Origin of the sequence: Micromonospora sp. II (assembly GCF_001709195.1) — a bacterium.
GTDB lineage: Bacteria > Actinomycetota > Actinomycetes > Mycobacteriales > Micromonosporaceae > Micromonospora > Micromonospora chalcea.
Genome location: NZ_LYXF01000035.1, coordinates 223977 through 281647, shown reverse-complemented (window position 1 = coordinate 281647; position 57671 = coordinate 223977). Strand labels below are relative to the sequence as shown.

Genomic DNA, 57671 nt, shown 5'->3' with positions numbered 1-57671 from the left:
CTGTCATGGAGACCGTTTCCTTCCAAGATCTCTCGTGGCCCTGCCAACCGGAACGGCTCTCTCGGCTGATGGAACAGTCCGGCGTGAGCCGGTGGTGCGCACCGGAGGCGGAACGGGAGAGCGCCAGAGCGCCGGGCCGGCCGCACGGGCGGTGATCATGAGGTTGGCGGGGACAAAAAGGACCGCCGGTGCCGTCAACTTCATGATCAACGGGGACGGCGGAGGGGGAACGCGGAACGCGGCAGGCCCGCTCCCCCGGAGGGGGTGCGGGCCTGCCGTGGCGCTTTGGGTCAGTGCTCGGCGGTGCGGCGGGTGCCGGAGTAGTACTCGAAGAGCAGCCCGCAGGTGGCGAAGACGACCGTCACCAGGCCCAGTCCCAGCAGCCAGAACTGCCAGAACACCAGGCCCAGGCCGGCGATCGCGGCGGCCAGCGCCAACGCGAACGGCCAGTAGCTGCCCGGGCTGAAGAAGCCGACCTCACCGGCGCCGTCGGCGATCTCGCCGTCCGGCCGATCCTCGGGGCGCAGGTCGATCCGGCGGGAGACGAACCAGAAGAAGCCGCCGCACATGGCGCAGAGCAGGAAGGAGAGCAGCAGCGCCACGGTGCCGATCCACTCGATGCGGCCGTCGCTGTCCGCGTACGTCCAGGCGCCGTAGAGGATGGTCGCGCCGAGGAGGAACGTGGCGATGGTGAGGAAGATCTTCCACTCGGTCTTCATGCCGGACCTCTCAGCTTCCCGCGCCGGCCTGGGCGTCGGACGGGTTGAAGTTGTTCACGTCGCGCCGGGTGTCGAACGGCTTCGTCTCGGTGGCGTACTCGGGCTCACCGATCGCGCCGAGCGCCTCCTGGGTCGACTTGCCGGCCTTCTTGGCCGCGAGGAACTGGTCGTACTTCTCCGGCGAGACGACCCGCAGTTCGAAGTTCATGAAGGCGTGGTAGCTGCCGCACAGCTCGGCGCAGCGGCCGACGAACGCGCCCTCCTGGTCGATGCGGGAGACCTCGAACGTGTTGCGCACGTTGCCCGGCATGACGTCGCGCTTGAACAGCAGCTCCGGCACCCAGAACGAGTGGATGACGTCGCGGCTGGTCTCCTCGAACCGGATCGAGCGGCCGCTGGGCAGCACCAGCACCGGGATGACCTCGCTGGTGCCCAGCACCGAGGCGACGGTGTTGGCGTCGCGGCCCTGGCCGTCGCGGTAGTTGAACTGCCAGTTCCACTTGAACGCCACGACCTCGACGGTGACGTCCGGGTTCTTCGACTCCTTGATCACGTCGGTCTGCACGACCGCGGTGTAGTAGAAGAGCACGGAGACCACGAGGATCGGCGCGATGGTGTAGAGGAACTCCATCGGCAGGTTGTAGCGGGTCTGCACCGGCAGCTCGTTGCCGCGCTTGCGGTAGCGGACCACGCACCAGAAGATCAGGCCCCAGACGAACACACCGACGGCCAGCGCCGCGATGCAGGACGCGATCCACAGGTCGTACATGCGCTGCGACTCGGGCGTGATGCCGCCCTGCGGCCAGCCGAACCCGCCGAACGCCTTGCCGACGTCACAGCCGGTGAGCGAGACCAGCAGCGCCGCCGCGCCGAGACCGAGCCCGGCGATTCGACCAGCACCACGCCGCCGGCGTCCACCGGCCCCCGGGGAAGCGCTGCGTACGGCCGAGCGCCGTACCTCCGAACTCCTTGCGACCACCTGGTCCTGCCTCCCTAGCGCGCCGCGGCGGTTGTTCTCCTTGACACCGACGGCAAAGGCGTCACCGACGGTCGCAGATTACTCGACCATGACCGGCCAGGCCGTCTTGGGGTCGCTGTCCACCCCCATCGGGGGGATCTTGGGCGTAACCGGGCGATAGCGTGGAACGTCATGAGCGCCTCCCCGGTCTACCTGGACGCCGCCACCGCGGCGCCGCTGCATCCGGTCGCGCGGCAGGCGATGCTGGCCGCCCTGGACGACGGCTGGGCCGACCCGGCCCGGCTCTACTCGGCGGCCCGCCGGGCCCGCCAGCTCCTCGACGCCGCGCGCGAGGCCGCCGCGCAGACGCTCGGCGTCCGCGCCGACGAGCTGTCCTTCACCCCCAGCGGTACGGCGGCAGCGCACGCCGCCGTACTCGGTGGCCTGGCCGGGCGGCGGCGGGCCGGGGCGACGCTTGTGCACTCGGCGGTCGAGCACTCGGCGGTGCTGCACGCCGCGCAGCGGCACACGGCCGCCGGCGGCGCGGCGGTGTCCGTACCGGTGAACCGGCTGGGCCGGGTGGACCTGGACGCCTGGGCGTCGGCGGTGGCCGCGCCCGGCGTGGCCCTCGCGGCGCTGATCGCTGCCAGTCACGAGGTGGGCACGGTGCAGCCGGTGCCCGCCGCGGCGGAGCTGTGCGCCGAGGCGGGCGTGCCGCTGTACGTGGACGCGGCGCAGCTCGCCGGCCGGGCGCCACTGCCGGCGGGCTGGTCGGTGCTGAGCGCCAGCGCGCACAAATGGGGCGGGCCGCCCGGCGTCGGGCTGCTCGTGGTGCGCAAGGGCGCCCGGTGGGAGTCGCCGTACCCGGCCGACGAGCGGGAGTCGGGGCGTACCCCGGGGGTGGTGAACCTGCCGGCGGTGGTCGCGGCGGCGGCGAGCCTGCGCGCGGCGGCGGCCGACGCGGCGGCCGAGGCGGCGCGGCTGGGCCCGCTGGTGGACCGGATCCGGGCGCGGGTGGCGGCCGAGGTGCCGGACGTGGAGGTGGTCGGCGACCCGGTCGACCGGCTGCCGCACCTGGTGACGTTCTCCTGCCTGTACGTGGACGGCGAGGCGCTGCTGCACGCGCTGGACCGGCGCGGGTTCGCGGTGTCCTCCGGCTCGTCCTGCACGTCGTCGACGGTGCGCCCGTCGCACGTGCTGGAGGCGATGGGGGTGCTGTCGCACGGCAACGTGCGGGTGTCGCTGCACCGGGAGACCACCGAGGCGGACGTGGAGCGGTTCCTGGCCGAGCTGCCCGGAATCGTGGCGGACCTGCGGGCACAGGCGGGGGTGACCGACCTGTGAGCGAGCCGGATCAGGTGCTGGACTGCCGGGGGCAGCGCTGCCCCCTGCCGGTGATCAATCTCGCCCGGCTGGTGCCCGGGCTGCCGGCCGGCGCGGTGGTGCGGGTGCTGGCCGACGACCCGGCGGCGGCGGTGGACATCCCGGCGTGGTGCCGGATGCGCGGCCACGAGTTCCTCGCCGCGCACGACGGGCCCGCCTACGACGTCCGGGTGTAAGGAAGGGCCCCTTGTTAACGCCTCGGGTAGAGGAAGGGACCCTTCTTAACGCCCGACGCTCAGCTCAGGTACGCGAGGATGCCGGGCAGCGGGTCGGCCGCCACGGCAGTGTCGACCACCAGGCGGGGGCCGATCAGCGGCTCGTACTCGGCGCGGCGGCGCAGCGTCAGCTCCCAGGTGCCGTCCTCGGGCGGGCGGGCCTCGACCCGGCGCCGGTGCTCCTCCTCGTCGCCGCAGTGCACCTCGATCACCCGAAGCGGCACGCCGGCCCGTTCGGCCACGTCGTGCCAGAGCCCCCGGGCGCTGGCGACCGGGTTCACCGCGTCGACCACCACGCTGAGCCCCAGACCGAGCTGCACCTCGGCCAGCCCGGCGACCGCGCCGTACGCGGCCATGCCCGGCACGTCGCCGGTGAGGCCGTAGCGGTGCAGGGCCCGCTCGACCGGGTCGACCGGCAGGACCGGGGCGCGCAGCGCGACGCCGACCCGGGCGGCGAGGGTGGTCTTGCCCACGCCGGGCAGCCCGGCGAAGGCGACCAGAACCGGGCCGCCGGAGCCGGGGCGGACCGCCTCCGGGTCCACCCCGCCCGACGGGACGGCCGCGCCGGTCACAGCAGGTGCGGCCGGACGTCCTCGGCGGCCGCGTCACCGTACGACTCGGCGAGTCGCTTCACGAACAGGTCGCGGCGGACCTCGTACTCCTGGCCGCCGAAGTTCTCCAGCACCAGCGTGGCCAGCAGGCAGCCGACCTGGGCCGCCCGCTCCAGGCCGACGCCCCAGTCGAGCGCGGCGAAGAAACCGGCCCGGAAGCCGTCGCCGACGCCGGTCGGGTCGACCGCCTGGATCTCCCGCGCGATCGGCACCCGGATCGTGCCGACGTCCCGGCCGGCGATCTCCACGCCCTGCTTGCCCAGCGTGGTGACCCGCACCTTGACCCGGTCGAGCAGCTGCTCGTCGGTCAGCCCGGCCTTGCTCTGCAGCAGCGACTTCTCGTACTCGTTGGTCATCAGGTAGTCGGCGCCCTCGACCAGGCCGAGCACGTCCGCGCCGTCCATCCGGGCGAGCTGCTGGGACGGGTCGGCGACGAAGGCGTAGCCCCGGTCCCGGCACTCGCCGGAGTGGCGGATCATCGCGGCCGGGTCGTTGGCGCTGACCAGCACCAGGTCGAGGCCGCCGAGGCGCTGCGCGACCGGGTGCAGCTCGATGTTGCGGGCCTCGCTCATCGCCCCGGCGTAGAAGGAGGCGATCTGGCACATGTCGGTGTCGGTGGTGCAGACGAAGCGGGCGGTGTGCGCCACCTCGCTGACGTGCACCGAGTCGCAGTCGACGCCGTGGCGCTCCAGCCAGGAGCGGTAGTCGGCGAAGTCGGCGCCGACCGCGCCGAGCAGCACCGGGCGCAGCCCGAGCTGGGCCATGCCGAACGCGATGTTGGCGGCGGTGCCGCCGCGCCGCAGGACCAGCTCGTCGACGAGGAAGGAGAGCGAGACCTTGTCGAGCTGGTCGGCGATGAGCTGGTCGGCGAAGCGGCCGGGGAAGCTCATCAGGTGGTCGGTCGCGATCGAGCCGGTCACGGCGATCTTCATGTCAACCCTCGGGGTCGGGAGCACGGCGCGGTCAGCCTACCGGCCCCCGGACCGGACGGACGGCGGTCGGTCACCAACCGGTCGATCAGCGCACATCCGGACGTCACCCCCAGGGGGTACGACGAAGCGGCGGGCCGCCCCACCGGGACGGCCCGCCGCTTGCGGTCGGTGCGTCGACTCAGCTGAAGGAGTCGCCGCAGGCGCAGGAGTTGCCCGCGTTGGGGTTGTCGATGGTGAAGCCCTGGGCGTCGATCCGGTCGGCGAAGTCGATGGTGGCGCCGGTCAGGTAGGGGGCGCTCATCCGGTCGACGACGACCTCGACACCGTCGAAGTCGGTGACGATGTCACCGTCGAGCGAGCGCTCGTCGAAGAACAGCTGGTACCGCAGGCCGGAGCAGCCACCCGGCTGCACGGCGACCCGGAGCCGCAGGTCGTCGCGGCCCTCCTGCTCGATCAGGGCCTTGACCTTCTGCGCCGCGACGTCGGTGAGGACGACGGTGCTGGGGGCCTTGGCCTCGGTCGACTCGGTCTGCGCTGGCGTGGTCACGTGGAAGTCTCCCTGCGCGGTATAGGTCCGGACGTCCTGGCCAACGCCGCACGTCCGCCAGTGATTCCCGGTGTGGTCCGTTTCGATCGTACGCCGCCGTCGGCGTCACCACCCGGCGGCGTGACCAGCGGAACCGGTCAGCGGCTCCACTGCCCGGCCAGCCGCGCGCCGAGCGCGCGCAGCCCCTCGGCCGGGCGGGTCATCGCCGCGTCCACTCCCCCGCGCTCCTCGCCGCCGAAGTGCTCGACCAGGCTGTACGCGTCGGTCACGCCGGCCGCCGCGGCCTCCCGCCGCCCGGTGCTCACCCGTCCCGCCAGCACCACGCAGGGCACGCCCCGGTCCCGGGCGGCGCTGGCCACGCCGGCGACCACCTTGCCGCGCAGCGACTGGTGGTCGAACGAGCCCTCGCCGGTGATCACCAGGTCGGCGGCGTCGAGCGCGGCGTCCAGCTTCACCGCGCGGGTGACCAGCCCGATGCCCGATTCGCACCGGCCGCCCAGCGCCAGCACGGCCGCGCCGAGGCCGCCCGCGGCGCCGCCGCCGGGCAGCGCGCCCAGCCCGGGCGGGCAGCCCGGCAGCCGCTCGGTAAGCACGTCCGCCCAGCGGGTCAGCGCGGCGTCGAGCAGCAGCACGTCGGCCCGGTCGGCGCCCTTCTGCGGGCCGAAGACGCTGCTCGCGCCGTGCAGCCCGAGCAGCGGGTTGTCCACGTCGGTGGCGGCGACGAGCGTCGCGCCGCGCAGCCGCGGCTCGCCGTCGAGCGCGGCCACCGCGGTGAGCGCCGCGCCGCCGTACGGCAGCGCCCGGCCGGCGTCGTCGAGCGGCGTGACACCCAGCGGTACGAGCATCCCGGCGCCGCCGTCGTTGGTGGCCGAGCCGCCCAGCCCCACCACCACGGTGCGCGCGCCCGCCTCGACCGCGGCGGTGACCAGCAGCCCCAGCCCGTACGAGGTGGTGGCCTTCGGGTCCCGTTCGGCGTCGGAGAGCAGGTGCAGGCCGCACGCCTGGGCGCTCTCCAGGTACGCCGTGCCGTCGTCGGTGAGCAGGATCTCACCGGTGGCCGGGCGGCCCAGCGGGTCGACCGTGGGCACCGGCAGCCGACGCCCGCCGAGCGCGTCGGCGAGCACCTCGACGAACCCCGGTCCGCCGTCGGCCAGCGGCCGGAGCAGCAGTTCGTCGCCGGGGGCGACGTCCCGCCAGCCCTCGGCCACCGCGGCGGCCACCTCGGGGGCGGACAACGTGCCGGCGAACTTGTCCGGGCAGAGCAGCAGGCGCATGCGCAGCAGTGTGGCAGGCCACATCGGGGACGGCTGCGCGGTGGTCGCGCTGTGGGACCATGGGGGCGTGACTTCGACCTGGGTTGAGCCGTCCAACACCGCCACGGCGCTGCTGCTCCTCGGCCGCGGCAGCGACCCCGCCACCGAACGTGGCGTGGAGTGTCCGGGTGATCTTCCCGCGCCGAGCGACCCCGACCTGGTGGCCCGCGCCGCCGCCGCGAAGGCCGCGCTCGGCACGAAGGTGTTCGTGCTGGGGCACCACTACCAGCGCGACGAGGTGATCCAGTTCGCCGACGTGACGGGCGACTCGTTCAAGCTGGCCCGGGAGGCGGCGGCGCGCCCTGATGCGGAGTACATCGTCTTCTGCGGCGTGCACTTCATGGCCGAGAGCGCGGACATCCTCACCTCGGACGCGCAGAAGGTGATCCTGCCCGACCTCGCGGCCGGCTGCTCGATGGCCGACATGGCGGTGCTGTCGCAGGTCGAGGCCGCCTGGGACACGCTCACCGACCTGGGCATCGCGGCGGAGACCGTCCCGGTGACGTACATGAACTCCTCGGCCGACATCAAGGGCTTCGTCGGCCGCAACGGCGGCGTGGTCTGCACCTCGTCGAACGCCAAGCGCGCGCTGGACTGGGCGTTCGAGCAGGGCCGCAAGGTGCTGTTCCTGCCCGACCAGCACCTGGGCCGCAACACCGCGGTGCTGGAGATGGGCTTCTCGCTCGACGACTGCGTGCTCTACGACCCGCACAAGCCGGGCTGCGGGCTGACCGCCGAGCAGCTGCGGGACGCGAAGATGATCCTGTGGCGCGGCCACTGCTCGGTGCACGGCCGGTTCACGCTCGACAGCGTCAACGACGTACGCGAGCGGGTGCCGGGCGTGAACGTGCTGGTGCACCCGGAGTGCCGGCACGAGGTGGTGAACGCCGCCGACCTGGTCGGCTCGACCGAGTTCATCATCAGGACGATCGAGGCGGCCCCGGCCGGCTCGGCGTGGGCGGTGGGCACCGAGCTGAACCTGGTACGCCGGCTCGCGCTGGCCCACCCGGACAAGCAGATCATGTTCCTCGACCGGGCGGTCTGCTACTGCTCGACGATGAACCGGATCGACCTGCCGCACCTGGTGTGGGCGCTGGAGGAGCTGGTCGCCGGCCGCGTGGTGAACCAGATCACCGTCGATCCGGAGACCGCCCGACACGCCCGGTCGGCGCTGGACCAGATGCTCGCGCTTCCGGGAGCGTGATCACCCTCGGTCACCCCACTGGCACGTAAACGCACCGGACACCCCGGTTCGTGCCCTCGCTGGTGATGTGACCGATTCCATTTTCGTCACGGAGGGCTATGCTGCCGGGGCGACGACACACGCGGCCCGTTTTCCCATGACCGCGTTCCGGGTAGCGATGAACTTCGTGCACCCATCACTAGACACGGCAGCACCCAACGCGCTGGAGGTTGCGTTGACCGACGACGTCCTGGTCGTACACGGAGGCACTCCGCTGGAAGGGCGGATCCGCGTCCGCGGCGCGAAGAACCTGGTGTCCAAGGCGATGGTCGCCGCCCTGCTCGGCGACACACCCAGCCGGCTGTTCGACGTGCCGCGTATCCGTGACGTCGAGGTGGTCCGCGGTCTGCTCGGCCTGCACGGCGTCAAGGTCAGCGACGGCGACGAGGAGGGCGAGCTGGTCTTCGACCCCTCGAACGTCGAGAGCGCCAGCACCGACCAGATCAACGTGCACGCCGGTTCCAGCCGGATCCCGATCCTGTTCTGCGGCCCGCTGCTGCACCGGCTCGGCCACGCCTTCATCCCCGACCTGGGCGGCTGCCACATCGGCCCGCGTCCGATCGACTTCCACCTCCAGGCGCTGCGCGAGTTCGGCGCCACCGTCGACAAGACGCCGGAGGGCCTGCACCTGTCCGCGCCCAACGGGCTGCACGGCACGAAGTTCGCGCTGCCGTACCCGAGCGTGGGCGCCACCGAGCAGGTGCTGCTCACCGCGGTGATGGCCGAGGGCGTCACCGAGCTGCGCAACGCGGCGGTCGAGCCGGAGATCATCGACCTCATCTGCGTGCTGCAGAAGATGGGCGCGATCATCAAGGTGCACACCGACCGGGTGATCGAGATCCAGGGCGTCAAAAAGCTGCACGGCTACACCCACCGGCCGATCCCGGACCGGATCGAGGCGGCCAGCTGGGCGGCGGCGGCGCTGGCGACCCGCGGTCACGTCGAGGTGCTGGGCGCCCAGCAGGCCGACATGATGACCTTCCTGAACATCTTCCGCTCGGTCGGCGGCGAGTACGAGGTCACCGACCTGCGCCCGCCGCGCGGCGGCAGCCCCGGCCAGGAGGGCGGCATCCGCTTCTGGCACCCGGGCGGCGAGCTGAACGCGGTGGCGCTGGAAACCGACGTACACCCGGGTTTCATGACCGACTGGCAGCAGCCGCTGGTGGTCGCGCTCACCCAGGCCCGCGGCCTGTCGATCGTCCACGAGACGGTCTACGAGCAGCGGCTCGGCTACACCGAGGCGCTGAACACGATGGGCGCCAACATCCAGGTCTACCGGGACTGCCTCGGCGGCACCCCGTGCCGCTTCGGCCGGCGCAACTTCAAGCACTCCGCGGTGATCGCCGGGCCGAGCAAGCTGCACGCCGCCGACCTGGTCATCCCGGACCTGCGGGCCGGGTTCAGCCACCTCATCGCGGCGCTCGCCGCCGAGGGCACCTCCCGGGTGTACGGCGTGGACCTGATCAACCGCGGCTACGAGGACTTCGAGGCCAAGCTGGCCGACCTCGGCGCGCACGTCGAGCGTCCCTGAGGCGTCCCGTTCACTCGACCGGCCGCGCCCGGTGCACCCGTGATGTGCACCGGGCGCGGCCGGTTGGCTACCCTTGCCGCGTGCCGTCGCTGTTTCGCCGCAAGTCCGCCGACCTCGTCGAGGAGTCCGTCACCACTGTGACGACCGACGAGGAGTCCGCCGCCGCCCGTCCCCGGGGCTACACGCCCAGCAAGAAGGAACTCGGGCAGGTCACGCCGAAGCGCCCGGTCGCCGGCCGCCGGCCGACCGCGCCGGCCAAGCCGCTGACCAAGGAGGAGGCCCGCGCGCAGCGCCGCGCCGCCCGCGCCGAGGCCGCCGCCGAGTTCCGGCGCGAGGGCGGCCCGCGTGACCGGGGGCCCGAGCGGCTGCTGGCCCGCAACGTGGTCGACTCCCGGCGTACGGTCGGCACCTGGTTCTTCGGCGGCGCGCTGATCGTGCTGGTCGGTTCCAACCAGGCCATGCCGCCGATCGTGCGGCTGCTGTCCAACCTGCTGTGGGGCGCGCTGGCGCTCGGCGTGCTGATCGACTCGGTGCTGATCTCCCGGAAGATCAAGCGGCTGGTGCGCGAGCGCTTCCCGAAGAGCACCGAGAAGCTCGGCTCGCTCTACTTCTACGCGATCATGCGGTCGATCACGTTCCGCCGGATGCGCGCTCCCGCGCCCCGGGTGAACATCGGCGACAAGGTCTGACCGGCCCCGCTCCGACATCGGCCCCTTCCCGCTCCGGCGGTGCGGGGCCGTTCTCGTGCGAGGGCCGGCGTCAGTCCACGCCGAGCAGGCGCAGCACCGCTGTGGTGGCCGCCGCCGCGACCACGACCAGCACGAACGGCGCCCGGCGCCAGGCCAGCACCAGGCCGATCAGCACCCCGGCGGGGCGGGCGTACCCGGCGAAGCCACCGGCCTCGGTCAGCGCCGCGGTGGCGGCGAGCGCGGCCAGCAGCGTGGCGGCGCCGACCGGCAGCAGGTGGCGGGCCCATTCGGGCAGGTCCAGCCGGTCCCGCAGCAGCACCCCGGCGACGCGGAAGCCGTAGGTGCCGGCGGCCAGCGCGAGGATCACGGCGATCAGCACGAGACCTCCCCGGCCCGCACGCTCCGATCATCAGCCGCCTCGTCAGCGGTCCGGGGTGGCGCGGCGGGCGGGCGGCGGCGGGCCAGCAGCGGCAGGGCCAGCGCGGCGAGCGCGAGCAGCACCGGCAACCCGGCCGGCAGCAGCGGCGTGGCCAGCACGGCCAGGCCGGCGCCGGTCAGCGCCACCCGGCGGGTCTCCCGGTCGCGCAGGCTGGGCAGCAGCAGCGCGGCCAGCCCGGCCGGGAACGCGGCGTCGAGTCCCAGCGCGGCCGGGTCGCCGGCCGCGCCGCCGGCGAGCACGCCGAGCGCGGTGCCGGTGTTCCAGGCCAGGAAGAGCAGCACCCCGGCGAGCCAGAACGCCCGGCGCCGCCCCGGACCGGCCGGGCGGGCCAGCGCGAACGCGGTCGCCTCGTCGGTCATCAGGTGGCTGCCCAGCAGCCGCTGCCAGCGCCGGGAGCCGAGCGCGCCGCCGAGGGCCAGGCCGAACGGCAGGTGGCGGGCGTTGAGGAGCAGGCCGGCGAGGACCGCCGCGAGCGGACTGCCGGCCACGACGAGCCCCACCGCCATGAACTGGGCGCCACCGGCGTAGACGACCGCGGACATGGCGAGCGTGGCCCAGGCGGGCAGGCCGGCGGCTACCGCCACGGCGCCGAACGACGCGCCCACGGCCAGCATCGCCGCGCCGATGGCGGCGACGTCGCGGAGCACCCGGGCGTCGCCCGTTCGGTATGCCGTACGCATGTCCATTATCCTGAACGCGAGAACGCTTGTTCGTCAAACCGAACAAACCAACCGTTGGAGCGAACACATGGCGATCGACCCCGCTCCCCCACTCGCGACCATCGCCGCCGCGCTACGCCGCGAGCGCGAACGGGCCGGCCTGTCGCTCACCGAGCTGGCCCGCCGCGCCGGCATCGCCAAGTCCACCCTGTCCCAGCTGGAGTCCGGGTCCGGCAACCCCAGCGTGGAGACGCTCTGGGCGCTCGGCGTGGCGCTGGACGTACCGTTCAGCCGCCTGGTCGAACCACCCGCCGCCGCCGTTCGGGTGGTCCGGGCCGGCGAGGGCCCCCGGATCCGCTCCGAGCACGCCGACTTCTCCGCCACCCTGCTCGCCGCCGGAGCGCCGCACGCCCGGCGGGACGTCTACGTGATGGAACTGGAACCCGGCGCGGTACGGATCGCCGAGGCGCACACCCCGCGCAGCGTCGAGCACGTCGTGGTCGCCGCCGGACGGATGCGCGTCGGCCCGGAGACCGACCCGGTCGAGCTGGGACCCGGCGACTACGTCACCTTCCCCGGCGACACCCCGCACCGGTACGAGGCGCTGGCCCCCGGCACGTTCGCCGTACTCGTCATGGAGCACCCGTGACCGCGGCCGGCGCCCGGTAGAGCCGCGCCACGACCTCCTCGATGTCCGGCTCCACGATCGAGATGTCCCGCAGCGTGGCCAGGCCGGCCAGCCCGGCCACCACCTCGGCGACGCTCGCCCGTTCCAGCGCGAAGACCAGCCGACGCCCGTCCGCCTCCACCTGCTGCACCGGCGCCCCGGGCAGCACCGGCGGCTCGGGCAGCGCCGCGTCCAGCTCGGCGACCACCATCCGGCGCGAGCCGTACCGGCGGTGCAGCTCGGCGATCGACCCGTCGTGCACCACCCGCCCGTGGTCGATCACCACGAGCCGCCGGCACAGCCGCTCGATGTCGGCCAGGTCGTGCGTGGTGAGCACCAGCGTGGTGTCGCCGGCCCGGCCCAGCTCGGCCAGGAAACCGCGCACCGCCTGCTTGCTGACCACGTCCAGGCCGATCGTCGGCTCGTCCAGGAACAGCACCTCCGGGCCGTGCAGCAGCGCCGCGGTCAGCTCACCGCGCATCCGCTGACCCAGCGAGAGCTGCCGGACCGGCGTGTCCAGGAACCCGTCCAGGTCGAGCAGGTCCCGGCAGCGGGCCAGCCGGGCCGCGTGCTCGCCGGCCGGCACCCGGTAGACGTGCCGCAGCAGGTCGAACGAGTCCCGCAGCGGCAGGTCCCACCACAGCTGCGAGCGCTGCCCGAACACCACGCCGATGCGCAGCGCCAGCCGGGTCCGGTCGGCCACCGGGCGCAGCCCGCACACCCGGGCCCGCCCCGCCGACGGCGTCAGCACGCCGGTGAGCATCTTCAGCGTGGTCGACTTCCCGGCGCCGTTCGGGCCGATGTAGCCGAGCATCTCGCCGCGCTCCACCCGCAGGTCGACCCCGTCGACGGCGGTCACCGTCCGCTTCTCCCGCCGCAACCGCCCGGCCCGGACCCGGACCGTGAACTCCTTGCGCAGCCCGTCCATCTCGATGACGCTCATGACCCCGTACTCCGGTAGTGACGGACCCCGACGCGCCAGGCCAGGGCGGCCAGCGCCGCCGCGACCACCGCGACGCCCGGCGCGGCCCAGCCCGCCCAGGACGGCAGGCCGAGCGGGTCGGCGCGGCCCAGCAACGCCAGCGCCGGGTGGTAACTGACAAAGGCGAACCCCATCCCGTACGCGAACAACGCGCGGAACCAGCCGCCGTAGACGGTGACCGGGTACGAGGTGAAGTCACGCCCGCCGTAGGTGACCGAGTTGGCCAGCTCGCCCGAGTCGACCCAGTAGAACGACACCGTCGCGGTCAGCACGAAGACCGAGGCGAAGAAGACCACGGCGGCCAGCGGCGCGACGACCGCCAGCGCCACCCGGCCCGGTGTCCAGTCGATCCCCGCCGAGACCAGCGCGAACAGCAGCACGGCGAGCCCGAACACGGCCCGGGACAGCTTACGCAGCGGCAGGTCCATCAGCAGCAGCTGCGGCAGCGCGCCGAGCGGACGGACCAGCACCGCGTCGAACAGGCCGGTGCGCACGTACCGGGGAAGCCGTTCGATGTTGCCGACCAGCAGGTCGGCGGTGGCGAAGCCGCACGCCGACAGCCCGACCACGACGAGCGTCTCGCGCAGCGTGAAGCCGCCCAGCTCCCGCGTCACACCGAAGATCACCAGGACCGTGACCACGTCGAACACCGTCGCGCCCACGTTGCCGACCAGGTCCACCACGAACGACGTGCGGTACGCCGCCTGCGAACGCGCCTGCGCGCCGAGCAGCGCCCGGTACGCCCGCAGTTCAGCCGCCCCGGGCGCGCTGTCGCGCTCAGCCACCCTGGGCGCGCTGTCGCGCTCAGCCACCCTGGACCACCAGGCGGCGCTCGGCGCGGCGCTGCACCAGCCGGCACAGCGCCAGCAGCGCCACCACCCAGGCGGCCTGCACCCCGACCAGGGCGAGACCGGTGGACATCGGCTCCCGCTCCACCAGCACGTCCAGCGGCACCTGCAGGATGCTGGGGAACGGGGTCGCGTACCGCAGGACCGTCTCCAGCGGGCCGGGCAGGAACCCGAGCGGGAAGTAGAGCCCGGCCAGCACGCCCGAGCCGAGCGTCCACAGGATCATCGGCCCTCGGACGTCCTGCAGCCAGTACGCGGTGGCGTTCACCAGGTAGCGGCAGCCGAAGCAGACCACCACCGCGAGCAGCACGGAGAGCAGGAACAGCGGCACCGTTGCCCAGTGCCGGGGCACGTACACCGCGAAGAAGAACGGGCCGATCACCAGCGGCGGCACCAGCCGGGCCAGCGCCGCGAACCCGGCCCGGCCCAGGTCGGTGGCGAGGTAGCTGGTCACCGGGTGCACCGGTCGCAGCAGGTCGGCGGCCACCTCACCGGTACGGATCCGGTCCGCCAGGTCGGTCCAGCCCCAGATGGCGATCACCGCCAGCAGCCCCTGGCCGGCCCAGACGAACGTGGCGAGCTGCGCCCTGTCGTAGCCGGCCACGGTGCCGGCCGCGCCGGTCGCGGCGAGGAAGATGTAGCAGCGCAGGAAGCCGAACACGGTGTTGGTGAACAGCCCCGCCACGGCGGCCTGACGGTAGGTCGCGTGCCGCCGGAACCCGGCCGCCGCGATCGCGCCGAATGTCCGAAACCATGGGGTAACGTGTGCGCCGGTGGGTGGTGCCACAGTGGCGGTGACCGAGCCCACGCCGTTACCCTCCTTCCGCAGCCACGACGTGCTGGACCGGGCGACTGTACCGGCACGTCCGGCGCCCCAGCGCGCGAATTTCCAATGAGGTGACACCGCCGTGAGCGAGCGACGCGAGCCGGCCCCGGGGCCGTCCCGCGCGAGCGGCCGGAGGGGTTGCCGATGAGTGGCTGGGGGAGCTGGCGCGAGCCGGCCGAACCGGCCTGGGCCGCCGAGCCCACCCACGAGTGGCAGCCGCAGTTCCCGGGGCAGCGCTACCCGGGTGACATCGGCATCGAGAACCTGACGCCGCGCCGCCGTACCGTGGTCGGCCGCGCCGAGGTACGCCCGGTCAGCCCCGCGCCCGACGCCGACCCGTACCCGGTCAGCCCAGCAGGCGCGCACCCGGTCAGCCCGGCCGGGTTCCACCCCGTCAGTCCCGCGCCCGACACCGATCCGTATCCGGTCAGCCCGGCCGGCGCGAACCCGGTCAGTCCCGCCGGATTCCACCCGGTCAGCCCGGCAGGTCCGCACGGCCCGCACCCCGCCGGCCCGGTGGGACCCGCGGGTCCGCGCGACGCGTACCCCGTCAGTCCGGCCGGCCCACGCGGCACGTACCCGACCAGTCCGGCCGGCCCGCGCGGCACGTACCCGACCAGTCCAGCCGGCCCACGCGGCACGTACCCGACCAGTCCAGCAGGCCCACATGGCACGTACCCGACCGGTCCGGCCGGTCCGCGCGGGGCCGAGCAGCCGGGGTCCGGCGGTCCACGCGGTGGCGGCCCGGCCGGTCCGGCCACGTCCCGCGGGGCGTACCCGGCCGGGCCCACGGATCACGGCGGCCAGCGCCCCGCCGGCAGCCCTCCGTACGACCGCCGCGGGCACCCCGCGGACGGGCGGCGGCCCTGGCCGGAGGATCGGCGCCGCACCGGCCCGCCCACGCCGCCCGAGCAGCGGCTCGACCAACGCTGGGTACGCCCCGAGGCCGCACCGCGCCGGCCGTCCCAGCCCGGCTGGATGCCGGAGCCGAACGAGTTCCCGCACCATGGCGAGCGCCGGGCCGACCGCCCGCACCAGGCCGACGGACGCCGCGCCCCGGTCGAGGGCCCGCCTGCCGTGTCGGAACAGCGGTGGGGCTCGGCGTCCGACGCGCGGCGGGACCATTCCCCCGCCGGGCGCCGCGAGTCCATGCCCGACGGACGCCGCGACCGCTTCCCGGACGAGCGCCGGGAGCCGCCGTCCGACGGGCGGCGTGACCACGGCGCCGGGCGCCCGGCCGATCGGCGCGACGACGCCGTGCCGCCGCTGGAGCGGGGCGCGGCCGGGTGGGGCCAGCCGGGCCGGGACGGTTGGCGCGGCACCGACGGTGACGGCTGGCGTGACCCGAGCCGGCGTCCCCCGGCGGAGCGGCGTGAGCCGGTGGACGGCCGGCCCTTGGCAGACGGACGTGCGCCGGGCCGGGAGGCCGCCGCGTACCCGGAGACCCAGCGCCGGGCGCCCGAGAACGGGCCTCCGCAGACCGAGCCCGACCGGTACGGCGCACCGCGTCCCGGCGCCGACCAGCGGTGGCAGGGTCAGCGCCCGCCGGTCGACCGGTCCCGCCCGCACCAGGGCGAGTGGCCCATCATCGAGCCGCGGCCCCGTCCCGAGACGGACACGCGCCGGCCGGACGAACAGCAGCGCCCACCCGTGGAGCGGCCGGCGCCGCAGCGGTACCCGATGCCGCCGTCCGACGCCACCCGGCCGCCCACCGTGATGCCCCGTCCCGAGCCCAGTCGGCCACAGCCGGATGCCGCCGCCCGCCCCGAGACCCGTGCCCCGCAGTGGCCGGTGCGGCCGGACGAGCGCAGGTCGGCACCGCCCGACGAGCGCAGGTCGGCGCCGCCGGTGCAGTGGCCGGTGCGGCCGGCCGGTCACCCGCCGCCCCGGGTCGCCGACGGCCGGGAGACGGCACCTGTCGAGCCGGCCGCACACACCCGTCCCGACGACCGTCCCCGGGTCGCCCCGGTACGGCCCGATCCGGTGCCGCCGCCGGCCACGCCCGGGCGTTCCGGGGAGGGCTCGGCCGCGCCTCGGACCGGCGACACCCCGCGTCCGGCACCTCCTGCGCCGCAGGCCGGCGTGCCCGTCGCGGACGCTCCCGTTTCCGGAGCGCTCGCCCCCGCCGCGCCGCAGGCCGACATGCCTGGTGCGGGCAGCCCCGCTTCCGGCGCGGTCACCCCCGTTCCGCCTCCTTCCGACGCGCACGTCTCCCGTGCGCCCACGTCCGGAGCGCCCACTTCTGGAGCGCAGCGTCCGGGTGGCGCGGCACCGACGGACCGGAGCGAGGGCGCGGCCCGGCCCACGCCGTCGCAGGACGGGACCGCCGAGCGTCACGGCCCGCCTTCTTCCGACCCGGTGAACGCGGCGCAACCCGCGAGGGCTCGCCCGGCACCGCCTGCCTACTCCGGTTCCGTGCCCGCACAGCAGACCGCGGGCAGGCCGCCCGTACCCACACCGGCCGAGCAGCTACCCGACGTCAGGCCCGCCGACTCGGTGGAGCACCCGGCCCCGATCGCGCCCCGGCCAGTCGTGGAGAGCGGCGCCGTCGGCGAGCCCGAGGCCGGACCGGACGCCGAGGCCAAGCCGTCGGATGTGGATGCCGGTCGTCGGCGCGAGTCCGAGGTGGAGGTTTCGTCCACCTCGGCCCCTGATGCCGACCGGCCCTACGCCGACGCCAGTGCCCGTCCCGCGCCCGGCACAGGACGGACGGAACCCGGCCCGGCTGTCGACCGGACCGGCGAGCCATCGGAGCGAGCCGAGCCTCCCCGCCCGGGGGCGACAACCGCTCCGCCCTCCCCGGCCACGGACTCCGGCGCCGAGGCATGGTTCCGTCCCAGCCAGCCCGCCGCCCCCGCCCAGACACCGGAACCGCCGGAGATCTTGGAAGATTCCGGCCCTCCTGGGGGCCATTTCGTACCAAGATCTCCGGCAGACCGGGCCCAGCCGGCGACGATTCGTACCCCCGAGGTGGCCGAGGCCGGGTCCGGTACCGGCTCGACGCCGCCCGCTACCGGCGTCACCACGCCATCCGACGCCGCAACCAGCGACGCCACACCGAGCGCCCCTGCCGCCACCGACATCAGCACCAACGCAAACACCGACACCGACGAATCCACGAGCACCGCGGACCCGGCGGCCGGACACCTGGACACACCGGACGGGACCGCTTCCGGCGGGGAGAACGCGGGCAACCGCATGCCCGCCACCGGCACGTCCGCCGACACCGGAAGCGGCCGGCCGGTCACCGACGTCGAGCCGCCGGTCACTGTGGATGCCGGGCAGGACGCCACGGATTCAGAGGCTGGCGGCGGGAGCCAGACAGCCGGCGGGCCGGGCGGGGCCGGTCACGTCGAGGAACCGGCCACCACACCGGAGCCGACCGGCAGCATCCGGGCCGACGCCGACATCACCGCCGCGCCACTGGAGTCTCCGGGCAGCCGAGCCGAAGCCGACCTCACGAGCATCGCGACCCCGCAATCGGCACCCGCCGGCACCGAGCCCGCCGGCATCACGATCCCGCAGCCGCAGGCCGCCGACACCCCGGCCACCGCGCCCGGCGAGGACTCCGACGGCGAGACCGCACCGACCGGTGACCCGGACCGCGCCCCCGCCGAGCCCGCGGCCGGCGGCAAGCCCGCACCCGACACCGACACCACAACCGTCGACCCGGAGCACGACCGCGAGCCCGCACCACCCGAGCCCGCCGACGAGCCGACCGCTCAGACCGACGACGCGCCGACTCCCCGTACCGAAGAAGCGGACACCGAAGCGGACGCCGAACCGGCCGGACCGCCGCCGCCCCCGGCGGACCCGGAGCAGGCCCTCGCCGCGGTCGGCTGGCGGCTGGATCCGCGTACGCTGCGCGAGGAGGCGCCCGATCCGGCGCAGTTGCGGCTGATCCGGGACGGCCTGACCGGCAAGCTCGACACCACACTGGACAACCGTGGCCGGGCCCGGCTGCTGAGCCTGCGCGCGGTGGCGTCGCGGATCCTCGGCGACCTGGACGACGCGCTCGGGGACGCGCGGCTGGCAGTCACGTACGCGGAGACGACGGGTGAGCTGCGGCGTACCGCGTTGGCCCGGGCCCGTCTCGCGGAGGCGCTGCGGTGGCGGGGTGACCACGCGGAGGCCGACCGGCTCTTCGCCGAGACGAACTCGCCGGAGCTGCCGGACCCGCTGCGCGCGTTGCTGCACGAGCACGCCGGGCGGAGCTGCTACGACCAGGGACGGCTGACCGAGGCGTGCCTGCACTTCGAGAGGGCGCTGGACCTGCGCCACGGCGAGGACGCGGCGATGAACGCGCGCGTCGAGGTGGCGCTGGACGCGGTCGCGGAGCGGGCCGCCGCCGACGGTTTCGGTCCGGCCCCGCGCCGGCCCGAGGAGGTGCTCGGCGCGCCGCGTCTCCCGGTGGCGACGTTCGACGAGGAGCAGCAGCTCTGGGGGTACGCGAACGCCGACGGCGAGATGGTGATCGCGCACCGGTACGCCGAGGTGCAGCCGTTCCACGAAGGGCTGGCCTGGGTACGCCGTCCGGAGGCGTCCCGCTGGGCGCTGATCGACACGTCCGGCGCGGCGCTGATCGAGGCGAACAACGGCTACCGGGCGGTGGGCGCCTTCTCCGAGGGGCTGTCCTGGGTGTCGATGGACGGCAAGGGCCGCTGGATGGCCGTGGACCGGATGAACATCGTGCGGATCCCGCCCGGGTACGAGGAGGTCAGGTCGTTCCGCAACGGACTGGCGGCGGTACGGCAGAACGGCGGCTGGGGCGCGGTGGACCTCACCGGCGAGGTGGTGGTGCCGACCCGGTACCACGGTCTCGGCACGCCGCTGGCCGACGGACGGAAGGTGGACGGGTTCACCGCCGACGGCCTGGCCGTGGTCGAGCTGGCCGGCCGCCGGGGCGTGGTGGACCGCGCCGGGCGGGTGGTGGTCACGCCGGCGTACCCGACTGTGGTGGTGCATCCGGTGGCGTTCATGGTCGCCACGGAGTCGGGCCGGTGGGGCGCGCTGGACCGGCGCGGCGACCCGCTCATCGACCCGGTGCATCCCGGCCGCGCGGCGGTGGTAGCGGAGATCGACCGTCTGCTCGCCGACGCCAGCCCGGTGCTCTGACCCGCGCCCGGCGGGGAGCGCCGGACGGCGGTCGCCACCGGGCAGGACTAGGGTCGGGAGCATGGAATTCCGTCACCTGGGCCGCTCCGGCCTGATGGTCAGCGAGATCTCGTACGGCAACTGGATCACCCACGGCTCACAGGTCGAGGAGGACGCCGCGCTCGCGTGCGTCCGCGCCGCTCTCGACAGCGGCATCACCACGTTCGACACCGCCGACGTGTACGCCGGCACCCGGGCCGAGTCGGTGCTCGGCCGCGCGCTCAAGGGTGAGCGCCGGGAAGGGCTGGAGATCTTCACCAAGGTCTACTGGCCGACCGGGCCGGGCCGCAACGACAGGGGCCTGTCCCGCAAGCACATCATGGAGTCGATCGACGGCTCGCTGCGCCGCCTGCAGACCGACCACGTCGACCTCTACCAGGCCCACCGGTACGACTACAGCACGCCGCTGGAGGAGACGATGGAGGCCTTCGCCGACGTCGTACGCTCCGGCAAGGCGCACTACATCGGCGTCTCCGAGTGGAAGGCGTCGCAGCTGCGCGAGGCGCACGCGCTCGCCCGTGAGCTGCGCATCCCGCTGATCTCCAACCAGCCGCAGTACTCGATGCTGTGGCGGGTCATCGAGACCGAGGTGATCCCGGCCAGCGAGGAGCTGGGCATCGGTCAGATCGTCTGGTCGCCGATGGCGCAGGGTGTGCTGTCCGGCAAGTACCTGCCGGGCCAGCCGCCGCCCGCCGGCTCCCGCGCCACCGACGAGAAGTCCGGCGCGAACTTCATCGCGCGGTTCCTCAACGACGACGTGCTCACCCGGGTGCAGCGGCTCAAGCCGCTGGCCGAGCAGGCCGGGCTGACGATGGCGCAGCTCGCCGTCGCGTGGGTGCTGCAGAACCCGAACGTCGCCTCGGCGATCGTCGGCGCGTCCCGGCCCGAGCAGGTGCACGACAACGTGAAGGCGGCGGGCGTGAAGCTCGACGCCGACCTGCTGAAGGCGATCGACGAGATCGTCGAGCCGGTCACCGAGCGGGACCCGGCGAAGACCGAGAGCCCGGCGCAGCGTCCGTGACGTCGCGTCGTTCCCGGGCCGGCTCGCTCCGGCCCGGGAACGGCCGGTCGGCTACTGCCAGAAGCGGATCAGGGCGTAGCCGATCTGGTACAGCTCCCGCGGCAGCCCGAGCGCGTCGCCGACGGCGAACACCGCGCCGAAGAACGCCCGGTTGATCTGCGGGCTCCACAGCAGCGCGAACAGCAGGATGAAGCCGTACGGGGCGAACAGGTCGTACATCCGCCGGTAGGCGGGGCTGAGCCAGGGCTGGAGCATGTTGCCGCCGTCCAGGCCCGGTACCGGCAGCAGGTTGAGCACGCTGGCGGTGAGCTGGAGGAACGCGAGCAGCCCGACACCGGCCCAGAACTCCAGCGGCCCGCCCAGCTCGGGGCCCCACGCCACCGCGGCCACCAGCACCAGCGTGAACAGCACGTTTGTGGCCGGCCCGGCCAGGCTGACCAGCGTGTGCCGCAGCCGGCCGGGGATGGCGTGCCGGTCCACCCAGACCGCGCCGCCGGGCAGGCCGATGCCGCCGAGCAGCACCACGACCACCGGCAGCACGATCGACAGCAGCGGGCTGGTGTACTTCAGCGGGTTGAGCGTCAGGTAGCCCCGGTGGGCGATGTCCCGGTCACCGGCCCGGTACGCGACCACGGCGTGGGCGTACTCGTGCAGGCACAGTGAGACCAGCCAGCCGGAGACCACGAAGAGGAACACGTCGAACCGGACGTTGCCGTACCTGTTCCAGGCCATCACCCCGCTGGCCACGAAGAGCGCGACCAGGGCCAGGAAGATCGGGCTCGGCCGGAACGCCGCCCGGGGCACGCCGAGGACCAGCGGCTCGCCGGGACGGTCGTAACCGGTCATTCGGCCGGGGGTTGCAGGCTCATCCGGTAGTCCACCCGGTCGTCCTCGACCAGCACGACGGTGGTGACGCCGGATGCCGCGAGCTCCCGCCAGGTCTGGCCGATCCACGACTCGGCGTCCGCCTGGCTCGTGAACGACTCGTCCGGCCCGTCGACCGCGTCGCCGTTCGTGCCCTCGTACCGCCAGCTCCACGCCATGCCGCGTCTCCCCTCGCCGCCGTCGTCCCGCAGGACGCCAAACCTCCGCAAGCCTAGTCGCCCGCCCACGACGCTTCACCCCTCGACCGGCGCGGGCCGACGCGCGGGTGCCCGCAAGGTTCGGCCGTCACCAGCGGGGTATCCACGCCGGACGTCGTCAGCGAGGGAGGACACCATGCGGCCGTTGCGGGAGATGGACACCGAGGAGATACGGGCGATGGCGGTACGCGGCGGCATCGAGGCGGCCCACGAGATGGACCGGGAGGAGCTGCTCGACGCGCTTCTCGCCCGCCCCGGCGAGGGAGCCTGGCAGGAGGATCCGAAGCCGGTTGACGTGAATCCCAACGACTATCGCTTCGAGGCCCCCGAGCGCCGACCGCGATGAGCCACCTCTCACTGCCCCGCCGGGGCGGCGGCATCTAAGGTACGGAGCATGTCCGTTGACGGGTGGCACACCCTCCTGGTGCTCGGCGGTATCCGCTCCGGCAAGTCCGAGATCGCCGAGTCGCTGGTCGCCGACGCGCCCACGGTCCGGTACGTGGCGACCGCCCCGGCCGGGGATCCCGAGGACACCGAGTGGGCGGCCCGCCTCGCGACGCACCGCGCCCGCCGGCCGGGGAGCTGGACCACCGAGGAGACGGCCGCGAACCCGGGCCGACTGGTCGAGGTGATCGCCGCCGCTGGGCCGAACGAGACGCTGCTCGTGGACGACCTGGGCGGCTGGGTGACGGTGCTGCTCGACCCGGCCCACCAGCCGGCCGACGACACCGCCACGATCGCCGAGCTGGCCGCGGCGGTGCGCTCCAGCACCGCCCGGCTGGTGCTGGTCAGCCCCGAGGTGGGCCTGTCCCTGGTGCCCACCACGCCGCTCGGCCGGGCGTTCACTGACGCGCTCGGCGCCGCCAACCGCGCGGTCGCCGACGCCTGCGACGCGGTCGCGCTGGTGGTCGCCGGTCAGACCACCTGGCTCAAGCCGGCCGCTCCGGCCCACGCCGTGCCGCCCGCCGGCACGTCGCCCGAGGCCGGGCCGAGCCGCGACGCGGCGCCCCAGGTCGCGACATCCTGGGCCACGGCACCCCGGCCCGCGCCGGACCAGGCCGCGCCGACCGGAGCCGCCGCGAACCGGACCGCGCCGGCTCAGGCCGTACCGGCCGACCTCGGCGCCGGGGACGTGACGCTGCCCGAGGTGCTCACCCCGGCCGCCGCCCCGCTGCCCGCCCCGGCCGCGTCCGACGAGCCCGGCACGGGCGACTGGGCCGCCCCCACCATGGCGCTGCCGATGATCGCCACCGGCCTGGTGATCCAGCCGGGCATGGAACTGCCGATGCCGGATGACTACACCGGTCCGCAGGCGGTCGACCGGCTCGCCACGCTCGACCTTCCCGGCGCCGGTCTGGGCGTGCTGGAGCAGGTGGTCGGCTTCGCGGCCGCCACCCAGGGCACCTCGATGCCGCGGCCGTGGGACTCGGTGCGCGTACTGCTGATCCAGGGCGACCACGAAGGCGGCGTGTCGGCCGGCGCGCCGGCCGGTGAGTCGGCCCGCCGGGCCCGGCAGGCCCGCGCCGGCCGGGGCGCGCTGGCCCGGCTGGCCGCCGAGAACCGCGCCGACCTGCAGATCGTCGAGGCGCCCACGTCGGCGCCGATCGAGGACCGCCCGGCCCTGCCCGGCGACGAGGTGGAGGCGGCGCTGCGCTACGGCTGGCGGCTCGCCGAGCAGGCCGCCGACGCGGGAGTGCAGTTGCTGGTGCTCGCCGCGTGCGGTGCGGGCGCCGAGGCCGCCGCCGCGGCGGTGCTCGCGGCCACCGCGGGCGCGGAGCCGCCCACCGTGCTCGGCCGGGTGATCACCGAGCAGGGCGAGATCGACGACACCGCCTGGATGGTCCGCTGCGCGGCGGTACGCGACGCGCTGCACCGCACCCGCCGCTCGTCCCGCGAGGCCAAGGACATCCTGGCCGAGCTGGGTGGCGGCGACATCGCGCTGGCCACCGGCGTCCTGCTGGGCGCCACCGCCCGTAAGGTGCCGGTGCTGCTGGACGGCCCGGTCGGCACCGCCGCCGCGATGGTCAGCCGCGACCTGGCCGGGCAGGCGCGGCACTGGTGCCTGCTGCCCGACCACGGCGGCCGTCCGGGTGTGCGGCTGGCCGCCGACGTGCTCGGCCTGACCCCGCTGGTGGACCTGCGGCTCGACCTGGGCGAGGGGGCGACCGCGCTGGCCGCGCTGCCGCTGCTGCGCTCCGCGCTGACGCTCGCCGCCACGCTGCCGGCGCACCCGTCACTCGGCGGCGACGACAGCTACGACAGCGACGCCGGCCGGACCGGCGACGAACCGGACTTCGCCGAGCCGGAGCCGGCCGGGCCGGGACCGACCACGATCGGGTCCGACGAGCCGGTCTTCCCCGGCCGACGTGCCGACTGAGGCGCGGCTCGCCGACGGCATCCGGCTGGCGCTCACCACGTTCACCACCGCACCGGTACGCGCCGGCCGGGTCGACCGGGCCGCCGCCGGCACCGCGATGGCGCTCGCCCCGCTGGTCGGCGCGCTGCTCGGCGCCGTACTCGGCGGGGCGCTGCTGCTCACCGGCGCGCTCGCGCCACCGCTCGTCGCCGCCGTGGTCACGGTGGGGCTGGGCGCGCTGCTCACCCGGGGCCTGCACCTGGACGGGCTGGCCGACACCGTGGACGCGCTCGGCTCGTACCGGCGTGGTCCGGCCGCGCTGGAGATCATGAAGCAGCCGGACGTCGGTCCGTTCGGGGTGGTCGCGCTGGTGGTCGTACTCCTGCTCCAGAGCGCGGTGCTCGCGGAGCTGGCCGGCCGGGACGCGCTCACCGCGTTCGCCGCCGTGGTCGCCGCCACCGCGGCCGGGCGGCTCGCCGTCGGCCTGGCCTGCCGGCGCGGCGTGCCGGCCGCGCGGCCGGAGGGCCTGGGCGCGCTCGTGGCCGGCACCGTCGGGTGGGGCGCGCTGGCGCTCGGCGCGGTCGCCGTCGCGCTGGCGGCCGTGCCCGCAGTCCCGGACCGTCCGTGGCAGGGGCCGCTCGCCGTGCTCGGCGCGCTCGCCGTCGCGGCCGGGCTGCTCCGGCACCTGGTACGCCGCTTCGGCGGCATCACCGGCGACGTGCTCGGGGCGCTCGTGGAGATCGTCACCACGCTGTCCTACCTGGGACTGGTGCTGACCGGCTGAGCGTCACCGGTCCGGGCGGGTAGCGTTCGGGGCGAGTGCACCGGCGCGGTCGAGGGGGACGGCATGCTCATCACGGACGACTTCCTGCCGGTACCGGTGCCCGAGTCGCTCGACGCGACCTATCTGGTGCCGATCACTGGGCTGCCCAAGGTGAGCCCGAAGACCGCAGTGGAAGGGCTGGCCGGGCGGCTCGCCGAGCCGGTGCACGGGCTGGCCAAGCAGATGCTCGACAGCCCGCTGATGACCGTCGACACCCGTACCGTCGACGAGTTCCCCGAGCTGCCGCCGGACCTGCTCACCGCGTTCGGCGCCACCGAGGAGCAACTGGCCCGGCTGGCCGCCGCCACCCACCTGGTGGTGGTGCAGGCCGAGTACCGGCCGGGCTGGCCGCCGGCGCACGAGTGGGCCGCCCGCGCGGTGGCCGCCGCGGTCGCCGAGACGGTCGGCGGGGACGTGGTGGACGTCTTCGGGCTCCAGTTCCTCGACCCGGCGGCGGCGCTGCGCTCACTGCCCGACGAGCAGGGCCGGATCCGGCTCGTCGACTGGGTGCTGGTGCCCTACTCCTCGGACTCCGACGGGCTGTGGTTCACCACGAAGGGGCTGCGCCGGTTCGGGCTGCTGGAGTTGCAGGCCCAGGGCGTGCCGGACCACCTGACCCGGGCGTGGGGCGCGGTGATGACCGGCGCGGCCCGGCGGCTGCTGCGGGACTGGACCGACGGGCTGGCCGGCGAGGAGGTGCCGGCGTTCGTGCAGCTTCCCGTGCTGGCCACGGTGACCGGGCACGACATCGCCGTGGCGTACGGCAATCCGGAGCAGCACGGCGCGACCGCGCCGGTGCTGCTGCGGCTGGAGCTGGACCCGGCCACCGACCCGGACGCCGACTCGTTCCTGAGCCTCAACCCGCCGCCCGGGCATCCGGGTCCGCCCGGCCGCTACTTCGCCGCCGCCTGCGCGACGCTGTTCAACGGCATCCAGCCGGACGTGCGCTACACCCGCACCGGGGACGCGATGAGCCGCGCGGTGGAGACCGCCCGGGAGGCGCTCGGCGACATCCGGGCCCGGTTCCTGGCCGGGCGGCTGCCCGAGGAGAGCCAGCTCGTGGTCAAGTACGGGCTGCCCGGCGACGACGGCCCCGAGTACGTCTGGGCCGGGGTGACCTCGTGGGAGAGCCCGGAACGGATCGTCGGCGCGAGCGCCAGCGACGCCAACACCGACCCGAGCGTACGGATCGGCTCCCCGGTGGTGGTGGAGGCGTCGGACGTGGTCGACTGGGCGGTGCTGGACGGCACCGGCGTGCTGGAGGGCGGCTGGACGCAGGCAGTCCTCGACGCCGGGGAGCGCGGCGAGGACTGACCCGCGCGGCTCAGCGCGCCGAGGGCCGATCCGCCTCCGGCCTCAGCGCACCGAGGGCTTGACGAACGGCGGCCGGGTCAGGCGCATCCGGGCACGGCGGCCCCGGATGTCCACCTCCAGCTCCTCGCCGTCGGCCAGCTTCGGGTCGGTGTCGACGAGCGCCAGCGCGACGCCGTGCTTGAGCGTCGGGCTGAACGTGCCGCTGGTGACGGTGCCGACCTGCCGGTCGCCCGCGTACACGGCCATGCCGGGGCGCGGGATGGCCCGGTCGACAGCGGTCAGGCCGCGCAGCGTACGGGCGGGTCCGGCGGCCTTCTCGGCGCGCAGCGCGTCRCGGCCCCAGAACGCTGGCTTGTCCCAGCCCACCGCCCAGCCGGAGCGGCCCTGCACCGGGGTGATCTCCGGGGACAGGTCCTGCCCGTGCAGCGGGTAGCCCATCTCGGTGCGCAGCGTGTCCCGGGCGGCCAGGCCGCAGGCGCGGACGTCGCCGGCTGCGGCGAAGAGCGCGTCCCAGACGGCGACCGCGTGCTCGGACGCCACGACCAGCTCGTAGCCCAGCTCGCCGGTGTAGCCGGTGCGGCACACGGTCAGCTCCACCCCGTCGAGCGTGGCGGTGGAGAAGCTCATGTAGTCGTGCCCGGTGGGCAGGCCGAGCGCGCCCAGCAGGTCCGCCGAGCGCGGGCCCTGGACGGCGAGCACCGCGTACGCCTCGTGCTCGTCGGTGACGGTGACCCCGGCGGGCGCGGCGGCGCGCAGCCGGCGGGCCACCTCGGCGGTGTTCGCCGCGTTGGGGATCAGGAAGACGTGGTCGTCGGCGTACAGGTAGGCGATGATGTCGTCCACCACGCCGCCGGTGGCGTCGTCGCAGCAGAGCGTGTACTGCGCCTGACCGGGGGCGATCCGGCCGAGGTCGTTGGTGAGGCAGGCGTTGACGAAGTCCGCCGCGCCCGGCCCGGTGACCCGGATCTTGCCCAGGTGCGAGACGTCGAACACGCCGACGCCCTCGCGGACGGCGGTGTGCTCCTTGAGCACGCCGCCACCGGCGTACTCCAGCGGCATCTGCCAGCCCCCGAAGGGGGCGAACTTCGCGCCGAGCGCGGTGTGCCGCTCGTGCAGCGGGGAGCGGCGCAGCCGGGTCTCGGCGGCGTCGGAGGTCACCTCGGTCATGGGTGGCAACTTACCGGCCGCGACGACTGTGGTTAGCATCGGCGGGATCCCGTCGGCGCGCATCGGCGGGACACCCACGCCTTCCGGCGGGTAGGTTGCCGCCGGAGACACCTTCACCGCCGGTACGCGACGACGCGGCCGGCCCGGCCCGCCCGGAGTAGCTTTCGTGACATCGCCCCGCACCACCCTCAGCCTGGTCGACACCGACCCCGCCGAACTCGCCGTCGACGCGATCGTGATCGGCGTGCACAGCCAGACCACCGAGCCGGGCAGCGGCGCACCCGCCCACGCCCTGCTGCTGGCCACCGGCGGGGAGAGCATCGCCGCCGCGTTCGACGGAAAGCTGACCGAGACGCTGGCCCTGCTCGGCGCGACAGGTGGCCCGGGCGAGGTGATCAAGTTGGCCACGCTGGGCACCGTGACCGCCCCGCTGGTCGTGGCCGTCGGCCTCGGCCCGGAGCCCTCGGGCGCCGCTCCGGCCCCGGAGTCGCTGCGCCGGGCCGCCGGCGCCGCCGTACGGGCGCTGGCCGGCGCGGCGCGCGTCGCCCTGGCCCTGCCGCTGCCCGACGACGCCGACGCCCCGGCCGCGCTGCGCGCGGTCGCCGAGGGCGCGCTGCTGGGCGGCTACCGGTTCGCCGGCTACAAGACCAAGCCGCAGCCGGCCCGCCGTGAGCCGGTGGCCGAGGTGCTGGTGGCGGTGCCGGACGCGGCCGACGCGACCGCCCAGGCCGAGGTCGCGCGGGCGCAGGCGGTAGCCGGCGCGGTGCGGACCAGCCGGGACTGGGTGAACACCGCGCCGAACGAGCTGCGTCCCCCGGCGTTCGCCGACGCCGTCTCCGCCGCCGCCCGCGAGGCGGGGCTGGAGGTCGAGGTGCTGGACGAGGCGGCGCTCAAGGCCGGTGGCTACGGCGGCATCCTCGCCGTCGGCCAGGGCTCCGAGGCCCCGCCGCGGCTGGTGAAGCTCACCTGGACGCCGGAGGGCGGCGGCAACGGCAAGCGGGTCGCGCTGGTCGGCAAGGGCATCACGTTCGACACCGGCGGCATCTCGATCAAGCCGGCGCAGGGCATGTGGGAGATGAAGTCGGACATGGCCGGCGCGGCGGCGGTCGGCGCGGCCATGCTGGCGATCGCGGCGCTCAAGCCTTCGGTCACCGTCACCGGCTACCTGCCGATGGCGGAGAACATGCCGTCGGGCGCCAGCTACCGGCCGGGCGACGTGATCAGCATGTTCAACGGCAAGAAGGTGGAGGTGCTGAACACCGACGCCGAGGGCCGGATGGTGCTGGCCGACGCGATGGCGCGGGCCTGCGCGGACGGCGCGGACTACCTGTTCGAGACCTCCACGCTGACCGGCGGGCAGGTGATCGCGCTGGGCAAGCGGATCGCCGGTGTGATGGGCACCCCGGAGCTGTGCGAGCGGGTGCGGGTGGCCGGTGACGCGACCGGTGAGCCGGCCTGGCCGATGCCGCTGCCGGACGACGTGCGCAAGGGCATGGAGTCGGACGTCGCGGACATCTCGCAGGTCAACGCCGGGATGGACCGGGCCGGGCACATGCTGCAGGGCGGCGTGTTCCTGCGCGAGTTCGTCACCGACGACGTGGCGTGGGCGCACATCGACATCGCCGGTCCGGGTTACCACTCGGGCGAGGCGACCGGCTACTGGACCAAGGGCGGCACCGGCGTGCCGGTGCGTACGCTCGTGCACCTGGTCGAGGACGTCGCCACCAACGGCTGACGTGCAAGGAAGGGCCCCTTCTTAACGCCTCGCGTTGTAGAAGGGGCCCTTTTTAACACCCGCGCCCGCGCCCGCTCAGAACAGCTCGGGACGACGCTTGCGGCGTTCGTTGTAGTCGCGCATGCGCTGCGGATAGCCCATCAGCCGCACGTCGTAGATCGGGATGGCGATCCGGTGCGCCCAGCGGCGGGCCTCGTCCGGCCCGCCGACGCGCCGCCGGGTCCACTCGCCGTCGTCGGCGATCAGCATGATCGTGGTCTCGGTGACCGTCGTACGGGGTTCGATGTACGCCTCGACGCCCTTACGGGTCCGGACGAAGTTCTCCAAGTGGTCCAGATCGGCGCGGTCGGCGGCACGGTCGCGGCTCGCCGGGGCGGCCCGCTTTCGTCGTCGGAACAACCCCACCGAATCCACTCCTCCCCCAAGCCGTCATCGAGGACGGTGCCAAGGGTACGTGTCACCGACGTGTCGTTGGGCACCTCGGTACGCGCCCGGTCCGTGGTGGTGACAAGATGACCGAGGTGGGGTGTGCCTGTTACTCCGCCGTAACCCCCGATGCAGTGACGCGACCTGGGAGTTGGATGTGAGCGAGCCGAACGACACGACCTTCGACATCGTCATCCTCGGAGGTGGTAGCGGCGGCTACGCGGCGGCGCTGCGTGCCGCCCAGCTGGACCTCTCCGTCGCCCTCATCGAGAAGAGCAAGCTCGGCGGGACGTGCCTGCACAACGGGTGCATCCCGACCAAGGCGCTGCTGCACGCCGCCGAGATCGCCGACCAGACCCGCGAGTCCGAGCAGTTCGGCGTGAAGGCCGAGTTGGTGGGCATCGACATGAAGGCGGTCAACTCGTACAAGGACGGCGTGATCTCCCGCCTGTACAAGGGCCTGCAGGGCCTGGTGGGCAGCAGCAAGAAGATCACCTTCGTGGCGGGCGCCGGCAAGCTGGTCGGCAAGAACGTCGTCGAGGTGGACGGCAAGCGCTACACCGGCCGTAACGTCGTGCTGGCCTCCGGCTCGTACGCGAAGAGCCTGCCCGGCCTGGACGTCGACGGCGAGCGGATCATCACCAGCGACCACGCCCTGACCCTGGACCGCGTGCCGTCCTCGGCGATCGTGCTCGGCGGCGGCGTGATCGGCGTCGAGTTCGCCAGCGTCTGGAAGTCCTTCGGCGTGGACGTGACCATCGTCGAGGCGCTGCCCCGCCTGGTCGCCGCCGAGGACGAGGAGTCGTCGAAGGCGCTGGAGCGGGCGTTCCGCAAGCGGAAGATCAACTTCAAGGTCGGCAAGCCGTTCGAGAAGGTCGAGAAGACCGACAAGGGCGTGAAGCTGACGATTCAGGGCGGTGACACGGTCGAGGCCGAGCTGCTGCTGGTCGCCGTGGGCCGCGGCCCGAACACCGCCGGCCTCGGCTACGAGGAGCAGGGCGTCAAGATGGACCGCGGTTACGTGCTGACCGACGAGCGGCTGCGCACCAGCGTGCCGAACGTCTACGCGGTCGGCGACATCGTGCCCGGCCTGCAGCTCGCGCACCGCGGCTTCCAGCAGGGCATCTTCGTCGCCGAGGAGATCGCCGGGAAGAGCCCGGCCGTGATCGACGAGGCCGGCATCCCGCGCGTGACCTACTGCGACCCGGAGCTGGCGTCGGTCGGCCTGACCGAGGCGAAGGCCAAGGAGCAGTACGGCGCCGACAAGATCAAGACGTACAACTACAACCTGGGCGGCAACGGCAAGAGCCAGATCCTCAAGACCGCGGGCCACGTGAAGCTGGTCCGGGTGGACGACGGCCCGGTGGTCGGCGTGCACATGGTCGGCGCCCGGGTCGGTGAGCTGATCGGCGAGGCGCAGCTCATCTACAACTGGGAGGCGTACCCGGCCGAGGTGGCGCAGCTCGTGCACGCCCACCCGACGCAGAACGAGGCTCTGGGCGAGGCGCACCTGGCCCTGGCCGGCAAGCCGCTGCACGCGCACGCCTGACACGACAACCGCGGCGTCCGGCGACGGGCGAGAATCCCACCAGGGAATGAAGGAGTCTGGAGAACATGCCGGTATCGGTCACCATGCCCCGGCTCGGCGAGAGCGTCACCGAGGGCACCGTCACGCGCTGGCTCAAGCAGGAGGGTGACACCGTCGAGGTCGACGAGCCCCTGCTCGAGGTGTCGACCGACAAGGTCGACACCGAGATCCCGTCCCCCGCGGCGGGCGTGCTGAGCCGGATCGTGGTCGGCGAGGACGAGACCGCCGAGGTCGGCAGCGAGCTGGCGGTCATCGCCGGTGAGGGCGAGGACGCGGGCGCGGCCCCGAAGCAGGAGGCCGAGCCGGCCACCGAGCCGACCGCCGCCGCCGAGGGCACCGGCCCCGAGCCGGAGCAGCAGGCCGAGGAGGCCGCCGCCGAGCCGGGCGCCGAGGCCGAGCAGCCGGCCGTCGAGGAGCCGGCCCAGCCGGCGGCGTCGTCGGGCGAGGGTACGCCGGTGACCATGCCGGCCCTGGGCGAGAGCGTCACCGAGGGCACCGTCACCCGCTGGCTCAAGCAGGTCGGTGAGACCGTCGAGGTGGACGAGCCGCTGCTGGAGGTCTCCACCGACAAGGTCGACACCGAGATCCCGTCGCCGGTCGCCGGCACGCTGCAGGAGATCAAGGTCGCCGAGGACGAGACCGCCGACGTCGGCGCCGTGCTGGCGATCGTCGGGGTGGCCGGTGCCGCGCCCGCGAAGGCGGAGCCGAAGCCCGAGCCCAAGCCGGAGCCCAAGGCCGAGGCGAAGCCCGAGCCCAAGCCGGAGCCCAAGCCGGAGCCGAAGGTCGAGGAGCCGACGCCGGGCGCGGCCTACAACGAGCCGGCCGCCGAGGCGGAGCAGGCCGCGCAGCCGGCCAAGGCCGAGGCGGCGGCCCAGCCGGCCGCGCCGGCCGCCACGCAGCGCCGGAGCGTTCCGGCCGAGCACGGCGAGGACTCCGCCGGGTACGTGACGCCGCTGGTGCGCAAGCTCGCCGCCGAGCACGGCGTGGACCTGGGCTCGGTCAAGGGCACCGGCGTGGGTGGCCGCATCCGCAAGCAGGACGTGCTGGAGGCGGCGGAGAAGGCGAAGGCCGCCAAGCCCGCGCCGACCGCCGCCGCTCCGGCCGCGAAGGCGGAGGCGCCGGCCCAGCCGGCCGCCAAGCCGCAGCCGAGCGCCAAGCGGGGTACGACGGAGAAGCTGCCGCGTATCCGGGCCACCATCGCCAAGCGGATGCAGCAGTCGCTGCACGAGACGGCCCAGCTGACCACCGTGGTCGAGGTGGACGTCACCCGGGTCGCGAAGCTGAGGGCGCGGGCGAAGGAGTCGTTCCAGGCCAAGCACGGCGTGAAGCTGTCGTTCCTGCCGTTCTTCGCGCTCGCCGCCGTCGAGGCGCTCCAGACGTACCCGATCGTCCAGGCCAGCATGGACCTGGAGGGCGGGACGATCACCTACCCGGCCGCGGAGCACCTGGGCATCGCCGTGGACACCGAGCGCGGCCTGCTCGTGCCGGTCATCCACAACGCCGGTGACCTGAACATGGGCGGCATCGCCAAGCGGATCGCCGACCTGGCCGAGCGCACCCGGGCCAACAAGATCACCCCGGACGAGATGGCCGGGGCGACGTTCACGCTCACCAACACCGGCAGCCGGGGCGCCCTGTTCGACACCCCGATCGTGCCGTCGCCGCAGTCGGCGATGCTCGGCACGGGAGCTGTGGTGAAGCGCCCGGTCGTGGTGAACGACCCGGAGCTGGGCGAGGTCGTGGCGATCCGGTCGATGGTCTACCTGGCCATGTCGTACGACCACCGGCTGATCGACGGCGCCGACGCGGCCCGTTTCCTCACCGCGGTGAAGGAGCGGCTGGAGGCCGGCAACTTCGAGGCCGAGCTGGGTCTGTAGATCCGAGACGGCGAGGGGGCGCGCGGCGACATGCCGCGCGCCCCCTTCGTCGTCAGCGGCCTCAGCCCTTCAGGTGCTCCTCGGATACCGTCCAGAGCTGCTCGGCGGCCTCCGGGTCCCGGGCGTACGGCGCCCAGCCGGTCCGCGTGCCCGGCTGGTTCGGCCCGGCCTCCTGGCAGTCCTCGAAGTACCGGCCGCCGACGCCGTCGAGCAGCGGTGAGGTGGCGACCAGCACCGAGGTCGCCGCGCCCTGCTCCGGGGTCTTGAACGAGGCCGCGCCGCCACCGCTCTGCGCGCGCATCCGGGCCAACTCCTCCTCGGTGATGTAGCGCTGGAGGTTGGTCCGGATCGCGCCGGGCATCAGCGCGTTGGTCCAGATGCCGTCGTCGGCCCAGCGGCGGGTCGCTTCCACCGCGAACAGCACGTTCGCGGTCTTGGACTGCCCGTACGCCAGCCACGGGTCGTACGGCCGCTGCCGGAAGTGGATGTCGGAGAACTCCACCGGCGACCGCAGGTGGGCGGCCGAGCTGACCGAGACGATCCGCGCGCCGCCGGCCGCGGCGAGCGCCGGGCGCAGTCCGGTGGCCAGCGCGAAGTGTCCGAGGTGGTTCGTGGCGAACTGCATCTCCCAGCCCTGCTCGGTGCGCATCTCCGGGGAGGCCATGATCCCGGCGTTGTTGACGAGCATGTGCAGCGGCCCGTCCCAGTTCCGGACGAACGCGGCCACGGAGGCGAGATCGTCCAGGTCGAGCGGGGCGACCAGGATCCGGTCGTTGCCGGTGGCGCCGGTGAGCTCGGCGGCGGCGCGCTGACCGGCCTCGGTGTTGCGGACGGCGAGGGTGACGTCCGCGCCGGCGGAGGCGAGCGCGCGGGCGGTCTCGACGCCGATCCCGGAGGCGCCGCCGGTGACGACGGCCCGCCGGCCGGTCAGGTCCAGGTCGCGGACCACTTCCAGGGCGGTGGTCTCGGAGTCGAACGGGGTCGTGACTGGTGTCGGGGTTGTCATGGTCCATCCTTGTCGACGGCGACGCGGACCGATGTCCGCCCGCTACGATGAGAAGCGGAGGGTCCTCCGTTACTTGCTCAGCATAACCGGAGGAGACTCCGGTTACCACCGACCCGGGCCCGCGACCCGGTCGAGCCGAGGAGGAACCGTGCCCGACCGACCGCTGCGCGCCGACGCGCTGCGCAACCGGCAGCGCCTGCTGGACGCCGCGGTGCAGGCGTTTTCCCAGGCGGGCGCGGAGGTAACGCTCGACCGCGTCGCCAAGGAGGCCGGTGTCGGGATCGGCACGCTCTACCGCCACTTCCCCAGCCGGGAAGCGCTCATCGAGGCGGCGTACCGCAACGAGCTGGAGAAGCTCTGCGACGCCGCGTCGACGCTGCTCGCCACCCGGCCCGCCGACGTGGCGCTGCGCACGTGGATGGACCGGTTCGTCGACTACCTCGCCACCAAGCGGGGCATGGCCGACGCGCTGCGGCTGGTCATCGCCTCCGGCGCCAACCCGTACGCGCAGAGCCGCGACCTGCTGCTGGCCGCGCTCGGCGAACTCCTCGCCGCCGGCGCGGCGGCCGGTGCCGTACGCGCCGACGTGGCCGCCGCCGACGTGCTCGCCAGCCTCAGCGGGGTGTCCCTGGTGGCCGGCGAGCCGGACCAGCGCGCCCAGGCCGGACGCCTGCTCGACCTGCTGATGGACGGCCTGCGCCACCGGACGGGCTGACCGAATCGGCCACCCGGCCCGACCTGCGCTGACAGACTCGGCCGGTGGGCTCGAACCGGTGGCGGGGACGCCTGGGGCCGGCGGTGCCGGTGGCCCCGGGCGCCCGCGTCGACCGGTTCGAGATCTTCTTCGACCTGGTCTTCGTCTTCTCGTTCTTCATCATCACCCGGGCCACCGCCCTGCAGGTGACCGGCGGGGCGCTGCTGCACGCGCTGCTGGTCCTCGCCGTGCTCTGGTGGTCGTGGGTGGTGCACAGCGTGGTCGCCACCCGGGTACGCCTCGGCGAAGGCTTCGTCCCGGTGCTCATGACAGTCGGCATGGCCGCGCTGTTCACGTTCGCGCTGTCGCTGCCGCAGGCGTTCCGGGACCCGACCGGCAACGCGGCCGGGCCGATGGTCGCGGCGCTCAGCTACACCGTCCTGCGGTTGATCCACCTGCTGCTGTACCGGCACGCGGTCCGGGACAGCCCGAACGAGCGCCGGCAACTCCTCCGGTTCGCCCCGGAGTTGATCGGCAGCACCGCGCTGCTGCTGGTCGCCGCGCTGCTGCCGCCGAGGATCGACGACCTGTTCTCCGCGGCGGTGCTCCGCGACGTGCTGTGGGCGGTGGTCGTCCTGCTCCAGTACGGCACCGGCATCCTCGCCGGCACCTGGGGCTGGGGCGTCGCATCGGCCGAACACTGGACCGAGCGGTACGACCTGATCCTGATCATCGCGCTGGGCGAGTCCGTGATCTCGGTCGGCGTCGGCAGCAACCTGCTCGGCCAGCCGCCCACCTGGCCGGCCGTGACCGCGGCCGTGCTCGGCATCTTCTTCACCGCCGCGCTCTGGTGGGCGCACTACGACATGATCGGGCCGGCCGCCCGGATCGCGTTGCACGTCGCGCAGGACGGCCCCCGGGTGGCGATGGCCCGGGACGCGTACGCCTACCTGTTCCTGCCGATGATCGCGGGCATCATCCTTTTCGCGCTCGGCGCCGAGACGATAGTGCACGGCATCGCCGACCCGAACGTGCCGCCCAGCGAGCCGGGGCACGGGCCGAGCGTGCCGCTGCTGTTCGGCGGCGTGATCTGCTATCTCTGCGGCAACATGCTGTTCCAGCTCCGTACCCTGCGCACGCTGAGCTGGACGCGGGTCGCGACGGCGTTGCTGCTCGGCCTGAGCATCCCGGTCGCGGAACGGGTGCCGGGGCTGGCCGCGCTGGGCATGCTCACCGCCATCACGGTGGGTATGGTGGCCGTCGAAGTGATCGTCTTCGACGAGGGCCGGCGGGCCCTGCGGAAGCTGGTCTTCGAGGAACGCGCCAGCCACGAGGCGCACGAGGCGGCCTGGCGGGCCCGCTGGCACGAACGGCCCGACGACCGCGACGAAGGCGAGTGAACCAGCGGCCCGCCGCCTCCGTGAAACCTGTCGGCCCCGCCGCGGGGCCACACCTGAGGGATACGGGGGCCACATGACCATCGACACCGTCCACGCCGGCGCGGCCGGCGCCTGGCAGCTCGGCGACCTGACCGTCAACCGGATGGGCCTGGGCGCGATGCGGCTGACCGCGAACGCAGACGGCAGCCCGAGCGACCGGGACCGGGCCGTCGCCGTGCTGCGCCGCGCCGTCGAGCTGGGCGTCAACCACATCGACACGGCCGCGTTCTACTTCTCGCCGCTGCGCTCGGCCAACGAGCTGATCAACCGGGCGCTGTGGCCGTACCCGGAGGATCTGGTCATCGTGACCAAGGTCGGGCCGGGCAAGGACCCGTCCGGGCAGTGGCTGCCGGCGGCCCGCCCGGACCAGCTGCGCGGCCAGGTGGAGGAGAACCTGCGCCAGCTCGGCCGCGACCACCTGGACGTGGTGAACCTGCGGGTGCACGGCCCGGAGCCGCTGTCCGAGCACTTCGGCGCGCTCGCCGAGCTGCGCGACGCCGGGCTGGTCCGGCACCTCGGCGTCTCCGCCGTACGCCCGCACCAGGTCACCGAGGCGCGCGCCATCGCACCGGTGGTGTGCGTGCAGAACTCGTACGGCCTGGGCTACCGCCGTCAGCACGACGAGCTGATCCGCGACTGCGCCGCGCACGGCACCGCGTTCGTGCCGTTCTTCTCCCTCGTCACCAGCGGTCGGGAGGCCGGCGCGACCGGCGAGGAGCACCCGGAGGTGCTCGCGGTGGCCCGGGAGCACGGCGTGACGGCGGCCCAGGTCCGGCTGGCGTGGACGCTGGCCCGCGGCCCGAACGTGCTGGCCATCCCCGGCACCGGCGACCCGGCGCACCTGGAGCAGAACGTCGCCGCCGCCGCGCTGCGCCTCTCCCCCGCCGACCTGGCCCGCCTCGACGCCGTGTGACGTTCGGCCGTCGGCAGAATCGGCGCGCGCGGGGTGGCTCGCGGCCCGGCGCGCGCCGATGCTGAGGCGATGGCGACCTTCTCCGTACAGGCCCATCCCACCGACGCGGCGAGCTGGACCGAGCTGGCCCGCACCGTCGAGGCGGCCGGTTTCGACGCGCTGTTCGCCGCCGACCATCCGGGCGACTGCGCGTCGCCGTTCGTCGCGCTGGCCGCCGCCGGAGCCGTGACCAGCACGCTGGGCCTCGGCTCGTACGTCTCCAACGCCGCCGTCCGGGAACCGATCCTGCTCGCCGCCGACGTGGCCACGCTGGACGTGGTCTCCGGCGGGCGGGCCCGGCTCGGGCTCGGCGCCGGCCACACCCCGGCCGAGTGGCGGGCCGTCGGGCGCGAGCGCCCGGACGTCGCCGCCCGGGTCCGCCGCTGCGTCGCGGTGGCCGAGGCGGTACGGGCGCTGCTGGCCGGCGACGAGGTCACTGTGGACACCGAGGAGCTGACCGCGTACGCGGCACGCCTGCACCGGCCGCGCCCGGTGCAGGACCGGATCCCGCTGACCGTCGGCACGGCCAACTCGACGCTGCTGCGCTGGGCCGGGAAGCACGCCGACGTGGTCGGTCTGACCGGCTTCGGCCGCACCCTGGCCGACGGCCACCAGCACAGCGTCCGGTGGCGGGCCGACCAGATCGAGGCGCAGCTCGCCCACGTCGCGGCCGGAGCGGCCGGCCGGGAGACGCCGCCGCTGCTGGAGGCGCTGGTCCAGCACGTCGCGGTCACCGACGACGCCGAGGCGGCCGCCGCCACAACTGCCGCCGAGACCGGGCTCACCCCGGCGGAGGTGCTGGCCACCCCGTTCGTGCTGGCCGGCACGCCCGACGAGATCGTCGCGGCGGTGGCCGGGCACGAGCGCCGCTGGGGCGTCACCCACTTCGCGGTACGCGCCGACGCGGTGGCGCCGCTCGCGCCGCTGCTGCCCCGGCTGGCCGGAAAAGCGCTGGACTTCGAGCACACTCGAAAGTGAACACTGGGCGCATGACGACGACACGACGGCTGGGCCGCAGCGGCATCGAGGTCAGCGCGATCGGCATGGGCTGCTGGGCGATCGGCGGCCCGCTCTGGGACGGCACCCAACCGCTGGGCTGGGGCGAGGTGGACGACGACGAGTCGGTGCGTACCGTCCACCGGGCTCTCGACCTGGGCGCGACGCTGTTCGACACCTCCAGCAACTACGGCGCCGGGCACAGCGAGCGGGTACTCGGGCGCGCGCTGGCGGGCCGCCGGGACCGCGCGGTCATCGCGACCAAGTTCGGCTATCCCACCGACGAGGAGACCCGCCAGGCGCTCGGCGAGGACGCCAGTCCCGAGTACGCGCGGCGCAGCCTGGAGGGTTCGCTGCGCCGACTCGGCACCGACCACGTCGACCTCTACCAGCTCCACCTGGGCGGTCTGCCGGTGCCGCGGGCGCTGGACCTCGTCGGCACGCTGGAGGACCTGGTCGCGGAGGGGAAGATTCGCGCGTACGGCTGGAGCACCGACGACCCCGCCTCGGCGCGCGCCTTCGCCGAGGCGGGACCGCACTGCGCGGCGATCCAGCACGACCAGTCGGTGCTGCGGGACAACGCCGCCATGCTCGCGGTGTGCGCGGAGTTCGACCTGGCGAGCCTCAATCGAGGGCCGCTGGCGATGGGCCTGCTCACCGCGAAGTACCAGGACGCGCCGACCGCCCGGGGCGGCGACGACGTGCGTGGTGTGGCACCGGAGTGGCTGGACTGGTTCACCGGCGGCGTACCGCGCGCCGAGTGGGCGCAGCGGGTGGCCCGGGTCCGTGCGGCGCTGACCGCCGACGGCCGCACGCTCGCCCAGGGCGCGCTGGGCTGGCTGCTCGCCCGCAGCCCGCACACGCTGCCGATTCCCGGCTGCCGGACCGTCGCGCAGGCCGAGGAGAACCTGGGAGCGCTGGCGTACGGGCCGCTGCCGGAGGCGGCCTTCGCCGAGGTGGAACGCCTGCTCGCCGACCTGCGCACCGCCCCGGCCGACGCCTGACCGCTCTGTCCCGCCGCGGGGGGGCCGCCTCAGAGGTGCCGGCGGACCTCCGCGGCGAACCGGGGCAGGCCGGTGCGTCCCAGCAGTACGAGCAGACCGGTACGGTCGTCGGCTCCCTGCGGTAGGCGGCCGCCTGGCGGTGCAGGACGTCCAGTGTCTGCCCCGGGTAGAGGTCCAGCTGGTCGAGCAGGAAGTCGTCCGGGTGCATCGCCACGATGTCGAAGGACTTGAGCGACGCCTCGGGAAAATCACCGACGTTGAACGTGACCAGCACTTCCGCGTTCGCCCGGACGGCGGCAGCCAGCACGTGCCGGTCCTTGGGATCGTTGGACATGCCGTCGATGAGCGACTCGTACCCGCTGACCATGGCGTCCGGGAACGCCTCGGACATCTGGCCGATCCGGCGGTCGACCCGCTCCTCCGCGATGCCTCGTGCGATCAGGTTGCGTCGCAGCTCGTCAAGGACGTCCCTGGACCAGAGGGGCCGGTAGGCGGCGACCTCGGCCAGCCGCAGCAGGGTGTCGCAGAGATGCGCCGGGTAGAGGACGCAGGTGTCGAGAAAAGCCGGGAACGCCACTCAGGTCACGCTCATCTCGTCCTGCGCGGTGTGGCCGTCGCGTCGTACAGGCCGTCTTCCTCGGCTTCGGCGGTCATCCGGTCGAGCGTCCGGCGGCGTGCCTGCCGGGTCCGCTCCTGGTAGTCGAGAACGTCCCGGAGCATGACTCGCCGGTGACGGCCGCGCATCGTGTGCGGCATCTCGCCCTCGGACAGCAACCGGACCAGCGTGGGCCGGGAGATGTTGAGCAGGTCTGCCGCCTCCTGGGTCGTCAGCATCGTGTTGTGCGGTGCGATGGAGATCGCAAGCCCTTCGGACAGTGCCGTCACCACGTCCCGCAGCACTCCGTACAACTCGTCGGGGATCTCGATCTCGGACCCGTCCGGCCCGACCAGCCTGGCCCGCGCACGACCGCTGGCGCTCCGCAGTTCGTGCACGAACCGGGCCAGCTCAGCCGGGTCGTCCGGAGGAAGGACGGTACGTTCACGCAGCGCGCTGCTCATGACCACAAGGGTATCGCTATTCGAAAAAAACGCAACGCGTTCAGCGCGCGTGACGGGTGGGCGTGACGAGTGAGTGATTTCGCTCCACGCATCCGAATCGCGCCACGTACTCGAAGATGTGAGCATGCGGATCCTCATGGCCGGCGCGTCCGGTTTCCTCGGCACCCGACTGGTCGACTGCCTCACCGCGGACGGCCACCAGGTCACCCGCCTGGTCCGCCGCCCACCACGCACACCCGCCGAGCGCCAGTGGAACCCGTCCGCCGCGCAGCTGGACCCGCAGTGCGTCGCCGAGGCGGACGCGGTGGTGAACCTGGCCGGGGCCGGGGTGGGCGACAAGCGCTGGAACGACGAGTACCGGAAGCTGATCCGGACCAGCCGCGTGGACAGCACCACCACGCTCGCCATCACGATCGCCGGTCTGCCCGCCGCGGACCGGCCCGCGGTGCTGCTGAACTCCTCGGCGGTCGGCTGGTACGGCAACACCGGTGACCGCGCGGTCACCGAGGAGGCGCCGGCCGGTGAGGGGTTCCTCGCCGACGTCTGCCGGGTGTGGGAGGCCGCGACCCGGCCGGCCGAGGATGCGGGCGTACGGGTGGTGCGGCTGCGTACCGGACTGCCGCTGCACCGCGACGGCGGCCTGCTCAAGCCGCAGCTGCTGCCGTTCCGGCTCGGCGTCGGCGGCAAGCTGGGCAACGGGCGGCAGTGGCTGCCGTGGATCTCGATGCGGGACTGGCTGAACGCGGCGAAGTTCCTGCTCGACCGCGACGACGTGGCGGGCCCGGTCAACGTGGTCGGCCCGGCGCCGGTCACCAACGCCGAGTTCACCCGGGAACTCGCCCGTCAGCTGCACCGCCCCGCGATCATGCCGATCCCGGCGGTGGCGCTGAAGGTGGTGCTGGGCGGCTTCTCGCAGGAGGCGCTCACCAGCACCCGGGTGCTGCCGGGCGTACTCGACAAGTCCGGCTTTCCCTGGACGCATCCGGACCTGCCGGGCGCGCTGCGCGCCGCCCTCACGGAGTGAGCCCGCGAGGGCGGCGCGGCGTGGCCGTTCAGCAGCCGATCACCCAGTACGCGGGCCCGGTCTGCTTGAGCGTGCTCGTGTAGAAGGTGTTGTAGAGGCCCATCCGCTGCCCGCTGCCCAGCGCGTAGGCGTACCCGCCGGACTGGTAGGCCCGCCCGGCCACCACGTGCGCGTAGTTGCTGGCGGTGACGCAGACCGGCGCGCCGGTCGGCGATGGCGTGGGCGAGGGCGACGCGGTGGGCGTGGGTGACGCGGTCGCCGTCGGGGTCGGGCTCGGCGAGGCGCCGCCACCGCCGAGCCCGAAGAAGAGCGCGTCCCGGTACGTCGAACAGATGGTGTCCAGGAAGTACGCCCCGGCGGTGCCGCACTGGTCCGCCCCCGTACCCGGGTCGACGGGGGTGCCGTGGCCCATGCCGGAGACCCGGTAGAGGCGGACCTGGTCGTTGCCGTAGACCTCCAGGCTCGTGCCGGACGGCAGCGTGGACGTGCTGGTCGGGGTGGTCGACAGGCCCAGCACGTTCGTCCACTGGTCCCGGGACTCGGCGGCGTTCGCGGTCGCCACAGTGGTGTCGCTGGTGCCGTGCCAGATCGCCACCCGGGGCCGCTTGCCGGTGTAGCCGGCGTACGCGCCGCGGACCAGGTCGCCCCACTGGGCCGGGGTCTTGTCCACACCCGGGTTCATGCAGCTGAACGCGGTGACGGTGCTGTTGGCGCAGCGGTACGGGATGCCGGCGATGATCGAGCCGCCGGCGAAGACGTCCGGGTAGGCGGCGAGCATGGCCGCGCTCATCGCGCCGCCGGCGGAGAGGCCGCTGACGTACACGCGGGCGCCGTCGGTGCCGTAGGTGGTCCTGGCGTAGTCGACCATCTGCTTGATCGACAGCGCCTCGCCCTGGCCGCGCGCGGTGTCACCGGTCTCGAACCAGTTGAAGCAGGAGTTGGCGTTGTTGCCGCTGGGCTGCTGCGGCGCGATGAGCGTGAACTTCCACTGGTCGGCGTACTTCTGCCAGCCGGAGTTGGCGACGTAGGTCGAGGCGTTCTGCACGCACCCGTGCAGCAGCACCACGGCGGGCGCGCCGGCCGGCAGGCCGTCCGGGCGGTACGCGTACATGGTCAGGTTTCCGGGGTTGGAGCCGAAGCCGGTGACCTGGGTGAGCGTGGCGGCCTGGGCGGGAAGGGCGGCGACCAGCGCGGTGGCCGCGGCCAGCACGACCCCGGCCGCCGCCCCGGCGACGCGGGCGATGAGGGATGAGGAGCGGGGCACGGGAACCTCCCGATCGTGGAATGTGAACTGAGTCACCTCCGGGTTGCCGCGACGTTACGGCTGCGTTTCGTCACACCGGAATGGCCGCCGCTCACACATTCACGACCGCCGAAGTGTGCGGGTGAGTTTCGTGTCCGGGCGGTCTGCCCAGGTCCGGTTGGTAACGTCCGCTGCGTGCCGTCCTCCCCGTTCCTGGCCACCGGGCCGTCGACGACCCGCGTCCGTGACCGGCGGGCCGACCTGCTGGTGACGCTCGCCGCCCTGGCTCTGGCCTTCTGGGTCACCAGCGGCATGTGGCGTGATCCGAACAGCCGTGCCATCACGGTCAACTCCAGCGACCAGGCGCTGTTCGAGTGGCTGCTGGCGTTCGGCGGGCACGCGCTCACCCACGGGGAGAACCCGCTCTACACCACGCTGATCAACGTCCCGGACGGGGTGAACCTCGCGGTGAACACCTCGATCACCGTGTACGCGGCGGTCTTCGCGCCGCTGACGTACCTGATCGGGCCGCCCGCGACGTTCCTGGTGATCCTCACGCTCAACCTCGCCGCCACCGCGGTGGCCTGGTACTGGCTGCTGAGCCGGTACCTGGTGCGCAGCCGGCTGGCCGCCGGTGTGGGGGCGCTGTTCATCGCCTTCTGCCCGGCGATGGTGTCGCACGCCAACGCGCACCTGAACTGGACCGCCGGCTGGCTGGTGCCGCTGCTGATCTGGGGCGTGTTCCGGCTGCGCCGCCCCGGCCGCGCGGTCACCGGCGGGATCGTGCTCGGGCTGCTGGTGGCGGCCGCGTTCTCGATCGCCGCCGAAGGGCTGTTCTTCACCGCGCTGGCGCTCGGCGTGTTCCTCGCCGTCTGGGCGCTGCACCCGGCCCGGTGGCCGGAGGTACGCGCCGCGCTGCCCCGGATGGCGGCCGGGCTCGGAGTCACCGCGCTCGTCGCCGGAGCGCTGCTGGCGTACCCGCTCTGGCTGCACTTCCTCGGGCCGCAGCGGTTCCACGGCACCGGCTTCGACCCGCTGATCCACTCCGAGGACATCGCCGCGTACGGGTCGTACCCGCGCCGGTCGCTGGCCGGCTGGGCCGGGTGGGGCACCTCGCTGGCGCCCAACCCGACGGAGGAGAACTCGTTCTTCGGCGTACCGCTGCTCGTGCTTGGTGTCGCCTGCTTCGCGCTGCTGTGGTGGCGCGCGGACCGGGCGTTCCGGGCCACCCTCGCGGCGCTCGGGGTGACCGCGGTGGTCTTCGCGGTGCTGTCGTGGGGGCCGACGGTGAAGTGGAACGGCCGCCGTTTCGACCAGACGCTGCCGTTCGGGGTGCTGGACAACCTGCCGGTGATCAACGCGGCGCTGCCGTCCCGGCTGGCCCTTGTCGTCGCGCCGGTGATCGGCCTGCTGCTGGCGTACGCGATCGACGCGCTGCGCGCCCGGCCGCCCCGGCGCCGCGCCGTCGGCGTGGCCTGGGCGCTCGGGTTCGTCGCCGCGCTGCTGCCGCTGGTGCCGACGCCACTGCTGACCAGCGTCCGCGAGCCGATCCCGGCGTTCATCACCAGTGGCGCCTGGCAGCGCTATGTCCCGCCCGACGGGGTGCTGACCCCGCTGCCGCTGACCGTCGACGTGTACCCGGACGGGCAGCGCTGGCAGGCGTACGCGCTGGCCCACCGGCAGGGTGAGTTCCGCATCCCGGCCGGGTTCTTCCTCGGCCCGGGCGGTCCGGAGGGCCGGGGCCGGATCGGGCCGGTGCCGCGCACCTTCGACTCACTGATGGACCAGGCCGGCCGGACCGGGCTGGTGCCGATCATCACCGACGGCAGCATCCGCGAGTCCCGGGCGGACCTGCGCCACTGGGGCGTGCGGGCGGTGGTGCTGCCGGACCGGGTGCACGGCGCGAAGTACGACGTCGACGAGGACGCGCTGCGGCGTACCGCCACCGCGCTGCTCGGCGAGCCGGAGCGGGTGGAGGACGTCTGGCTGTGGCGGGTGCCGGACTGACCGCCACCTCGGCCCGATGGCGACGAGGCTCACGGGTCCGGTTCCCGGGGGCGGGACTAGGCTGGACGGGTGAGCGTGACGACTTCCGGGCTGACCGCCGTCCGCGCCGGCCTGCTCGACTACCAGGCCGCCTGGGACGAGCAGCGCCGGCTGCACGAGGCGGTGGTGGCCGGCGAGCAGGGCGACACGGTGCTGCTGCTGGAGCACCCCAGCGTCTACACCGCCGGCAAGCGCACCGAGCCGTGGGACCGCCCGATGGACGGCACCCCGGTGGTGGACGTGGACCGCGGCGGGAAGATCACCTGGCACGGTCCGGGGCAGCTCGTCGGCTACCCGATCGTCCGGCTGCCCGACCCGGTCGACGTGGTCGCGTACGTCCGCCGCACCGAGCAGCTGCTGATCGACGTGTGCGCCGAGTTCGGGCTGGCCGCCGGCCGGGTCGAGGGGCGCTCCGGCGTGTGGGTGCCGGAGGACGACAGGGGCCCGGCCCGCAAGGTGGCCGCCATCGGCATCCGGGTGGCCCGCGGCGTCACGCTGCACGGCTTCTCCGTCAACTGCGACTGCGACCTGGGCTTCTTCGACCGGATCGTGCCCTGCGGCATCCGCGACGCCGGGGTCACCTCGCTGACCGCCGAGCTGGGCCGGCCGATTACCGTCGCCGACGTGCTGCCGGTGGTCGAGCGACACCTGCCGACGCTGACGCAGGTCTGAGCCCCGTGCGGCTCGACCTGGTCACGCTCGTCGTCGCCGAGTACGACCCGGCGATCGCGTTCTTCACCGAGGTGCTCGGGTTCGAGCTGGCCGAGGACAAGCCCTCGCTGACGAACGACGGCCGGCCCAAGCGCTGGGTGGTGGTACGCCCGCCGGGCGGTGGCACCGGCCTGCTGCTGGCCCGCGCCGACGGTGAGCACCAGGCCGGTGCGGTGGGCGACCAGACCCACGGCCGGGTGGGTTTCTTCCTCCAGGTCGACGACTTCGAGGCGGTGTACCGCCGGATGGCCGACGCGGGGGTCGAGTTCGTCCGGCCGCCCCGCACCGAGCCGTACGGCCGGGTCGCGGTCTTCCGCGACATCGCCGGCAACCTCTGGGACCTGCTCGGCCCGGCCTGACCGCCCGGTCCGGCCGATCGGCCCGGCCCGACCGCTCGGCGGCGCGGTGGCCGACCGGGCCGGATCGCCGTCCGCCCAGAACCGCCGCTCGCCCAGCCCCCACCCCGCCATCGGTCACGGTGAGTGACAACGCCGCGTCCGCGGCATGTGACCTCTCGCCGACTTTGCTCTGCAGCCAGATCCGCAACGATCACGCCCGGTCGACCGTTGCGCTCGTGGCTGCAGAGCAAAGGGCGCAGACACCCTTCCCTCCCTCCGGACGGCAGTCCGCCATAACCCCAGCTCAGCGCAATCCGCCGACGCCGAGGGCCTCTCGACCGCCCCGAAACAACCCTCACCGAGAGTGACCACTAGGCCGAGCGACCTCTCGTCACGCTCAGTGGCAGATCCGAACCGATTCCGGAGGTCGGCGGCGAGACCGCCGGCCCGATGCCGAGCCCGCGCCCGCCATCGGGGTCGGAACCGGGACCGGAACCGGCTAGGAGCGAGCCCGCCGCCGCGGACCGGCACGGAGCAAGCCGCGCGAGGGCGCAGCCGTCAGGGCGCGAGGCGGTGCAGGTCGCGCGGGAAGGCGGTCACCTCCCGGACGTTCGCCGCGCCCGTCAGCCGCGCGACGAACCGCTCCAGCCCGATCGCGAACCCGCCGTGCGGCGGCATGCCGTGCCGGAACGCGTCCACGTACCCGGCGTACGGCTCGACCGGCTCGCCGCGCGCCGCCAGCGCGGCCAGGTAGTCGGCGTGCCGGTGCAGCCGCTGCCCGCCGGTGACCAACTCCACGCCGCGGAACAGCAGGTCGAAACCGTTCGAGTACGCGGGCCGCGCCGGGTCCGGGTGGGTGTAGAAGGGGCGCTTCGCCATCGGATAGCCGGTGACGAAGAGAAAGTCGCTGCCGTGCTCCCGGAGCGCCCACTCCCCCAGCGCCCGCTCGTGCGCCGGGGCCAGATCGGGTTCGGAAGGCGGCGCGCCGGCGATCGTCAACGCCTCGGTGAAGTGCACCGCCGGGATCTCGGCCGGCACCTCCGGCACCGTCACGCCGAGCGTGGCCAGCGCACCGTCCGCCCGGTCGGCGACTGTCGCCACCATCCCGGCCAGGGTGTCCCGCAGCACCGCCATCACGTCCCGGTGGTCGGCCACGAACCCCAGCTCGACGTCGAGCGACGTGTACTGGGCCAGGTGCCGCGCCGTGTCGTGCGGCTCGGCGCGGAACACCGGCCCGACCTCGTACACCCGCTCGAAGACGCCCACCATGAGCTGCTTGTAGAACTGCGGCGACTGGGCCAGGTAGGCGGGACGGCCGAACCAGTCCAGCGCGAACACGTTCGCCCCGCTCTCGGTGGACGAGGCGACCACCTTCGGCGTGTGCACCTCGACGAAGCCCTGCCCGTCGAGCGTGGCCCGGAAGCCGGACACGGCCGCCGCCGAGATCCGCAGCGCGGCGGATCGGCTCGGGTGCCGCAGCGCGACCGGCGCGTGGTCGAGCTGGGTGGACAGGCCGGCCGTGAGCACCGGCCGGTACAGGTCGAACGGGGGCGGGACGGCGGGCGGCTTGAGCGGACGTACCGTCGGCTCGACGACCTCGACCCCGGCGGGCGCGGCCGGGTTCGCGACCACCGTGCCGACCACCTCGACGACCGTCTCCTCGGTGAGCGCCTCGACCTGTGCGCGCACGGCGGGCGCGGTGACCACCACCTGGGCGAGCCCGCCGCCGTCGCGGAGGACCAGGAAGGCCACCGACTTGAGCAGCCGGCGGCGGTGGACCCAGCCGGCGAGCCGCACGGTGGCGCCCACCTGGGCGGGGAGTTGGGAGGACAGGATGCGTTGCACGACGACTACCTCCTTGACCAATCGCAACGCGATCCCCAGGGAGGTGTGGGCGAGCGGGAACCTCGCGGTGCCACCACACCTTCGCTCCCGCCGGGGCGGGAGCCTCGTTCGTCGCCTTTTCACCGGGGCCGGCCGGGCGGGCTCTACTGGGCGCACAGGCGCTGTTCTTCCCGCAGCTCGGGAGGGTCTTCACGGCCCGGCGCCAGACCGCCTCGCAGCAACCGGCGGCTCTCTCGACTGGCGGATCGGTCCGTTACTCGGCTCCGTCACAGCTCTGCCCGGCACGCTAGCACCGGGCGCCTCGCGGTGTGACCGGGATTTTTGGCCCTTCGTGTCCGGTGTCACAGCGATTCCGGGGTGACGGCGGTCGCCCGCCGTTCATCGACCGGCGCCGACCGGCGTACGCTCGGTTTTGTGACGATCGAGCAATCCGCGCCGACGACTGAGCAGCCCGCGCGCCCCGCGACGGTCGCCCCGGAGGGGCGGCGCATGCTGCGGATCGAGGCACGCAACGCCGAGACGCCGATCGAGCGCAAGCCGCCGTGGATCAAGGTCAAGGCCAAGATGGGCCCGGAGTACACCCAGTTGCGCGGGCTCGTCTCGCGCGAGGGGCTGCACACCGTGTGCCAGGAGGCCGGCTGCCCCAACATCTACGAGTGCTGGGAGGACCGGGAGGCCACCTTCCTCATCGGTGGTGACCAGTGCACCCGGCGCTGCGACTTCTGTCAGATCGACACCGGAAAGCCGGCCGAGTTCGACGCCGACGAGCCGCGGCGCGTCGCCGAGTCGGTCGCCGCGATGGGTCTGCGTTACGCGACCATCACCGGTGTCGCCCGCGACGACCTGCCCGACGGTGGCGCCTGGCTCTACGCCGAGACGGTCCGGCAGATCCACGCGCTGCAGTCCGGCTGCGGTGTCGAGCTGCTGATCCCCGACTTCAACGCCGTCCCCGAGCAGCTCGCCGAGGTGTTCGGCTCGCGGCCCGAGGTGCTGGCGCACAACGTGGAGACGGTGCCGCGCATCTTCAAGCGGATCCGCCCGGCGTTCCGCTACGAGCGCTCGCTCGACGTGATCCGCCAGGCCCGCGCCGACGGCCTGGTCACCAAGAGCAACCTCATCCTGGGCATGGGCGAGGAGCGCGCCGAGGTGTCCCAGGCGCTGCGCGACCTGCACGAGGCGGGCTGCGAGCTGATCACCATCACGCAGTACCTGCGCCCCTCCCCCCGGCACCACCCGGTCACCCGCTGGGTCAAGCCGGAGGAGTTCGTCGAGCTGCGCGAGGAGGCCGAGGAGATCGGCTTCGCGGGCGTGATGAGCGGCCCGCTGGTCCGTTCGTCGTACCGCGCGGGCCGCCTCTACCAGCAGGCGCTCGACGCCCGCCGGGAGGTCGTCGCCGCCGGCTGAGGCCGGCCGTCGACCGCGTCACCCGCCGCCGGCCGCCCGCCGGATGCCATGATCACAGGCATGACCGCCGGGGTACGCGAGGAGCCACGCGAGACCGTGCGCTCCCGTACGCCCCGGCGGCTGCCGTTACCGACGCTGCTCGCCGTGCTCGTCGGGTTCGCCGCTGTGGGCTACCGGCTGGCGCTGCTGTTCGCCGACGTGCCGCCCACCAACAGCGACGAGGCGACGATGGGGCTGGCCGCCCTGCACATCGCCCGCGGTGACGGCTTCCCGGTGTGGTTCTACGGCCAGGCGTACATGGGCACGCTGGAGGCGTACCTGGCCGCGCCGCTGATCGCGCTGGCCGGACCGTCGGTGCTCGTGCTGCGGCTGCCCACGCTGGCGCTGTACGCGCTGTTCCTGCTGCTGTCCTGGCGGCTGACCCGGCGGCTCGGCGGTGACCGCTGGTACGCCCTGCTGGTCGTCGCCGTGCTGGCGCTCGGCGCGGACCGGGTCGTGAAGAACCAGCTCATCGCCGGTGGCGGCTATCCGGAGCTGAACCCGGCCGGCGCGGCGCTGGCGCTGCTCACCGTCGGGCTCTGCGTGACCGGGGCGGGCGCGCGGCTGCCCCGCTGGGCGGCCTGGGGGCTGATCGCCGGGGTGCTGCTCTGGGTGGACCCGCTGATCCTGCCGTACGTGCTGACGCTCGGCGCGCTGCTCGTGGCGTGGCGGTGGCGGGAACTGGCCGGGCGGGCCGGTGTGGTGCTGGCCGGGGCGCTGCTGCTGGGTACCGCGCCGATGCTCGTGGACAGCCTCCGGCACGGCCGCAACCCGGTGAGCGCGGTGCTGGCGGCCGGTGGCACGGGCGCTGCCGCGGACTGGGCCGACCGGCTGCACGGCGGGCTGGTGCTCGGGCCGCCGCTGGCGATGGGCTTCTGCTCGCCCGGCCGGTGCGCCACCTGGCAGCTCTGGTGGGCGCTCGCGTTCCCGGTGCTGCTGGCGCTGGCCGCGTTCACCGCGTGGCACACCCTGCGACGAACCTGGGGCGGTCCACGCTCGGTGGAGCGGGTGTCGGCCGGGGTGCGGCTGGCGCTGCTCGGCGGCGCGGCCGGGGTCCTCGCCGCCTACGCGGTCAGCAACGCGGCCGGGCGGACGCCGATCGAGAGCAGCCGGTACCTGTCGTGCCTGGCGGTGGCGGTGCCCGCCCTGCTCTGGCCACTGTGGCAGGCCGTCCGCCCACTCGCCGAGGTGGAGTCGATCAAGGCGGCCGGCGAACGGGCGGCCGGGGCTAGGGCCCGCGTGGCGGGTGTCGGGGCGGTGGCGGTGCTCGCGGGTGTGCTCGGAACCGGCGCGGCGACCACAGTGGAGGTGATCCGGGCGGCCCCGGCCGTGCACGCCGAGGCCGACCGGCACCGCTCGCTCGTGGACACGCTCGGCGCGCTCGGCGTCCGGCACGTGCGCGGCGGCTACTGGACGTGCAACCGGCTCACCTACGCCACCGGCGAGAACGTGCTCTGCGCCGTGGTCGAGGACGATCTGCGCCCCGGATTCGACCGGCTGCCCGCGTACCGGCGGGAGGTGGCCGCCGACCCGGAGGCCGCCTGGGTGGCGCTCGCCGGCTCGCCGCTGGCCGCCCGGCTGGACGCGCGCCTCGGCCCCGAACCCGGCGCGCTCGACGTCGTCACGGTCGCCGGCTGGCGGATCTACCTGCCACGCCGCTGACGCAGGCCCGGTGGCGGGTCGAGCAGACCGAGGCGGTGGGCCAGCGCGGCGGCCTCCACCCGGTTGGTCACGTCCAGCTTGGCGATGATCCGGGACACGTGCACGCTCGCCGTCTTCGGCGAGATGAACAGCCGCTCGGCGATGCGGCTGTTGCTGTGCCCCTCGGCCACCAGCCGCAGCACCTCCCGTTCCCGGCTGGTCAGCAGGTCCGGCCCGGGTCGCCCGGTGCCGCGCAGCCCGACCCGGCGGGCCAGCGTCGCCGCCTGCTCGCCCAGCGGGGTGGCGCCGAGCCGGGCGGCCACCTCGACCGTCTCCCGTACCGCGGCGGCCACGTCGTCCCGCTCGCCCGCCGCGGCGGCCGCCTCGGCCAGCCCGAGCAGCGCCCGGCCCAGCGGGTACGGCTGCCCGGCCGTCCGCCACGCCGCCACCGCCGCCCGCCACTGCGCGAGCGCCCCGGCGGGACCGGTGGGCGCGAGCCCGGCCAGGACTGCCGTGACGTGCGCCGCGTACGCCTGTTCGGCCGGGTACCGGGCGGGCAGCGCGGCGGCCCTCGTGGACACGTCGGCGGCGAGCGTCGCGTCACCGGTCAGCGCGGCGGTACGCGCCACCGCGCCGAGCACCGGCCAGCCCTCGCGCGGCAGGTCGGCCAGGTGCGGGTCGGCCAGGGCGGCGCGCGCCGCGCGTACCGCTTCCAGCTTGTCGTCGGCGGCGAGCGCGGCCTCGACGCGCAGCTCGTGCAGCGGCAGCCGGTGGTTGGGCCACAGGTAGGGGCGGCTGAGGAACGCCAGCGCCCGCCCGACGACCTCGTCGGCGGCGGGGTGGGCGCGGGCCAGGTGCAGCCCGGCGCGCAGTTGCAGCCAGTGCAGACCGGAGACGCCCGGCGGGTCGATGCGGGCCGCCTCGGCGCAGGTGGCGTCCGCCTCGTCCCAGCGGCCCAGCGCGATCAGCGCCTCGGCCCGGTTCGACAGCAGGTACGCCCCGATCGAGCGGCTGATGCCGACCCGGCGCGCCTCGGTCACCCCGGCCGCGGCCGCCTGCTCGGACTCGTCGTAGCGGCCCAGCTCGTAGAGCACGTCGGAGAGGAAGACCAGCGCGCTGACCAGGGCCCACGAGTCACCGGCGGCACGGGCCCGCGCCTCGACCCGGCGCAGCTCGGCCAGCCCGCGCTCCGGCGTGCCGTCGAGGCGGTGCAGCAGGGCGATCCGGGTGGGCAGCAGCACCAGGTCGGTGCCGACCTCGGACGCGCCGGCCGCGGCTTCGGCGGCCACCGTGGCGGCCTCGCGCGGGTCGACCTTCATCAGGTGCGACGCGATGTCGGCCAGCACGGCGAACCGTTCCGGGCCGTCGGGGGCGCGGGCCGCCAGCCGGTACGCCTCGCGCAGCTCGGCCGCGCCGTCGCTCTTGCCGAGCAGCGCGAACAGCCGGCCCCGGTGGTCGAGCAGGCGGGCGGCGCGCAGCGGTTCGGCGTCGGGGTCGACCTCGGCCAGCGCGGCCCGGGTGAGCGTGAGCGCCCGGCTGAGGTCACCGGCGGTGACCGCGGCGATGAGCGTGTCCTCCAGTACCCGCAGGTGGTCCATGCCGAGCCGGTCGGCGGCGTCGGGCACCTGCTCCCACAGTTCGAGGACGCGCTCCAGCAGGCGGCTCTGCTCGGCGTACGCGTACCGTTCGGCGGCTGCCTCGGCGGCGACCCGGGCGGCGGTGAGCGCGCGCGGGTGGTCGTGCGCCGCATACCAGTGGTGGGCGATCTCGGCCGGCGCGCGACCGGCGGCGACCAGGTGGGGTTGGGCCTCGATCGCGGCGGCGTACCGGGCGTGCAGCCGGGCGTGCTCGCCGGGCAGCAGGTCGTCGTGCACCGCCTCGCGGACCAGCGCGTGCCGGAACTCGTAGTCGCCGTCCGGGTCGGCCACCACGAGCTGACCGGCCACGGCGGCGCGCAGCGCGTCCTCCAGTTCGGCCTCGGGCAGGCCGGCCACCTCGGCGAGCAGCTGGTGGGCGAAGCGGGTGCCGCCGGCGGCGGCGATCCGCAGCACCCGCTGGGCCGGCTCGGGCAGCCGGTCGACGCGGGCCAGCAGCAGGTCGCGCAGCGTCTCCGGGATGGTGGCGCAGCCGACCGGGCCACCGGCGGCGGCCAGCTCCTCGATGAAGAACGGGTTGCCCTGGGTGCGTTCGTGCACGTCGTCCACGGTCCGGGCGAACTGCTCGACACCGAGCAGGTCGGCGAGCACGGCGGCGGTGCCGTCGCGGTCGAGGCGGCCCAGCTCGATCCGGTCCACGCCGCGGACCCGGTCCAGCTCGGCGAGGAACGGCCGCAGCGGGTGCCCGCGGTGCAGCTCGTCGGTGCGGTACGTGCAGACCACCAGCAGGCGGGTGGCGCGGGCGGCCCGCACCAGGAAGCCGATCAGGTCGCGGGTGGAGCGGTCGGCCCAGTGCAGGTCCTCGATCACCAGCACCAGCGGGCGTTCCTCGGCGATGCGCCGGAACAGGTCGGCGACCAGGTCGAACAGGTAGCCGCGCGGGGTGTCGGCGAGGGCCGGCCCGGCGGGCGCGGCGACGCCTGCGGGCATCCGGGCCAGCTCGGGCAGCAGCCGGGCGAACTCCGCCTCGTAGCCGGCGAAGGCGGCCGGCCCGTCGTGGCGCAGCACGTCGCGCAGCGCGGCCGCGAACGGGGCGAACGGCAGGCCGGCCTCGCCCAGTTCCAGGCACTGGCCGACCAGCAGCCGCGCCCCGGCGGTGTGGACGTGCGTGCCGAACTCCTCCAGCAGCCGGGTCTTGCCGACCCCGGCCTCGCCGCCCACGAGCACGGTCGTCGGGTCGCCGGAGCGTGCCCGGGCCAGCGCGTCGCCGAGCACTGTCAGCTCGGGCCGGCGGCCGACGAGGACGGTGCTGGCGGCGCGTACTGTCACGCCGTCGAGCATGCCACGGCCCCCCGACGGCCTCGCCTGGCCGATCGGGCGGTCGGTGGCCGCCGGCCCGGCCGCCCCCGTGACGGCCGGACCGGCGACGACCGCCGGCGCGGTCACCGGCGGGCGTCGGTGATGCGGGCGTGGTGCTGTCGGCGGCTCAGCCAGCCGCGCGGGTGCCGTCGGGGCAGCGACCGGGCCAGCCGGTCCTGCGCCGCGTCGGCCTGCAGTTCAGAGGCGTGGCTGCGGTGGATGCTGAGGATGAACTCCGCGTCGTTGCCGAACATGTCGGATCTCCCTGTCGTGGGTCTGTCGTCGCTGTCGAGATCCACTTTTCGCGCGAAGGTGCCCCCGGCACATGGGTACGCCGCCTGATCTTTGCCCCCGCCGCCTCCTTACCTGAGGGCCGACGAGGGGCCGCGCGGCCGTAAGGTACTCAGCCCGCTCCGGAAGAGGCGGCCACGGATCAACGTGACGTGCGCCGACCACTAGACTCTGCGGCATGGCAAAGCCCCAGGAGAAGGTCTCGTTCGGCCAGCGGCTGAAGCAGATCGGGATGGTGTTCCGGTTCACCGCCAAGCAGGACAAGTGGTTCGCGCCGCTGACGGCGGCGGCGGTGCTGATCCCGCTCGCGCTCACCGTGGTCGCGGTGATCGCCTGGGGCTGGATCTGGTTGCCGATCGGCATCCTGCTCGCCCTGCTGGCCGTGCTGATCGTGCTCAACCTGCGCTCCAACAAGGCGATGATGAACGCCGCGGAGGGGCAGCCGGGCGCGGCGGCGCAGATCATGGAGAGCATGCGCGGCGACTGGCGGGTCACCCCGGCGGTCAGCTCCACCACGCAGATGGACATGGTGCACCTGGTGGTGGGCCGCCAGGGCGTGATCCTGCTGGCCGAGGGGAACCCGCAGCGTGTGCGTGGCCTGCTCGGCCAGGAGAAGCGCCGGCTGGCGAAGGTGATCGGCACGGCGCCGCTGCACGACTACGTGATCGGGCAGGGCGAGGGTGAGCTGCCGGTCCGCAAGCTGCGGATGACGCTGATGCGGCTGCCCCGCGCCCTGTCCCCGAAGGACGTCAACGCGCTCGACAAGCGGCTCAAGGCGCTGACCGCGCGGCCGCAGATGCCCAAGGGCGCGGTCCCGAAGAACATGCGGCCGCCGCGTGGCGCGTTCCGGCAGACCCGGGGTCGCTGACCTTCGGCGTACGCGAGAAGGAGCCGGTCCCGTGCGGGGCCGGCTCCTTTCTCGTGCGGGTCAGCGGCGCGGCGCGTCGGTGACGACGGCGCCGGCGAGCCGGTCGTGCAGGCCGCGCTTGTGCTCGTCCATGAGCAGGGCCGGCACGACGAGGGCCAGCAGGAGTCCGCGCAGCAGCCCGCGGAGCAGCCCGATCCGGCCGCCGTCGGCCCAGGCGACGCAGCGCAGCCGGGTCAGGTACATGCCGGGGGTCTGGGCGAACAGGCCGATGAAGAAGCCGTACTCCAGGATCAGCACCAGGACCGGCGGCCAGCCGTCGCGGACCGGGTCGGAGAAGGCCCGGGCGACCATCAGGCACAGCACCCAGTCGATGATCAGGGCGCCGAATCGGCGGCCGAGGCTGGGCGGGGTGAAAGCGGGGTCGGCGGCGGGCGGCACCGGTGTGGCGGCGGTATCGGTCACAGCGGCCAGGGTAGCGCCGCCGCAACCCCTGACGAAAAATCCGACATTCGCCACCAGAGCGTGTCGGAGTGACGCTGCAAGCGACGTAACACGGCGGAAACAGACGAGACACGGCCGGGCAACCCCCCGGCCATAGCGTCGCCAGTAGTTAGCTACCGGAGTGGACCTGCCAGGAGGACGTGTGTTCGCCAATTCCGAGGAACTCCTGCGATACCTCGCCAACGAGGACGTGAAGTTCGTCGACGTACGTTTCTGTGACCTGCCCGGCGTGATGCAGCACTTCAACCTGCCGGTCGAGTCGTTCGACGACAGCGTGTTCACCGACGGCCTCGCCTTCGACGGCTCCTCGATCCGCGGGTTCCAGGCCATCCACGAGTCCGACATGCTCCTGCTGCCGGACGTCGCCACCGCCTTCATCGACCCGTTCCGCACGCAGAAGACCCTCGCGCTGAACTTCTTCATCCACGACCCGTTCACCCGCGAGGCCTACTCCCGCGACCCCCGCAACGTCGCCAAGAAGGCCGAGGCCTACCTCGCCGCTAGCGGCATCGCCGACACCGCCTACTTCGGCGCCGAAGCCGAGTTCTACATCTTCGACTCCATCCGCCACGAAACCTCCGCCCACCAGTCGTTCTACTACATCGACTCGATCGAGGGCGCCTGGAACAGCGGCCGGATCGAAGAGGGCGGCAACCGCGGCTACAAGACCGCCTACAAGGGCGGCTACTTCCCGGTGCCCCCGGTGGACCACTACGCCGACCTGCGTGACCGGATCGTGCGGCGCCTCGTCGACGGTGGCTTCACCGTCGAGCGCTCGCACCACGAGGTCGGCACCGCCGGCCAGTCGGAGATCAACTACAAGTTCTCCACGCTGCTGCACGCCGCCGACCAGCTCCAGCTGTTCAAGTACATCGTCAAGAACGAGACCTGGGCCGCGGGCAAGACCGCCACGTTCATGCCCAAGCCGCTGTTCGGCGACAACGGCTCCGGCATGCACACCCACCAGAGCCTGTGGCGCGGCGGCGAGCCGCTGTTCTACGACGAGACCGGCTACGCCGGCCTGTCCGACACCGCCCGCTGGTACATCGGCGGCCTCCTGCACCACGCCCCCTCGCTGCTGGCCTTCACCAACCCGACGGTGAACTCCTACCGTCGTCTGGTGCCCGGCTTCGAGGCGCCGGTCAACCTGGTCTACTCGCAGCGCAACCGCTCCGCGTGCACCCGCATCCCGGTCACCGGCAGCAACCCGAAGGCCAAGCGCGTCGAGTTCCGGGTGCCGGACCCGTCCAGCAACCCGTACCTGGCGTTCTCGGCGATGATGATGGCCGGCCTGGACGGCATCAAGAACAAGATCGAGCCGCCGGCGCCGATCGACAAGGACCTCTACGACCTCCCGCCGGAGGAGTGGGGCGACGTCAAGCAGGTCCCGGGCTCGCTGCCGGAGGTGCTCACCGCGCTCGAGGCCGACCACGACTACCTGCTCGACGGCGGCGTGTTCACGCCGGACCTGATCTCGACCTGGGTCGAGTGGAAGCGGGCCAACGAGGTCGACCCGGTGCGCCTGCGCCCGACCCCGCACGAGTTCGCGATGTACTTCGACTGCTGAGCACGCTCGTCAGCACCGGCCGGGCCGGCTCCGCGATGGCGGAGCCGGCCCGGCCGTTTCACGCGGCTCGGCGGCGCAGTGCCGCCCGGACTCCGGCCACCGCGACGACCACCACCAGCACCGTCATCAGCACCGCGCCGGGCGCCTTCGTGAACCGGGCCAGGTTGGTTCCGTCGGGCAGCGTGAGCAGCGAAACCGCCGCGCAGGGGGCCACGAACCACACCTCCCGGGCCAGCGGCACCGCCGCGACCGCGAGCAGCGTCAGCGGCCAGATCGCGTACCAGGGGTGGAAGACCGGCGCGAGCAGCACGGTGGCGGCGAGCGCCAGTCCCGCGCCGAGCAGCGCCACCCGCGGCCGGGCCACTGTCAGCCGGGCCACCCGCTGCCGGGCGTCGTTGAGCCGCCGCAGCGTCGTCCACGCCCGCCACCAGAGCGCGACGAGCGTCCCGGCCAGCAACGCCAGCGCGACGGCGCGCACCACCGGGACCGCCCGGGGCCGCCGCCCGGCCAGCTCACCGGCGTAGTCGATGACGAACCCGATCGCTGTGGGCGGCGAGGTCCACTGCTGCGAGTCGCCGCTGTGGCCGAGTCCGCCGATCCAGCCCAGCCCGAGGCCGGTGGCGAGCGAGACGACGAGCAGCGTGCCGAGCACCGACGCGGCCAGTTGCCCGCCGTCGCGCAGCAGCGCCCGCCAGGTGTAGCGGCCGAGCACGGCGGCGAGCGCCGCGAACGGCAGCGCCACGACCGCGACCGCCTTCACCGCCACGGCCAGGCCGAGCAGCACCCCGGCGACCAGCAGCGCGCGCGGTTTGCCCGGCAGGCGGACCAGCACCAGCAGGCCGAGCAGGAGCAGGCCGAGCGCGAGCGCGTCGTTGTGCGCGCCGGCCACCAGGTGTACGCCGACCAGGGGGCAGGCGAGCACCAGCCAGGCGGCCCGGCGGGTG

General features: G+C 74.0%; 51 protein-coding genes and 1 pseudogene (1 of these 52 only partly in view). 28 read left to right on the top strand and 24 right to left on the bottom strand.

The genetic code is table 11. The features are described 5' to 3' along the window. Positions 1 to 290 precede the first annotated feature (290 nt). Entirely contained in the window at positions 291 to 719 is a 429-nt protein-coding gene (locus A8711_RS19210; protein WP_064445180.1) for a cytochrome c oxidase subunit 4, read from the bottom strand. A gap of 10 nt (positions 720 to 729) precedes the next feature. Continuing rightward, positions 730 to 1698 carry a cytochrome c oxidase subunit II gene (coxB, locus tag A8711_RS19205; RefSeq protein ID WP_043329368.1) on the bottom strand — a complete coding sequence of 323 codons (969 nt, stop codon included), beginning with the start codon at positions 1696 to 1698 and terminating at the stop codon, positions 730 to 732. A gap of 171 nt (positions 1699 to 1869) precedes the next feature. Here coxB and A8711_RS19200 point away from each other — a divergent pair, with 171 nt between their 5' ends. Both A8711_RS19200 and A8711_RS19195 read left to right on the top strand, forming a co-directional pair. Then, positions 1870 to 3021 carry a cysteine desulfurase family protein gene (locus tag A8711_RS19200; RefSeq protein ID WP_069088994.1) on the top strand — a complete coding sequence of 384 codons (1152 nt, stop codon included), beginning with the start codon at positions 1870 to 1872 and terminating at the stop codon, positions 3019 to 3021. Then, positions 3018 to 3236: a sulfurtransferase TusA family protein gene (locus A8711_RS19195; RefSeq protein ID WP_043329366.1), complete on the top strand. Its 219-nt coding sequence runs from the start codon at positions 3018 to 3020 to the stop codon at positions 3234 to 3236. The genes A8711_RS19200 and A8711_RS19195 overlap by 4 nt, the downstream gene beginning before the upstream one ends. Positions 3237 to 3295: 59 nt before the next feature. On the opposite strand, the gene A8711_RS19190 is transcribed toward A8711_RS19195, so the two are convergent. From A8711_RS19190 to A8711_RS19175, 4 genes are all read right to left on the bottom strand, one after another. Then, on the bottom strand, positions 3296 to 3847 hold the full coding sequence (locus A8711_RS19190) for an ATP-binding protein (RefSeq protein ID WP_043329365.1): 552 nt from the start codon (positions 3845 to 3847) through the stop codon (positions 3296 to 3298). After that, positions 3844 to 4818, bottom strand: a complete 975-nt coding sequence (locus A8711_RS19185; protein WP_069088993.1) for a carbohydrate kinase family protein — start codon at positions 4816 to 4818, stop codon at positions 3844 to 3846. Before A8711_RS19185 ends, A8711_RS19190 begins: the two co-directional genes overlap by 4 nt. A gap of 178 nt (positions 4819 to 4996) precedes the next feature. Beyond that, positions 4997 to 5365, bottom strand: coding sequence for an iron-sulfur cluster insertion protein ErpA (erpA, locus tag A8711_RS19180; protein WP_043329360.1), 369 nt, complete (start codon positions 5363 to 5365; stop codon positions 4997 to 4999). A gap of 137 nt (positions 5366 to 5502) precedes the next feature. Then, positions 5503 to 6663 carry a glycerate kinase gene (locus A8711_RS19175; protein WP_176722835.1) on the bottom strand — a complete coding sequence of 387 codons (1161 nt, stop codon included), beginning with the start codon at positions 6661 to 6663 and terminating at the stop codon, positions 5503 to 5505. A 43-nt stretch (positions 6664 to 6706) separates the two neighbouring features. Here A8711_RS19175 and nadA point away from each other — a divergent pair, with 43 nt between their 5' ends. From nadA to A8711_RS19160, 3 genes are all read left to right on the top strand, one after another. Further along, a complete protein-coding gene (gene nadA / locus A8711_RS19170) occupies positions 6707 to 7882 on the top strand; it encodes a quinolinate synthase NadA (RefSeq protein ID WP_176722834.1) in 1176 nt (391 codons plus the stop codon). 214 nt (positions 7883 to 8096) lie between these two features. Beyond that, positions 8097 to 9452: a UDP-N-acetylglucosamine 1-carboxyvinyltransferase gene (murA, locus tag A8711_RS19165; RefSeq protein WP_030500128.1), complete on the top strand. Its 1356-nt coding sequence runs from the start codon at positions 8097 to 8099 to the stop codon at positions 9450 to 9452. Positions 9453 to 9532: 80 nt separating this feature from the next. Beyond that, on the top strand, positions 9533 to 10141 hold the full coding sequence (locus tag A8711_RS19160) for a DUF3043 domain-containing protein (protein ID WP_043329355.1): 609 nt from the start codon (positions 9533 to 9535) through the stop codon (positions 10139 to 10141). Positions 10142 to 10211: 70 nt separating this feature from the next. Here A8711_RS19160 and A8711_RS19155 read toward each other — a convergent pair whose 3' ends face one another. Together A8711_RS19155 and A8711_RS19150 are read right to left on the bottom strand one after the other, a co-directional pair. Then, positions 10212 to 10520: an AzlD domain-containing protein gene (locus A8711_RS19155; protein WP_069088991.1), complete on the bottom strand. Its 309-nt coding sequence runs from the start codon at positions 10518 to 10520 to the stop codon at positions 10212 to 10214. Next, a complete protein-coding gene (locus A8711_RS19150; protein ID WP_069088990.1) occupies positions 10514 to 11260 on the bottom strand; it encodes an AzlC family ABC transporter permease in 747 nt (248 codons plus the stop codon). The genes A8711_RS19155 and A8711_RS19150 overlap by 7 nt, the downstream gene beginning before the upstream one ends. A gap of 67 nt (positions 11261 to 11327) precedes the next feature. Here A8711_RS19150 and A8711_RS19145 point away from each other — a divergent pair, with 67 nt between their 5' ends. Further along, entirely contained in the window at positions 11328 to 11888 is a 561-nt protein-coding gene (locus A8711_RS19145) for a helix-turn-helix domain-containing protein (protein WP_043329354.1), read from the top strand. Here the strand turns inward: A8711_RS19145 and A8711_RS19140 are convergent. From A8711_RS19140 to A8711_RS19130, 3 genes are read right to left on the bottom strand one after another with little or no spacing between them, the layout of a single operon-like run. Then, entirely contained in the window at positions 11872 to 12849 is a 978-nt protein-coding gene (locus A8711_RS19140; protein ID WP_069088989.1) for an ATP-binding cassette domain-containing protein, read from the bottom strand. The two genes, A8711_RS19145 and A8711_RS19140, sit on opposite strands and share 17 nt — an antisense overlap. Further along, positions 12846 to 13673 (bottom strand): ABC transporter permease, encoded by an 828-nt coding sequence (locus tag A8711_RS19135; protein WP_233607770.1) that lies wholly within the window; start codon positions 13671 to 13673, stop codon positions 12846 to 12848. The genes A8711_RS19140 and A8711_RS19135 overlap by 4 nt, the downstream gene beginning before the upstream one ends. 19 nt (positions 13674 to 13692) lie before the next feature. Beyond that, on the bottom strand, positions 13693 to 14544 hold the full coding sequence (locus A8711_RS19130) for an ABC-2 family transporter protein (protein WP_064448306.1): 852 nt from the start codon (positions 14542 to 14544) through the stop codon (positions 13693 to 13695). Positions 14545 to 14706: 162 nt separating this feature from the next. Here A8711_RS19130 and A8711_RS33190 point away from each other — a divergent pair, with 162 nt between their 5' ends. Both A8711_RS33190 and A8711_RS19120 read left to right on the top strand, forming a co-directional pair. Further along, on the top strand, positions 14707 to 19677 hold the full coding sequence (locus A8711_RS33190; protein WP_369830117.1) for a WG repeat-containing protein: 4971 nt from the start codon (positions 14707 to 14709) through the stop codon (positions 19675 to 19677). 61 nt (positions 19678 to 19738) lie between these two features. Then, positions 19739 to 20737, top strand: coding sequence for an aldo/keto reductase family protein (locus tag A8711_RS19120; RefSeq protein WP_030500117.1), 999 nt, complete (start codon positions 19739 to 19741; stop codon positions 20735 to 20737). Between the two features lie 51 nt (positions 20738 to 20788). Here the strand turns inward: A8711_RS19120 and A8711_RS19115 are convergent, their stop codons facing one another. Together A8711_RS19115 and A8711_RS19110 are read right to left on the bottom strand one after the other, a co-directional pair. Further along, on the bottom strand, positions 20789 to 21583 hold the full coding sequence (locus tag A8711_RS19115) for a site-2 protease family protein (RefSeq protein ID WP_043329346.1): 795 nt from the start codon (positions 21581 to 21583) through the stop codon (positions 20789 to 20791). Next, positions 21580 to 21780 carry a hypothetical protein gene (locus A8711_RS19110; protein ID WP_043329344.1) on the bottom strand — a complete coding sequence of 67 codons (201 nt, stop codon included), beginning with the start codon at positions 21778 to 21780 and terminating at the stop codon, positions 21580 to 21582. Before A8711_RS19110 ends, A8711_RS19115 begins: the two co-directional genes overlap by 4 nt. A 175-nt stretch (positions 21781 to 21955) precedes the next feature. Between A8711_RS19110 and A8711_RS19105 the strand changes: the two genes are divergently transcribed. From A8711_RS19105 to A8711_RS19090, 4 genes are all read left to right on the top strand, one after another. Then, positions 21956 to 22165 carry a hypothetical protein gene (locus tag A8711_RS19105; protein ID WP_018785377.1) on the top strand — a complete coding sequence of 70 codons (210 nt, stop codon included), beginning with the start codon at positions 21956 to 21958 and terminating at the stop codon, positions 22163 to 22165. A 48-nt stretch (positions 22166 to 22213) separates the two neighbouring features. After that, complete coding sequence (locus tag A8711_RS19100; protein WP_069088988.1) at positions 22214 to 24196, top strand: bifunctional adenosylcobinamide kinase/adenosylcobinamide-phosphate guanylyltransferase; 1983 nt, start codon at positions 22214 to 22216, stop codon at positions 24194 to 24196. Beyond that, the gene (gene cobS / locus A8711_RS19095) at positions 24186 to 24959 is read left to right on the top strand and encodes an adenosylcobinamide-GDP ribazoletransferase (RefSeq protein ID WP_069088987.1); all 774 of its coding nucleotides are present in this window, start codon (positions 24186 to 24188) and stop codon (positions 24957 to 24959) included. The genes A8711_RS19100 and cobS overlap by 11 nt, the downstream gene beginning before the upstream one ends. A gap of 63 nt (positions 24960 to 25022) precedes the next feature. Next, positions 25023 to 26312, top strand: coding sequence for a DUF2314 domain-containing protein (locus A8711_RS19090; protein WP_043329341.1), 1290 nt, complete (start codon positions 25023 to 25025; stop codon positions 26310 to 26312). A 42-nt stretch (positions 26313 to 26354) separates the two neighbouring features. Here A8711_RS19090 and gcvT read toward each other — a convergent pair whose 3' ends face one another. Then, positions 26355 to 27479 carry a glycine cleavage system aminomethyltransferase GcvT gene (gene gcvT, locus A8711_RS19085; RefSeq protein WP_069088986.1) on the bottom strand — a complete coding sequence of 375 codons (1125 nt, stop codon included), beginning with the start codon at positions 27477 to 27479 and terminating at the stop codon, positions 26355 to 26357. Between the two features lie 166 nt (positions 27480 to 27645). Between gcvT and A8711_RS19080 the strand changes: the two genes are divergently transcribed. Continuing rightward, entirely contained in the window at positions 27646 to 29214 is a 1569-nt protein-coding gene (locus A8711_RS19080) for a leucyl aminopeptidase (protein ID WP_064448300.1), read from the top strand. Between the two features lie 75 nt (positions 29215 to 29289). Here A8711_RS19080 and A8711_RS19075 read toward each other — a convergent pair whose 3' ends face one another. Next, on the bottom strand, positions 29290 to 29619 hold the full coding sequence (locus A8711_RS19075) for a hypothetical protein (RefSeq protein ID WP_013287729.1): 330 nt from the start codon (positions 29617 to 29619) through the stop codon (positions 29290 to 29292). Between the two features lie 178 nt (positions 29620 to 29797). On the opposite strand from A8711_RS19075, the gene lpdA reads away from it, so the two are divergent. Together lpdA and sucB are read left to right on the top strand one after the other, a co-directional pair. Next, a complete protein-coding gene (lpdA, locus tag A8711_RS19070) occupies positions 29798 to 31189 on the top strand; it encodes a dihydrolipoyl dehydrogenase (RefSeq protein ID WP_043329337.1) in 1392 nt (463 codons plus the stop codon). 65 nt (positions 31190 to 31254) lie between these two features. After that, complete coding sequence (gene sucB / locus A8711_RS19065; RefSeq protein WP_069088985.1) at positions 31255 to 33105, top strand: 2-oxoglutarate dehydrogenase, E2 component, dihydrolipoamide succinyltransferase; 1851 nt, start codon at positions 31255 to 31257, stop codon at positions 33103 to 33105. A 61-nt stretch (positions 33106 to 33166) separates the two neighbouring features. Here sucB and A8711_RS19060 read toward each other — a convergent pair whose 3' ends face one another. After that, complete coding sequence (locus tag A8711_RS19060) at positions 33167 to 34111, bottom strand: SDR family NAD(P)-dependent oxidoreductase (protein WP_043329336.1); 945 nt, start codon at positions 34109 to 34111, stop codon at positions 33167 to 33169. Positions 34112 to 34259: 148 nt separating this feature from the next. On the opposite strand from A8711_RS19060, the gene A8711_RS19055 reads away from it, so the two are divergent. The 5 genes from A8711_RS19055 to A8711_RS19035 all read left to right on the top strand — a co-directional run bounded on the left by A8711_RS19055 (position 34260) and on the right by A8711_RS19035 (position 39196). Further along, positions 34260 to 34826 carry a TetR/AcrR family transcriptional regulator gene (locus A8711_RS19055; RefSeq protein ID WP_064448297.1) on the top strand — a complete coding sequence of 189 codons (567 nt, stop codon included), beginning with the start codon at positions 34260 to 34262 and terminating at the stop codon, positions 34824 to 34826. Positions 34827 to 34870: 44 nt separating this feature from the next. Then, positions 34871 to 36205, top strand: a complete 1335-nt coding sequence (locus tag A8711_RS19050; protein ID WP_043329334.1) for a low temperature requirement protein A — start codon at positions 34871 to 34873, stop codon at positions 36203 to 36205. Between the two features lie 73 nt (positions 36206 to 36278). Then, entirely contained in the window at positions 36279 to 37157 is an 879-nt protein-coding gene (locus tag A8711_RS19045; protein ID WP_069088984.1) for an oxidoreductase, read from the top strand. A gap of 69 nt (positions 37158 to 37226) precedes the next feature. After that, entirely contained in the window at positions 37227 to 38174 is a 948-nt protein-coding gene (locus A8711_RS19040) for an LLM class flavin-dependent oxidoreductase (RefSeq protein WP_069088983.1), read from the top strand. Between the two features lie 11 nt (positions 38175 to 38185). After that, positions 38186 to 39196, top strand: a complete 1011-nt coding sequence (locus A8711_RS19035) for an aldo/keto reductase (RefSeq protein WP_064448294.1) — start codon at positions 38186 to 38188, stop codon at positions 39194 to 39196. 313 nt (positions 39197 to 39509) lie between these two features. Here A8711_RS19035 and A8711_RS32885 read toward each other — a convergent pair. Further along, positions 39510 to 39773 (bottom strand): annotated as a pseudogene (locus tag A8711_RS32885) (PIN domain-containing protein); the annotation flags it as partial. Positions 39774 to 39784: 11 nt separating this feature from the next. Then, entirely contained in the window at positions 39785 to 40255 is a 471-nt protein-coding gene (locus A8711_RS19025; RefSeq protein WP_043331068.1) for a helix-turn-helix domain-containing protein, read from the bottom strand. 124 nt (positions 40256 to 40379) lie between these two features. Between A8711_RS19025 and A8711_RS19020 the strand changes: the two genes are divergently transcribed. Beyond that, positions 40380 to 41279 (top strand): TIGR01777 family oxidoreductase, encoded by a 900-nt coding sequence (locus A8711_RS19020; protein ID WP_069088981.1) that lies wholly within the window; start codon positions 40380 to 40382, stop codon positions 41277 to 41279. Positions 41280 to 41307: 28 nt separating this feature from the next. Here A8711_RS19020 and A8711_RS19015 read toward each other — a convergent pair whose 3' ends face one another. Continuing rightward, positions 41308 to 42543, bottom strand: a complete 1236-nt coding sequence (locus A8711_RS19015) for a PHB depolymerase family esterase (protein ID WP_069088980.1) — start codon at positions 42541 to 42543, stop codon at positions 41308 to 41310. Between the two features lie 174 nt (positions 42544 to 42717). On the opposite strand from A8711_RS19015, the gene A8711_RS19010 reads away from it, so the two are divergent. From A8711_RS19010 to A8711_RS19000, 3 genes are all read left to right on the top strand, one after another. Next, positions 42718 to 44529 (top strand): DUF2079 domain-containing protein, encoded by a 1812-nt coding sequence (locus A8711_RS19010; RefSeq protein ID WP_069088979.1) that lies wholly within the window; start codon positions 42718 to 42720, stop codon positions 44527 to 44529. A gap of 69 nt (positions 44530 to 44598) precedes the next feature. Then, positions 44599 to 45240: a lipoyl(octanoyl) transferase LipB gene (gene lipB, locus A8711_RS19005; RefSeq protein WP_043329324.1), complete on the top strand. Its 642-nt coding sequence runs from the start codon at positions 44599 to 44601 to the stop codon at positions 45238 to 45240. A 5-nt stretch (positions 45241 to 45245) separates the two neighbouring features. Then, the gene (locus tag A8711_RS19000) at positions 45246 to 45638 is read left to right on the top strand and encodes a VOC family protein (RefSeq protein ID WP_043329322.1); all 393 of its coding nucleotides are present in this window, start codon (positions 45246 to 45248) and stop codon (positions 45636 to 45638) included. 537 nt (positions 45639 to 46175) lie between these two features. Here the strand turns inward: A8711_RS19000 and aspS are convergent. Further along, on the bottom strand, positions 46176 to 47462 hold the full coding sequence (aspS, locus tag A8711_RS18995; protein ID WP_069089125.1) for an aspartate--tRNA(Asn) ligase: 1287 nt from the start codon (positions 47460 to 47462) through the stop codon (positions 46176 to 46178). 357 nt (positions 47463 to 47819) lie between these two features. Here aspS and lipA point away from each other — a divergent pair, with 357 nt between their 5' ends. Continuing rightward, entirely contained in the window at positions 47820 to 48866 is a 1047-nt protein-coding gene (gene lipA, locus A8711_RS18990) for a lipoyl synthase (RefSeq protein WP_166456624.1), read from the top strand. 60 nt (positions 48867 to 48926) lie between these two features. Continuing rightward, positions 48927 to 50567, top strand: coding sequence for a DUF423 domain-containing protein (locus A8711_RS18985; RefSeq protein WP_069088978.1), 1641 nt, complete (start codon positions 48927 to 48929; stop codon positions 50565 to 50567). Here the strand turns inward: A8711_RS18985 and A8711_RS18980 are convergent. Both A8711_RS18980 and A8711_RS32470 read right to left on the bottom strand, forming a co-directional pair. Continuing rightward, positions 50549 to 53470, bottom strand: coding sequence for an AAA family ATPase (locus tag A8711_RS18980; RefSeq protein ID WP_233607878.1), 2922 nt, complete (start codon positions 53468 to 53470; stop codon positions 50549 to 50551). The genes A8711_RS18985 and A8711_RS18980 overlap by 19 nt on opposite strands. Before the next feature lie 113 nt (positions 53471 to 53583). Continuing rightward, entirely contained in the window at positions 53584 to 53754 is a 171-nt protein-coding gene (locus A8711_RS32470; protein WP_166456627.1) for a hypothetical protein, read from the bottom strand. Positions 53755 to 53969: 215 nt separating this feature from the next. On the opposite strand from A8711_RS32470, the gene A8711_RS18975 reads away from it, so the two are divergent. Continuing rightward, the gene (locus A8711_RS18975; RefSeq protein ID WP_043329318.1) at positions 53970 to 54659 is read left to right on the top strand and encodes a DUF4191 domain-containing protein; all 690 of its coding nucleotides are present in this window, start codon (positions 53970 to 53972) and stop codon (positions 54657 to 54659) included. Between the two features lie 60 nt (positions 54660 to 54719). On the opposite strand, the gene A8711_RS18970 is transcribed toward A8711_RS18975, so the two are convergent. After that, a complete protein-coding gene (locus tag A8711_RS18970) occupies positions 54720 to 55121 on the bottom strand; it encodes an RDD family protein (RefSeq protein ID WP_043329315.1) in 402 nt (133 codons plus the stop codon). 181 nt (positions 55122 to 55302) lie between these two features. On the opposite strand from A8711_RS18970, the gene glnA reads away from it, so the two are divergent. Then, complete coding sequence (gene glnA / locus A8711_RS18965; RefSeq protein ID WP_043329312.1) at positions 55303 to 56727, top strand: type I glutamate--ammonia ligase; 1425 nt, start codon at positions 55303 to 55305, stop codon at positions 56725 to 56727. A 58-nt stretch (positions 56728 to 56785) separates the two neighbouring features. Here the strand turns inward: glnA and mptB are convergent, their stop codons facing one another. Continuing rightward, positions 56786 to 57671 carry the 3' portion of a polyprenol phosphomannose-dependent alpha 1,6 mannosyltransferase MptB gene (mptB, locus tag A8711_RS18960; protein ID WP_069089123.1) on the bottom strand. The gene runs 602 nt beyond the window's last position, so the window shows 886 of its 1488 coding nt (coding positions 603–1488); its start codon lies off the right edge, out of view; it ends in the stop codon at positions 56786 to 56788.

Coding starts and splice junctions, on each gene's coding strand:
- A8711_RS19210 (WP_064445180.1), bottom strand. CDS start 719: ATGAAGACCGAGTGGAAGATCTTCCTCACCATCGCCACGTTCCTCCTC.
- A8711_RS19200 (WP_069088994.1), top strand. CDS start 1,870: ATGAGCGCCTCCCCGGTCTACCTGGACGCCGCCACCGCGGCGCCGCTG.
- A8711_RS19185 (WP_069088993.1), bottom strand. CDS start 4,818: ATGAAGATCGCCGTGACCGGCTCGATCGCGACCGACCACCTGATGAGC.
- A8711_RS19175 (WP_176722835.1), bottom strand. CDS start 6,663: ATGTGGCCTGCCACACTGCTGCGCATGCGCCTGCTGCTCTGCCCGGAC.
- A8711_RS19150 (WP_069088990.1), bottom strand. CDS start 11,260: ATGCGTACGGCATACCGAACGGGCGACGCCCGGGTGCTCCGCGACGTC.
- A8711_RS19145 (WP_043329354.1), top strand. CDS start 11,328: ATGGCGATCGACCCCGCTCCCCCACTCGCGACCATCGCCGCCGCGCTA.
- A8711_RS19140 (WP_069088989.1), bottom strand. CDS start 12,849: ATGAGCGTCATCGAGATGGACGGGCTGCGCAAGGAGTTCACGGTCCGG.
- A8711_RS33190 (WP_369830117.1), top strand. CDS start 14,707: ATGAGTGGCTGGGGGAGCTGGCGCGAGCCGGCCGAACCGGCCTGGGCC.
- A8711_RS19120 (WP_030500117.1), top strand. CDS start 19,739: ATGGAATTCCGTCACCTGGGCCGCTCCGGCCTGATGGTCAGCGAGATC.
- A8711_RS19115 (WP_043329346.1), bottom strand. CDS start 21,583: ATGACCGGTTACGACCGTCCCGGCGAGCCGCTGGTCCTCGGCGTGCCC.
- A8711_RS19110 (WP_043329344.1), bottom strand. CDS start 21,780: ATGGCGTGGAGCTGGCGGTACGAGGGCACGAACGGCGACGCGGTCGAC.
- A8711_RS19105 (WP_018785377.1), top strand. CDS start 21,956: ATGCGGCCGTTGCGGGAGATGGACACCGAGGAGATACGGGCGATGGCG.
- A8711_RS19100 (WP_069088988.1), top strand. CDS start 22,214: ATGTCCGTTGACGGGTGGCACACCCTCCTGGTGCTCGGCGGTATCCGC.
- A8711_RS19090 (WP_043329341.1), top strand. CDS start 25,023: ATGCTCATCACGGACGACTTCCTGCCGGTACCGGTGCCCGAGTCGCTC.
- sucB (WP_069088985.1), top strand. CDS start 31,255: ATGCCGGTATCGGTCACCATGCCCCGGCTCGGCGAGAGCGTCACCGAG.
- A8711_RS19060 (WP_043329336.1), bottom strand. CDS start 34,111: ATGACAACCCCGACACCAGTCACGACCCCGTTCGACTCCGAGACCACC.
- A8711_RS19045 (WP_069088984.1), top strand. CDS start 36,279: ATGACCATCGACACCGTCCACGCCGGCGCGGCCGGCGCCTGGCAGCTC.
- A8711_RS19040 (WP_069088983.1), top strand. CDS start 37,227: ATGGCGACCTTCTCCGTACAGGCCCATCCCACCGACGCGGCGAGCTGG.
- A8711_RS19035 (WP_064448294.1), top strand. CDS start 38,186: ATGACGACGACACGACGGCTGGGCCGCAGCGGCATCGAGGTCAGCGCG.
- A8711_RS19025 (WP_043331068.1), bottom strand. CDS start 40,255: ATGAGCAGCGCGCTGCGTGAACGTACCGTCCTTCCTCCGGACGACCCG.
- A8711_RS19020 (WP_069088981.1), top strand. CDS start 40,380: ATGCGGATCCTCATGGCCGGCGCGTCCGGTTTCCTCGGCACCCGACTG.
- A8711_RS18985 (WP_069088978.1), top strand. CDS start 48,927: ATGACCGCCGGGGTACGCGAGGAGCCACGCGAGACCGTGCGCTCCCGT.
- A8711_RS32470 (WP_166456627.1), bottom strand. CDS start 53,754: ATGTTCGGCAACGACGCGGAGTTCATCCTCAGCATCCACCGCAGCCAC.
- A8711_RS18975 (WP_043329318.1), top strand. CDS start 53,970: ATGGCAAAGCCCCAGGAGAAGGTCTCGTTCGGCCAGCGGCTGAAGCAG.